The sequence below is a fragment of the Duganella sp. SG902 genome (assembly GCF_013376005.1).
Lineage (GTDB): Bacteria > Pseudomonadota > Gammaproteobacteria > Burkholderiales > Burkholderiaceae_D > Rugamonas.
Genome location: NZ_JABMJK010000002.1, coordinates 510080 through 566728 on the forward strand (window position 1 = coordinate 510080; position 56649 = coordinate 566728).

General features: G+C 64.1%; 53 protein-coding genes (2 of these 53 only partly in view). 28 read left to right on the forward strand and 25 right to left on the reverse strand.

Annotated elements, in window-relative coordinates:
* A protein-coding gene (locus FHW83_RS05790; protein ID WP_176645397.1) for an XdhC family protein crosses the window boundary here: on the reverse strand, positions 1-968 show its 5' portion. The gene continues 55 nt to the left of window position 1, outside the view; the window shows 968 of its 1023 coding nt (coding positions 1-968); the start codon lies at positions 966-968; its stop codon lies off the left edge, out of view.
* Positions 969-1012: 44 nt separating this feature from the next.
* Here FHW83_RS05790 and FHW83_RS31035 point away from each other — a divergent pair, with 44 nt between their 5' ends.
* Entirely contained in the window at positions 1013-1141 is a 129-nt protein-coding gene (locus tag FHW83_RS31035; protein ID WP_255490415.1) for a hypothetical protein, read from the forward strand.
* Here FHW83_RS31035 and FHW83_RS05795 read toward each other — a convergent pair.
* From FHW83_RS05795 to FHW83_RS05865, 15 genes are all read right to left on the reverse strand, one after another.
* A complete protein-coding gene (locus tag FHW83_RS05795) occupies positions 1138-1539 on the reverse strand; it encodes a surface-adhesin E family protein (RefSeq protein WP_176645398.1) in 402 nt (133 codons plus the stop codon). The genes FHW83_RS31035 and FHW83_RS05795 overlap by 4 nt on opposite strands.
* Before the next feature lie 10 nt (positions 1540-1549).
* Positions 1550-2635, reverse strand: coding sequence for a M48 family metallopeptidase (locus FHW83_RS05800; protein WP_176645399.1), 1086 nt, complete (start codon positions 2633-2635; stop codon positions 1550-1552).
* Between the two features lie 23 nt (positions 2636-2658).
* Positions 2659-3108, reverse strand: a complete 450-nt coding sequence (gene dut / locus FHW83_RS05805; protein WP_176645400.1) for a dUTP diphosphatase — start codon at positions 3106-3108, stop codon at positions 2659-2661.
* Positions 3109-4332 (reverse strand): bifunctional phosphopantothenoylcysteine decarboxylase/phosphopantothenate--cysteine ligase CoaBC, encoded by a 1224-nt coding sequence (gene coaBC / locus FHW83_RS05810; protein WP_176645582.1) that lies wholly within the window; start codon positions 4330-4332, stop codon positions 3109-3111.
* A 16-nt stretch (positions 4333-4348) separates the two neighbouring features.
* On the reverse strand, positions 4349-4852 hold the full coding sequence (gene lspA, locus FHW83_RS05815) for a signal peptidase II (RefSeq protein ID WP_176645401.1): 504 nt from the start codon (positions 4850-4852) through the stop codon (positions 4349-4351).
* Positions 4853-4985: 133 nt separating this feature from the next.
* Complete coding sequence (gene ileS, locus FHW83_RS05820) at positions 4986-7853, reverse strand: isoleucine--tRNA ligase (RefSeq protein ID WP_176645402.1); 2868 nt, start codon at positions 7851-7853, stop codon at positions 4986-4988.
* A gap of 63 nt (positions 7854-7916) precedes the next feature.
* Positions 7917-8873 carry a bifunctional riboflavin kinase/FAD synthetase gene (locus FHW83_RS05825; RefSeq protein WP_176645403.1) on the reverse strand — a complete coding sequence of 319 codons (957 nt, stop codon included), beginning with the start codon at positions 8871-8873 and terminating at the stop codon, positions 7917-7919.
* 112 nt (positions 8874-8985) lie between these two features.
* Positions 8986-10209, reverse strand: coding sequence for a tetratricopeptide repeat protein (locus tag FHW83_RS05830; protein WP_229224033.1), 1224 nt, complete (start codon positions 10207-10209; stop codon positions 8986-8988).
* Between the two features lie 73 nt (positions 10210-10282).
* Positions 10283-10714 (reverse strand): biopolymer transporter ExbD, encoded by a 432-nt coding sequence (locus FHW83_RS05835; protein ID WP_218106120.1) that lies wholly within the window; start codon positions 10712-10714, stop codon positions 10283-10285.
* A 64-nt stretch (positions 10715-10778) separates the two neighbouring features.
* Positions 10779-11207, reverse strand: a complete 429-nt coding sequence (locus tag FHW83_RS05840) for a biopolymer transporter ExbD (protein WP_176645404.1) — start codon at positions 11205-11207, stop codon at positions 10779-10781.
* 6 nt (positions 11208-11213) lie between these two features.
* Entirely contained in the window at positions 11214-12125 is a 912-nt protein-coding gene (locus tag FHW83_RS05845) for a MotA/TolQ/ExbB proton channel family protein (protein WP_218106122.1), read from the reverse strand.
* 84 nt (positions 12126-12209) lie between these two features.
* Positions 12210-12872 carry an energy transducer TonB gene (locus tag FHW83_RS05850; RefSeq protein ID WP_176645405.1) on the reverse strand — a complete coding sequence of 221 codons (663 nt, stop codon included), beginning with the start codon at positions 12870-12872 and terminating at the stop codon, positions 12210-12212.
* Positions 12873-13389: 517 nt separating this feature from the next.
* Positions 13390-14931 (reverse strand): SpoVR family protein, encoded by a 1542-nt coding sequence (locus tag FHW83_RS05855; protein ID WP_176645406.1) that lies wholly within the window; start codon positions 14929-14931, stop codon positions 13390-13392.
* Positions 14928-16196, reverse strand: coding sequence for a YeaH/YhbH family protein (locus tag FHW83_RS05860; RefSeq protein WP_176645407.1), 1269 nt, complete (start codon positions 16194-16196; stop codon positions 14928-14930). The genes FHW83_RS05855 and FHW83_RS05860 overlap by 4 nt, the downstream gene beginning before the upstream one ends.
* Before the next feature lie 119 nt (positions 16197-16315).
* Positions 16316-18238, reverse strand: a complete 1923-nt coding sequence (locus FHW83_RS05865; protein ID WP_176645408.1) for a PrkA family serine protein kinase — start codon at positions 18236-18238, stop codon at positions 16316-16318.
* Between the two features lie 443 nt (positions 18239-18681).
* Between FHW83_RS05865 and FHW83_RS05870 the strand changes: the two genes are divergently transcribed.
* Both FHW83_RS05870 and FHW83_RS05875 read left to right on the forward strand, forming a co-directional pair.
* The gene (locus tag FHW83_RS05870; protein ID WP_176645409.1) at positions 18682-19689 is read left to right on the forward strand and encodes an adenosine deaminase; all 1008 of its coding nucleotides are present in this window, start codon (positions 18682-18684) and stop codon (positions 19687-19689) included.
* A complete protein-coding gene (locus FHW83_RS05875; RefSeq protein WP_176645410.1) occupies positions 19690-22224 on the forward strand; it encodes an ABC transporter permease in 2535 nt (844 codons plus the stop codon).
* A 35-nt stretch (positions 22225-22259) separates the two neighbouring features.
* Here the strand turns inward: FHW83_RS05875 and FHW83_RS05880 are convergent, their stop codons facing one another.
* Positions 22260-23267 carry a response regulator gene (locus tag FHW83_RS05880; protein WP_176645411.1) on the reverse strand — a complete coding sequence of 336 codons (1008 nt, stop codon included), beginning with the start codon at positions 23265-23267 and terminating at the stop codon, positions 22260-22262.
* A 3-nt stretch (positions 23268-23270) separates the two neighbouring features.
* A complete protein-coding gene (locus tag FHW83_RS05885; protein WP_176645586.1) occupies positions 23271-24536 on the reverse strand; it encodes a HAMP domain-containing sensor histidine kinase in 1266 nt (421 codons plus the stop codon).
* Between the two features lie 174 nt (positions 24537-24710).
* Here FHW83_RS05885 and cqsA point away from each other — a divergent pair, with 174 nt between their 5' ends.
* The 5 genes from cqsA to FHW83_RS05910 all read left to right on the forward strand — a co-directional run bounded on the left by cqsA (position 24711) and on the right by FHW83_RS05910 (position 29624).
* Complete coding sequence (gene cqsA, locus FHW83_RS05890) at positions 24711-25943, forward strand: alpha-hydroxyketone-type quorum-sensing autoinducer synthase (protein ID WP_176645412.1); 1233 nt, start codon at positions 24711-24713, stop codon at positions 25941-25943.
* A 15-nt stretch (positions 25944-25958) separates the two neighbouring features.
* A complete protein-coding gene (locus tag FHW83_RS05895; RefSeq protein WP_072781468.1) occupies positions 25959-26351 on the forward strand; it encodes a group II truncated hemoglobin in 393 nt (130 codons plus the stop codon).
* Positions 26352-26355: 4 nt separating this feature from the next.
* On the forward strand, positions 26356-27630 hold the full coding sequence (locus FHW83_RS05900; protein WP_176645413.1) for a DNA recombination protein RmuC: 1275 nt from the start codon (positions 26356-26358) through the stop codon (positions 27628-27630).
* 82 nt (positions 27631-27712) lie between these two features.
* Positions 27713-28492, forward strand: a complete 780-nt coding sequence (locus tag FHW83_RS05905; protein WP_176645414.1) for a DeoR/GlpR family DNA-binding transcription regulator — start codon at positions 27713-27715, stop codon at positions 28490-28492.
* Between the two features lie 4 nt (positions 28493-28496).
* Positions 28497-29624: an MFS transporter gene (locus FHW83_RS05910; RefSeq protein ID WP_176645415.1), complete on the forward strand. Its 1128-nt coding sequence runs from the start codon at positions 28497-28499 to the stop codon at positions 29622-29624.
* Here the strand turns inward: FHW83_RS05910 and glp are convergent.
* The 3 genes from glp to FHW83_RS05925 all read right to left on the reverse strand — a co-directional run bounded on the left by glp (position 29599) and on the right by FHW83_RS05925 (position 35814).
* Positions 29599-31512 (reverse strand): gephyrin-like molybdotransferase Glp, encoded by a 1914-nt coding sequence (gene glp, locus FHW83_RS05915; protein ID WP_176645416.1) that lies wholly within the window; start codon positions 31510-31512, stop codon positions 29599-29601. The genes FHW83_RS05910 and glp overlap by 26 nt on opposite strands.
* Before the next feature lie 2 nt (positions 31513-31514).
* Entirely contained in the window at positions 31515-32624 is a 1110-nt protein-coding gene (moaA, locus tag FHW83_RS05920; RefSeq protein ID WP_176645417.1) for a GTP 3',8-cyclase MoaA, read from the reverse strand.
* A 106-nt stretch (positions 32625-32730) separates the two neighbouring features.
* Positions 32731-35814: an Rne/Rng family ribonuclease gene (locus tag FHW83_RS05925; RefSeq protein WP_176645418.1), complete on the reverse strand. Its 3084-nt coding sequence runs from the start codon at positions 35812-35814 to the stop codon at positions 32731-32733.
* A 668-nt stretch (positions 35815-36482) separates the two neighbouring features.
* Here FHW83_RS05925 and FHW83_RS05930 point away from each other — a divergent pair.
* Genes FHW83_RS05930 through FHW83_RS05945 form a run of 4 tightly spaced genes read left to right on the forward strand, consistent with a single transcriptional unit; the run spans position 36483 to position 39528 of the window.
* Complete coding sequence (locus tag FHW83_RS05930; protein WP_176645419.1) at positions 36483-37466, forward strand: RluA family pseudouridine synthase; 984 nt, start codon at positions 36483-36485, stop codon at positions 37464-37466.
* A 10-nt stretch (positions 37467-37476) separates the two neighbouring features.
* On the forward strand, positions 37477-38136 hold the full coding sequence (locus tag FHW83_RS05935) for an HAD-IIIA family hydrolase (RefSeq protein ID WP_176645420.1): 660 nt from the start codon (positions 37477-37479) through the stop codon (positions 38134-38136).
* Positions 38136-38501 carry a Rieske 2Fe-2S domain-containing protein gene (locus tag FHW83_RS05940; RefSeq protein ID WP_176645587.1) on the forward strand — a complete coding sequence of 122 codons (366 nt, stop codon included), beginning with the start codon at positions 38136-38138 and terminating at the stop codon, positions 38499-38501. Before FHW83_RS05935 ends, FHW83_RS05940 begins: the two co-directional genes overlap by 1 nt.
* 19 nt (positions 38502-38520) lie before the next feature.
* Complete coding sequence (locus tag FHW83_RS05945) at positions 38521-39528, forward strand: S49 family peptidase (protein WP_176645421.1); 1008 nt, start codon at positions 38521-38523, stop codon at positions 39526-39528.
* A gap of 155 nt (positions 39529-39683) precedes the next feature.
* Here FHW83_RS05945 and FHW83_RS05950 read toward each other — a convergent pair whose 3' ends face one another.
* Positions 39684-39956, reverse strand: coding sequence for a hypothetical protein (locus FHW83_RS05950; protein ID WP_229224034.1), 273 nt, complete (start codon positions 39954-39956; stop codon positions 39684-39686).
* 123 nt (positions 39957-40079) lie between these two features.
* Here FHW83_RS05950 and FHW83_RS05955 point away from each other — a divergent pair, with 123 nt between their 5' ends.
* The 10 genes from FHW83_RS05955 to motD all read left to right on the forward strand — a co-directional run bounded on the left by FHW83_RS05955 (position 40080) and on the right by motD (position 50751).
* Entirely contained in the window at positions 40080-40796 is a 717-nt protein-coding gene (locus FHW83_RS05955) for a pseudouridine synthase (protein WP_176645422.1), read from the forward strand.
* On the forward strand, positions 40793-41770 hold the full coding sequence (locus tag FHW83_RS05960) for a fumarylacetoacetate hydrolase family protein (RefSeq protein ID WP_176645423.1): 978 nt from the start codon (positions 40793-40795) through the stop codon (positions 41768-41770). The genes FHW83_RS05955 and FHW83_RS05960 overlap by 4 nt, the downstream gene beginning before the upstream one ends.
* An 87-nt stretch (positions 41771-41857) precedes the next feature.
* Positions 41858-43045, forward strand: coding sequence for a flagellar biosynthesis protein FlhB (gene flhB / locus FHW83_RS05965; protein WP_176645424.1), 1188 nt, complete (start codon positions 41858-41860; stop codon positions 43043-43045).
* The gene (gene flhA / locus FHW83_RS05970; protein ID WP_176645425.1) at positions 43042-45165 is read left to right on the forward strand and encodes a flagellar biosynthesis protein FlhA; all 2124 of its coding nucleotides are present in this window, start codon (positions 43042-43044) and stop codon (positions 45163-45165) included. The genes flhB and flhA overlap by 4 nt, the downstream gene beginning before the upstream one ends.
* Before the next feature lie 49 nt (positions 45166-45214).
* Positions 45215-46168, forward strand: coding sequence for a DUF4351 domain-containing protein (locus FHW83_RS05975; protein WP_176645426.1), 954 nt, complete (start codon positions 45215-45217; stop codon positions 46166-46168).
* Between the two features lie 108 nt (positions 46169-46276).
* Entirely contained in the window at positions 46277-47716 is a 1440-nt protein-coding gene (flhF, locus tag FHW83_RS05980) for a flagellar biosynthesis protein FlhF (RefSeq protein WP_176645427.1), read from the forward strand.
* Positions 47709-48509 (forward strand): antiactivator of flagellar biosynthesis FleN protein, encoded by an 801-nt coding sequence (locus tag FHW83_RS05985; RefSeq protein WP_176645428.1) that lies wholly within the window; start codon positions 47709-47711, stop codon positions 48507-48509. Before flhF ends, FHW83_RS05985 begins: the two co-directional genes overlap by 8 nt.
* A 19-nt stretch (positions 48510-48528) precedes the next feature.
* A complete protein-coding gene (locus tag FHW83_RS05990) occupies positions 48529-49260 on the forward strand; it encodes an RNA polymerase sigma factor FliA (RefSeq protein ID WP_155466123.1) in 732 nt (243 codons plus the stop codon).
* Entirely contained in the window at positions 49242-49988 is a 747-nt protein-coding gene (locus FHW83_RS05995) for a flagellar motor protein (RefSeq protein WP_176645429.1), read from the forward strand. Before FHW83_RS05990 ends, FHW83_RS05995 begins: the two co-directional genes overlap by 19 nt.
* Position 49989: 1 nt before the next feature.
* Positions 49990-50751: a flagellar motor protein MotD gene (gene motD, locus FHW83_RS06000; protein WP_176645430.1), complete on the forward strand. Its 762-nt coding sequence runs from the start codon at positions 49990-49992 to the stop codon at positions 50749-50751.
* Between the two features lie 167 nt (positions 50752-50918).
* On the opposite strand, the gene FHW83_RS06005 is transcribed toward motD, so the two are convergent.
* From FHW83_RS06005 to flgA, 3 genes are all read right to left on the reverse strand, one after another.
* Positions 50919-51395 carry a flagella synthesis protein FlgN gene (locus FHW83_RS06005; protein WP_176645431.1) on the reverse strand — a complete coding sequence of 159 codons (477 nt, stop codon included), beginning with the start codon at positions 51393-51395 and terminating at the stop codon, positions 50919-50921.
* Between the two features lie 7 nt (positions 51396-51402).
* Complete coding sequence (gene flgM, locus FHW83_RS06010) at positions 51403-51720, reverse strand: flagellar biosynthesis anti-sigma factor FlgM (RefSeq protein ID WP_176645432.1); 318 nt, start codon at positions 51718-51720, stop codon at positions 51403-51405.
* Positions 51721-51816: 96 nt separating this feature from the next.
* Positions 51817-52518 (reverse strand): flagellar basal body P-ring formation chaperone FlgA, encoded by a 702-nt coding sequence (gene flgA / locus FHW83_RS06015; RefSeq protein WP_176645433.1) that lies wholly within the window; start codon positions 52516-52518, stop codon positions 51817-51819.
* Positions 52519-52672: 154 nt separating this feature from the next.
* Between flgA and flgB the strand changes: the two genes are divergently transcribed.
* From flgB to flgG, 6 genes are all read left to right on the forward strand, one after another.
* A complete protein-coding gene (gene flgB, locus FHW83_RS06020) occupies positions 52673-53101 on the forward strand; it encodes a flagellar basal body rod protein FlgB (protein ID WP_176645434.1) in 429 nt (142 codons plus the stop codon).
* Between the two features lie 2 nt (positions 53102-53103).
* Positions 53104-53514, forward strand: a complete 411-nt coding sequence (gene flgC / locus FHW83_RS06025) for a flagellar basal body rod protein FlgC (RefSeq protein ID WP_176645435.1) — start codon at positions 53104-53106, stop codon at positions 53512-53514.
* Between the two features lie 19 nt (positions 53515-53533).
* On the forward strand, positions 53534-54232 hold the full coding sequence (locus FHW83_RS06030) for a flagellar hook assembly protein FlgD (protein WP_176645436.1): 699 nt from the start codon (positions 53534-53536) through the stop codon (positions 54230-54232).
* 26 nt (positions 54233-54258) lie between these two features.
* On the forward strand, positions 54259-55815 hold the full coding sequence (locus FHW83_RS06035) for a flagellar hook protein FlgE (RefSeq protein ID WP_176645437.1): 1557 nt from the start codon (positions 54259-54261) through the stop codon (positions 55813-55815).
* Positions 55816-55826: 11 nt separating this feature from the next.
* Entirely contained in the window at positions 55827-56567 is a 741-nt protein-coding gene (flgF, locus tag FHW83_RS06040) for a flagellar basal-body rod protein FlgF (RefSeq protein ID WP_176645438.1), read from the forward strand.
* A gap of 69 nt (positions 56568-56636) precedes the next feature.
* A protein-coding gene (flgG, locus tag FHW83_RS06045) for a flagellar basal-body rod protein FlgG (RefSeq protein WP_176645439.1) crosses the window boundary here: on the forward strand, positions 56637-56649 show its 5' end (the start). Its footprint extends 779 nt past the window's final position; the window shows 13 of its 792 coding nt (coding positions 1-13); its start codon is at positions 56637-56639; its stop codon lies beyond the right edge, outside the window.

The following is a 56649-nucleotide window of genomic DNA, read 5'->3' on the forward strand; positions in this document are numbered from 1 at the left end:
GCGGCGTGCGGCACGATCAAGTTGGTCGGCACGCCGTTTTTGATCGCGGTCATTTCAGCCAATATCGAGATGGCGATTTCGGACGGCGTCTTGCTGCCGATGTATAGCCCGATCGGCCCATGCAGGCGGGCCAGCTGTTCCGGCGTCAGGTCGAATTCCAGCAGCCGTTCGCGGCGCTTGCTGTTGTTCAGGCGCGAGCCGATGGCGCCGACGTAGAAGGCGTCCGACTTCAAGGCCTCCATCAGCGCCAGGTCGTCCAGTTTCGGATCATGGGTCAGCGCCACCACGGCGCTGCGGTGGTCCAGCTTCATGTCGATCACCACGTCGTCCGGCATCTCGTGCACCAGCTGCACGCCATCGACGTGCCAGCCGGCCCGGTATTCCTCGCGCGGATCGCAGACGGTCACGCTGTAATCCATGGCCAGCGCGATCTGCGCCAGGAAGCGCGACAACTGCCCGGCGCCGATGATCAGCAAGCGCCAGCGCGGACCGTGCAGCGTGACCATGGCCTGTTCGCTGACCTGCATCTGCGCGCCCGGCGTGGCCTTGGACAGTTCCACTTCGCCGCTGCGCAGGTCGAGGCGGCGCTGCACCAGTTCATGGCGTTCCAGCCGCTCCAGCAGCTCGGCAATGCGGCTGCGCCCGGACAGCGGCTCGATCGACAGCTCGATGGTGCCGCCGCAAGGCAGGCCGAAACGGTGCGCCTCGTCGGCCGTGATGCCGTAGCTGACGATTTCCGGCACGGTGCGGCTGATGCCCTCGTTGCGCACGCGCGCGATCAGGTCGTCCTCGATGCAGCCGCCCGAGACGGAGCCGATCACCGTGCCGTCCTCGCGGATGGCCAGCGTGGCGCCGATGGGGCGCGGGCTGGAGCCCCAGGTCTTGATGACGGTGATCAGCTCGCAGCGGCTCCCGGCGGCGATCCACGCGGCGCTGGTTTTCAGTACTTCGAGGTCGATAGAGTCCATGGATGGAATATACTACGCCGGTGCCAATCTTGCAGGGAACGGATATGCCTCAAAAGGAAGACGACGGTTCGCCCAAATTCGGCCGCCTGCTGGTGGTGCTGATTTTCGCCGTGCTGGTTTGCGCCGGCCTGACCTGGCTGATGGCGACGGTCTTCCCCAACTTCCCGAACTAGATCTTGCAGGCCGCGGCCAGCGCGCTGTCGAACGCGCTGTCCGGCACGATGTCTTCCGGGTTGAATTTCTCGAACTTGTAATTCTCGATCGGCTCGCCCTTGCCCATCGCCTCGGGGTAGTAGACCTGCGCCAGCAGGGTGGTGGTGTGCTCCTCGCACGCGTACACGTGCAGCATCTTCACCGAGCGATACAGCTTGCCCTCGGGCGTTTTCTGCGGGCGTCCGTAGCTTTGCATGGACCAGACCTTGCGCGTCTTCTCGGCCTTGATCACGCTGGCCTTGTCGATGTAGAAGACGTTGCCGCCGCTGCCGCCCACCTTCATCCACTGGGCCGCCTGCGCCCAGCCGGCCGTGAGCATCAATGCGACCGCTGTTGCGGCCAGGCCTGGCTTGCGCATGGCGTTCTCCTTATGGAACCAGCGGCCGCTTGGCCGCTTGCTTGCCGCGGATTTCGGCGACGGTCTTGTCGATCACCGCCAGGCGATGCGACACGGCCGGGTGATTGGCGGTATAGCCGTTCAGCACCGTGGCCGGATACTGGTTGGCGAGGCGTTGCCAGAAGGCGCGCGCGCCCTCCACGCTGTAGCCGGCGCGGGCCACCATGTACAGCGACAGGTAGTCGGCGGCGCCATCGAGATCCTGCGGCATCGGCTTGACGCCGGCGGTGCCGATCAACATCGACAGGTCGGGGCGCACGGCCACCAGGTTGTCGATGATGCTGCCCACGGTGTAGGCCTGCTTGGTGATGGCCGCGTGCCCCAGCACATTGTGGGCGATGTCCTTGGCCAGCACATAGGCGATGGCCTCGTCGCTCTGCGCGAAGTTGACCATGCCGCGCGTGATCATCACGCGCTGGCCGTCGGAATAGGCGTTGATGTTGTCCGAATTGCCGATGTCGATCTTGAAGGCGCAGGCGCGCGTCACCGGCACCTTGAGCTGCTGGTTGTTGCCGCCGCGCGCCACCGTCAGGTCGAGCGACTGGCTGCTGCCGGCCAGCGGGCCGAGGATGGCGGCGGCCTGCGTTTCGGCGTTGGCGCCGACCGGCAGCACCTTGCCGTTGGCGGCCACCAGCGCGTCGCCCTTGCGCAGGCCGGCGCGCGCGGCGCCGCTGCCGGACAGCACGCTGGCCACTTCCAGGCGGTCGCCGTAGTTGAGCACCGCCTGCGCGGCGTCGACGAATTCGCCGGTGTAGGAATATTTGTTCTTGGCGGTGAAGCCGAGCAGGTTGCGGGCCTGCGTGCGGCACAGGTCCGCGTTGTTGATCAGCAGGGGACCGGCGATGCGGTACAGGCGGTCCTGCAGGGCCACCATCTGGCTCAGTTGCTGCCGGGCGGCGGCCATCTTGGCGGTAACCACCGGCGGCGCCTCGGTCACGCTGCTGACGACCGCCGGCGCGGGCTCCGGCGCTGCCGGCCGCGATTGGAAGGAGGAGCAGCCGGAGAGCAGCGCCGCCGCCGCAAGGGATAATGTGCCGAATTTACGCGTCTTGTTCATCCCTGTGCTCCGTCTCCATGTTATTAGTGTTTGCCAGTGCTGCCGAAACCGCCGGCGCCGCGTTCGCTGGTGTCGAATTCTTCAACTACATTAAAACCGACCTGCAGGACCGGCACGATGATCAGCTGCGCCAGGCGTTCCATCGGCTGCAGCGTGAAGGCGCTGTGGCCGCGGTTCCAGGTCGACACCATCAACTGGCCCTGGTAGTCGGAGTCGATCAAGCCTACCAGATTACCCAGCACGATGCCGTTTTTATGGCCCATGCCGCTGCGCGGCAGGATCATGGCGGCGTAACCCGGATCGGCGATGTGGATCGCCAGGCCGGTGGGAATCAGCACGGTCTGGCCGGCTTCGATCACCATCGGCGCGTCGATGCAGGCGCGCAGGTCCAGGCCCGCCGAGCCGGGCGTCGCGTACGCCGGCAGTTGGTCCTTCATGCGCGGGTCCAGGATTTTAACGTCTACGTTTTTCATTTATTTAGCGAACAAAGAGTGTTGCGAGATCCGTTTGGAGATCTCCGAAATCAGTTGGCGCGCCAGCGTCAGTTTGTCGGCGCGCGGCAGGATGGTGTGGCCGTTCTCGTCGAACAGGATGATGGTGTTGTCGTCCTGGCCGAAGGTGTGGTGGCCGATGTTCCCGACCAGCAGCGGGATGCCTTTTTTCTCGCGCTTGTCGGCGCCGAACTGCACCAGGTTCTCCGACTCGGCGGCGAAGCCCACGCAGTAGGGATGGCCGGCCAGGTTGGTGCGCGCCGCCACGGTGGCCAGGATGTCCGGGTTCTGCTCGAACTTGAGGTCGGGCGCGGTGCCGTCCGGGTTTTTCTTGAGCTTTTGCTCGCTGGCGTTGGCGATGCGCCAGTCGGCCACCGCCGCCACCGCGATGAAGATGTGCTGTTGCTCGACGTCGGCCATCACCGCGTCGTACATCTGCTGCGCGCTCTGCACGCTGATGCGCTGCACGCCGAACGGCACCGGCAGCGTGACGGGGCCGGACACCAGCACCACCTCGGCCCCGGCCTCGCGCGCGGCGCGCGCCACGGCGTAGCCCATCTTGCCCGAGGACAGATTGGTGATGCCGCGCACCGGGTCGATCGGCTCGAAGGTCGGGCCGGCGGTGATCATGATGCGTTTGCCCGCCAGGACTTTCGGCTGGAACGAGGCGATCACTTCCTCCAGCAGCTGCTCCGGCTCCAGCATGCGGCCCAGGCCCACTTCGCCGCAGGCCTGGTCGCCGGCGGCGGGGCCGAACAGGGTGATGCCGTCGTCGCGCAGCGTCTGCACGTTGCGCTGGGTGGCGGGGTTCTGCCACATCTCCACGTTCATGGCCGGCGCTATCAGCAGCGGCACGTTGCGCGGACGGGCCACGCACATGGTCGAGAGCAGGTCGTCGCAGGCGCCGTGCGCCAGCTTGCGGATGAAGTCCGCCGAGCAGGGCGCGATGACGATGGCGTCGGCGTCGCGCGTGACGTCGATGTGGGCCATGTTGTTGTTGACGCGCGGGTCCCACTGGTCGGTGTACACCGGGCGGCCGGACAGCGCCTGCATGGTGACGGCCGTGATGAAGTGGGTGGCCGCCTCGGTCATCACCACCTGCACCGAGGCGCCGGCCTTGGTGAAGGCGCGGCACAGTTCCGCCGCCTTGTAGCAGGCCACGCCGCCGGACAGGCCGAGGACGATTTTCTTACCAGTCAATTCCATCATGATGCTGCTCCGCTTATTTATTCACCCGGCGCAGTTCGTCGAGGATGAACAGGCCGGCGCCGATGCAGATGGCCGAATCGGCGACGTTGAACGCCGGGAAATGGCCGATGCCGGGCCAGTGGAAATCGAGGAAGTCGACCACGTGGCCGTAGGCGATGCGGTCGATGACGTTGCCGACGGCGCCGCCCAGGATCAGCGACAGCGCCCACGAGAACATGCGCTGGCTGCCGTTCTTCTTCAGCAGGTAGACGATGAACACCGCCGCGGCGATGCCGATGCCGGTGAAGAAGTAACGCTGCCAGCCGCCGCTGTTGCTCAGGAAGCTGAAGGCCGCGCCCTTGTTATAGGCCAGCACCAGGTTGAAGAACGAGGTGATGATTTTTTCTTCGCCCAGCTGGAAGGTCTTGGTGATGGTGATCTTGGTCAGCTGGTCGATCAGGATGACCAGGGCGGCGATGCACAGCCAAGGCGTGAGGCTCGACGAGGATTTGGTCGGGAAGATTTTTTTGGTGGCCATGTTGATCAATTTACGTAGCGGTAGCTCCGTCATTCCGGCGCCGGCGGACGGTCCGCCGGCGCGGTCCATAGAACGCTTGACTGCATGCGAAGTATGGATCCCGGCCTTCGCCGGGATGACGATGGGCGTCATATTAAGCGAACTTGCGTTTTTCGCCCGCACCAAACAGGTTGCTGTGGCAGCGGCCGCACAGGGTCGGATGGTCGGCGTGGGCGCCGACGTCGGCGCGGTAATGCCAGCAACGCTCGCACTTCTCCGCCTTCGACGGCGCCACCGCCACCGCTTCCTCCGCCTCGCCCGCCACTTCGCTCACCGACGCCAGCGAGGTGATGAAGATGAACTTCAAATCATCTTCCAGGCTCGCCAGCGCCTTGAACTTGTCGCCGGCGGCCTTGATGCTCAGTTCCGCCTGCAGCGACGAACCGATCGCGCCGGAAGCGCGCAGGTCTTCCAGCTGCTTGGTCACGTCCGCGCGCACGGTGCGCAGGGTGGCGTACTTGGCCAGCAGGGCATCCGCATCCTCCAGCGCCGGCAGCTGCCACCAGGTCTGGGTGAAGATGGTTTCGTCGCTGGCTTTCCAGCCTTCCGGACCGGCGAAGATCTCCCACGCCTCCTCGGCGGTGAAGGACAGCGCGGGCGCCATCAGGCGCAGCAGGCTTTGCGTCAGGTGGTACAGCGCGGTCTGCGCAGAGCGGCGCGACACCGACGTTACGCCGGTGGTGTACAGGCGATCCTTCAGGATGTCGAGGTAGAAGCCGCCCAGGTCTTCCGAGCAGTAGTTCTGCAGCTTGGACATCACCGGTTGGAATTCATACTGCAGGTAGTGCGCTTCGATCTCCTTCTGCAGCGCCGCCATGTTGACGATGGCGTAGCGGTCGATCTCCAGCAGCTCGGCCACCGGCACGGCATCCTTGGCGTAATCGAAGTCCGACAGGTTGGCCAGCAGGAAGCGCAGGGTGTTGCGGATGCGGCGATACGACTCGGTCACGCGCTTGAGGATCTCGTCCGAGATCGACAGCTCGCCGGTGTAGTCGGTCGAGGCCACCCACAGGCGCAGCATGTCGGCGCCCAGCTTGTTCCACACGTCCTGCGGCGCGACCGTGTTGCCGATCGACTTGGACATCTTCTTGCCTTCGCCGTCCACCACGAAGCCGTGGGTCAGCAGCGCCTTGTACGGCGGTGCGCCGTTCAGCATGGAGGAGGTCAGCAGCGAGGAGTGGAACCAGCCGCGGTGCTGGTCCGAACCTTCCAGGTACAGGTCGGCCGGGAACGCCGATTGTTCCTTGTGCGAGCCGCGCAGCACGGTCTGGTGGGTGGTCCCGGAATCGAACCACACGTCCAGCGTGTCCTTGTTCTTCTCGTATTGCGAGGCCTCGTCGCCGATCAGGTCCTTCAGGTCGAGCGACTGCCAGGCGGCGATGCCGTCCTTTTCGATCAGCTGCGCCACCTGCTCCAGCAACTCCGGGGTGTGCGGGTGCAGCGCGCCGGTTTCCTTGTGGACCACGAAGGCCATCGGCACGCCCCATTGGCGCTGGCGCGACAGGGTCCAGTCGGGACGGTTGGCGATCATGCCGTGCAGGCGCGCCTTGCCCCAGTCCGGGAAGAACTGGGTGTCCTCGATGCCTTGCAGCGCGGTCTGGCGCAGGGTCGGGCCGCCGTCCTTCGGATGCGCGTCCATGCCGGCGAACCACTGCGAGGTGGCGCGGTAGATGATCGGCGACTTATGGCGCCAGCAGTGCATGTAGCTGTGATCGAACATCTTCAGTTCGAACAGGGCGCCGGCCTCCTTCAGCGCGTTGCAGATCGGTTTCGAGGCGTCCCAGATGGTCATGCCGCCGAACAGCGGCAGGGTGGAGGCGTATTTGCCGTCGCCCATCACCGGGGTCAGGATCTTGTCGTCCTTCATGCCGTGCGCGCGGCACGAGATGAAGTCGTCCAGGCCGTAGGCGGGCGCCGAGTGCACGATGCCGGTGCCGCTGTCGGTGGTCACATAGTCGGCCATGTAGACCGGCGACAGGCGGTCGTAGAACGGATCGGCCGCGTACAGCGGATGGCGGAAGCTGACGCCGTCGAAGGCCGCGCCGTGGCAGGTGCCGATGGTGGTGCCTTCCAGCTTGTAGCGCGCCAGGCAGGATTCCACCAGATCTTGCGCCAGGATCAGCAGCAGCGGCTGGCCATCGCGCTCGGTCTGCACCAGCGAGTAGATCACTTCCGGATGCACGTTCAGCGCCTGGTTGGACGGGATGGTCCACGGGGTGGTGGTCCAGATCACCAGGAAGCCGTTATCGGTCGGCAGCTTGTCCAGGCCGAAGATCTGCGCCAGCTTGGCGGTGTCGGCGAACTTGAAGCCGACGTCGATGGCCGGATCGCGCTTGTCCTTGTACTCCACTTCCGCCTCGGCCAGCGCCGACTGGCAGTCGAAGCACCAGTTGACCGGCTTCAGGCCGCGATAGACATAGCCTTTTTCCAGCAGCTTGCCGAGGGCGCGCAGTTCGTCGGCCTCGTTGGAGTAGTTCATGGTCAGATAAGGGTTCTGCCATTCGCCCAGCACGCCCAGGCGGATGAAGTCCTTGCGCTGGCGCTCGACCTGCTCGTGCGCATAGGCGCGCGCCTTGGTCAGCACCTCGGCGGTCGGCAGGTTCTTGCCGTATTGTTTCTCGATCTGGATCTCGATCGGCATGCCGTGGCAATCCCAGCCCGGCACGTAGGGCGCGTCGTAGCCGGCCAGGGTGCGGGCCTTGACCACCATGTCCTTCAGGATCTTGTTGACGGCGTGGCCGATGTGGATGTCGCCGTTGGCGTACGGCGGACCGTCGTGCAGAATGAATTTGGGACGGCCGGCGGCCGCCTTGCGCACGCGCTCGTAGATTTTCTTGTCTTGCCATTGCTTGACCCAGTTCGGCTCGCGCTTGGCCATATCGCCGCGCATCGGGAACGGGGTTTCGGTCATGTTGACCGGGTATTTACTCTCTGGCTTCTTTGCTGGTTTGTTATCGGACATGGTATGCGTTCAGTGATTTATTCGGGTGTTCTGTGTAGCCGGCGCTCGTAGCTGATCGCGCGGTCAAATTCGGTCGGTGGCGCGCTTGGCGAAGAAGGCGCGGGCGATGTCGGCGTCGCGGTGTATCGCGGCCGTCAGGGTCGGCAGGTCGACGTATTTTTCCTCGTCGCGAATCTTTTGCAGGAATTCGACGCGCACCTGCTTGCCGTAGCAGTTCTGCGCGAAGTCGAACACGTGCACCTCCAGCAGCACGCGGCCGCTGTCGTCGACGGTGGGGCGCACGCCCAGGCTGGCCACGGCGGGCAGCGGCTGTTCGCCCAGGCCGTGCACCTGCACGATGAAGATGCCCGACAGCGCCGGGCGGTGCGGCACGCGCAGGTTCAGGGTCGGGAAGCCCAGCGTGCGGCCCAGTTTCTGGCCGTGGATCACATGGCCGGAGATGGCGTAGGGGTGGCCCAGCAGCGCCTCGGCGTGCGGGAAATCGCCTTCGCTCAGCGCGGCGCGCACGGCGGAGGAGGAGATGCGGGTGCTGCCGTTCATCACGGTCGGCAGGGTCTCGACGTGGAAGCCGTATCGCTGGCCGGCCTCCAGCAGCATCTGCACATTGCCGGCGCGGCGGGCGCCGTAGCAGAAATCGTCGCCCACCATCAGCCACTTCACGTGCAGGCCCTCGACCAGCACTTTCTCGGTGAACTCCTGCGGCGTCAGGGCGGCGAAGGACGAGGAGAAGTGCTCGACGATGACGCGGTCGATGCCGTTGTCGGACAGCGATTGCAGCTTGTCGCGCAGGTTGGCGATGCGGGCAGGGGCCTTGGACAGGTCGCCGGATTTCTGCGCGAAGAATTCGCGCGGGTGCGGTTCGAAGGTCATCACGGCCGCTTCCAGGCCCAGGCGGTCGGCGGCGGCGCGCACGCGGGCCAGCAGGGCCTGGTGGCCGAGGTGGACGCCGTCAAAATTGCCGATCGTGAGCGCGCAGGGCGCACGCGCCGCTGCATTGGGTAGACCTCGAAATACCTTCATGGGAATCTGGGGAAAACTATCGCAAATAAGGGATTATACGGGCAAACCCTCAAAGCGAAAAAAAAGCGCCGCCGGCGGGCCGGACAGCGCTTTCGGTATCAGCCTGGCCGAATTACATCGGACGGTTGATGTTCAGGGTCCAGTAGCGGGCGAGGTCGGCGGTGCCGTCCGTGCCTTTCACCGATTTCAGGGTGTTCAGCGCGGCCGCTTTCTTGCCGGCAATGTTCTGAGCGATGCCCAGGTGCAGCTTGATGGCTTCAGGATTCTTGCCGGTGCCCAGCTTCACAGCCTGTTCCATCAGCGGCAGGCCCTTGTCGGCCTTACCCTCGGAGACCAGGGCGAAGCCCAGGTTGGCCAGGGCGTCGGCGTCCTTGGCCTTCTCGGCCTCGGCTTGCGCGGTGGCGACCTTGGCGTCGAACTCGGTCTGGGTCTTGGCGGCCAGGTCTTTCAGGCGCTGGTGACGGGCGGCGTCGCTGCCGGTGCCCAGGGCGCCCTTCTTGTAACCCTGGTCGATGATCTTGATGGCTTCGGCCGGGTTGCCGGCCTGCAGGGCCAGCTGGCTCATTTCCATGTAGTCGGCCGGCTTGGTCAGCAGGCCGTTGACCAGGCGCAGCCGCAGCACGTCCAGCGACAGGGTCGAGGAGAAGCCCGGCTTGCCCGACACGCGGTTCAGCAGGTCGGTCCAGTAGCTGGCTTTCGGGTAGGAGCCGGCCAGTTTTTCCAGGGTCTGCACATAGCCGGCCTTGTCGTTCTGCTTGAGCTGGATGTTGGCCAGCATGCCCAGTTGGCTTTCGCTCAGGTTCTTCGAGCTTTGCAGTTCCTTGGCGGCCTCGGCGTACTTGCCGGAGGTGTAGTAGATCTGGATCAGGTATTCGTGCGCCTGGGTGTTGCCCGGGTTGTCCTTCAGCACGCGCTGGAAGGCGGTGATGGCTTTGGGGTAGTCCTTGGCGCGGTAGTAGATGCCGGCCAGGGCTTCAGCGAATTTGGGGGTTTCGGCAGCGGACAGCTTGCCGGAGTTCAGCACCGATTCAAAGGCCTTGGCGGCGGCGTCGTTGTCGCCTGCGGCAGCCGCGGCCGATGCGCGGGTGCGCTCGATCAGATAAGTTTCGTTGGCGGTTTTGCCGCCGACAGCGTCGGTTTCCTTCAGTTTTGCCAGCGCTTCCTTGTTCTTGCCGGCGGCGGCCAGTTTCTGTGCTTCTTGCAGTGGCTTGCCGATTTCAGCGCGTACCGACTCGGCGGCGTACGCTACCGACGACAGGCCGGCGAGAGGGGCTGCTGCGGTAAAACCAATGGCGGCCATTACCAGGCCGAGATGAGCGAGACGAAACTTGGTCATGGGTGAGTTTTCTTTCATCAAAAAACGAAAATAGGCAGGAAGAGGTCCTGCCTATCATTGTACATGGGACGGATTACTGGAACTGTTCGTTACCGACCAGACCAATCTTGGTCACGCCCAGACGCTGAGCCGAAGCCATCACGCCTGCGACTACTTTGTACGAAACCAGCTTGTTCGGACGCAGATGCACTTCCGGCTGGTCAGCTTGCGCTGCGACATCGGTCAGTTTCGCTTCCAGGGTGCCGCGGTCGGGAACGACCACGTTATCCCACAGAATCGTACCGTCGAAGTCGACGTCAATCGTGATCACCACTGGTTCCTTGGTAGGCGGCGGCGGGGTGCCGACCGGCATATTCAAGTTCACCGAGTGGTTGGCCTTAGGAATCGTAATGATCATCATGATAATCAGCACCAGCATCACGTCGATGAGGGGCGTCATATTCATTTCCATCATTGGTTCCGGATCCGAACCACCGCTCGATGGGGAGCCGACATTCATACTCATGGGTTGTTTCCTTTTAAGAAGGCAGACCTGGCACGCCAGGCCTGCGGTGCACTAGCCGGTGAGCTTAGCTCTTATCAGGCGGTTCGGTGATGAAGCCGACCTTCTGAATACCAGCGCGCTGGGTAGTGTAAATAACCTTGCCGATAGCTTCGTACTTGGTTTCTTGGTCACCACGTACGTGTACTTCCGGCTGCGGCAGCTTCACAGCTTCCACCTTCAGAAAATCGAACAGCTCATTGGCGTCGCGCATTTTCTTCTGATTCCAGTAGATGTCGCCATCCTTGCTCACAACGATGTTGACGTCTTCCGGCTTGGTCTGAATAACCTGGTTGATTTCCTCTGGCAGCTGGATCTTGATCAGCTTCAGAACAACCGGGCTCGTGATCAGGAAGATAATCAGCAGAACCAACATGATGTCCACGAGGGGCGTCGTGTTGATTTCCGACATGACGGTATCTTCGTCTCCGGTATCGGAGCCTACGGACATGGACATGATTAATTAGCCTACTTTTTTGGAGCCGGTTGCGGTCGACATGGCGCCCGAGATCAGTACCGAGTGTACGTCAGCCGAGAAAGCGCGCACGTCTTCCATGGCCGACTTGTTACGACGGACCAGCCAGTTGTAACCCAGAACGGCTGGAACTGCCACGAACAGACCGAAGGCGGTCATGATCAGTGCCTCACCCACCGGACCTGCCACTTTGTCGATCGAGGCGTTACCCGACATGCCGATGGCGATCAGCGCATTGTAAATACCCCAAACGGTACCGAACAGACCGATGAACGGCGAGGTCGAACCCACGGTTGCCAGGAACGACAGGCCGTCTTGCAGACGCGACTGCACTTTGTCCACGGCGCGCTGGATCGACATGGTCACCCAGGTCGACAGGTCGATTTGTTCCAGCAGGGCGCCGTCGTGGTGCGCGGTGGCCTTGGTGCCGGTTTCAGCGATGAAGCGGAATGGCGAACCTTCGGTCAGGGTAGCCGAACCAGCGGCGATCGACGATGCTTTCCAGAACTTGGCCGAGGTTTCTTTCGACTGTTTGAAGATCTTGGTCTGGTCGATCAGCTTGGTGATGATGATGTACCACGAGCCCATCGACATCAGCGACAGGATGATCAGGGTGGCGCGCGAGACGAAACCGGCTTCCCACACCGCCTTGAAGCCGTATGGGTTTTCCACTTCTTCCGCGCCACCGTGGGCGGCGGGAGCCGATGCCGCTGGTGCTGGAGCAGCAGCGTCAGCTGCTGGTGCCGCTGCCGCATCCGCTGCTGGCGCAGCTGCTGGGGCCGAAGCGGCGGCCGAGGCTTGCTCTTGCGCGAAGGCAGGGGCGCTCACCAGGGCGGTGGCTGCGGTCACCGAGAACAGCACAGCGGCCAGTACAGCGGACAAACGGGTATTCTTAAACATGCTTCCTCCAAATTGATAAAATAATCAGATCGCTGGCGTAATGACAACGAAAATTACTAATTGAGACGGTGAGTTGTCTCGGTTTTACTCCAGCGTCCAGACGTATTGCATCTGCTGCCAGCCTTCTTGTGGAACGCCGTCCACGGTTGCCGGTTTGAAGCGGCACTTCGTGATACCGGCGACAGCGGCTTTATCCAGATCCCTAAAGCCACTCGATTTCACAACCTTCGAATCCGCCACGCGACCGTCGGCGGCGATCAGGAACGACAGCTGAACGGTGCCGGTTTCCTCATTACGCAGCGACGACTTCGGCCATTCCGGCTTGGCGCAAGTGCTGAAGTCAACCACAGCGGCAGTGCGCACACCGGTTTTGGCCGGACCCGGTGGCGCTGCCGGTGGTGCTGGCGGTGCCTTCTGGATCTCGGTGGTGGCCGGCTTCACGTTGGTCGCGTTAGCGATCGTGTTGTTCGGCGGTGGTGGCTGCTGCACGTTCACCTCAACTGGCGGGATGAAAGGCGGTGGGGGAGCCTTCATCTCTGGCGGAGGTGGCGGTGGTGGGAGCTCTTTCGGTGGAGGAGGCTTCACCTCCTCGATGATCTTGGTCTCCACTGGTGCGATCATCTTATGCACCAGTCGCGTTCCCAAGCCCGTCACGATCCCATAAGCGACCAGCAAGTGCAACAAAACGACAATTGTTATGCCTGTAAAGTTCTTCCCGGTGCTTTTCTCGTTGTGCGTGAAATTCATGCCTGCTTTCTCCAATACCAACTCTCTTTGGTGCTACTTAAACCCCAAAATGGCGACACAAAACAACAGCCGCATCCGGGACGTCGGCGAATTATACATACGAATTCTTGATTTTACATAGAATTTTCATCCCTAAAACCGGTTTAATTTCATAGGGTTTTCCTATATGGTAGCGCTCACTTTGCACCGTTCTGGCTCAAACGGCAACACCGTTTGGCGCATTTTTGGGCGCCAGCGCACCATGACATTACTTAGTTTTCCCTTAAGGCCAAAAACGGAATTTTATGAGCGTAATTTTACTACGAACAGTTGATAATTTGGCCGCAGATGTTTCTTTCGCGAAATTCTTGCGGGCGCTTCTATACAAGTAGCCGTAGAAAAATGTTGACTTCCGGCTTGGCTCGTGCATTCCGCAAAAAAAACCGGGGTCAGCACGCCGTCGCTGGCCCCGGTATCGACCTTGCAAGAGCCGTGCCCGCTATCGGGACGGCTGCCCAAAGCCTTATATATATGTTGGTCAGGCAATCCGGCCGCGCTTCTCGCGCTTCACCTCCAGCGTGCTGACCACCTCGCCGCCCGGCCCCACGGTTTCCAGGTGCACGTCGAAGCCCCACAGCCGCGCCACGTGCTTGAGCACCTCGCCGGCCTGCTGGTTGAGCGGGCGGCGCTGGAACTGGCTGTGGCGCAGGGTCAGCGCGCGGTCGTCCTGGGTGTTGACCGACCAGACCTGGATGTTGGGCTCGCGGTTGCCCAGGTTGTATTGCTCGGCCAGCTGCTGGCGCACGTAGCGGTAGCCGAGGTCGTCGTGGATGGCCGAGACGCTGAGCTTTTCGTTGTTGTCGTCGTCCAGCACGGCGAAGAAGTGGAACTCGCGGATCAGCTTGGGCGACAGGTACTGGGCGATGAAGCTCTCGTCCTTGAAGTTGCGCATGGCGAAATCGAGCGTCTTGCGCCAGTCGCTGCCGGCGATGTCCGGGAACCACTCGCGGTCCTCGTCGGTCGGGTTCTCGCAGATGCGGCGGATGTCGGTCATCATGGCGAAGCCCAGCGCGTACGGATTGATGCCGCTGTAGTAGGGACTGTTGACCGGCGGCTGGTACACCACGTTGGTGTGGCTCTTGAGGAATTCCATCATGAAGCCGTCGCCCACCACACCCTCGTCGTACAACTGGTTGAGGATGGTGTAGTGCCAGAACGTGGCCCAGCCCTCGTTCATCACCTGGGTCTGGCGCTGCGGGTAGAAGTACTGGGAAATCTTGCGCACGATGCGCACCATCTCGCGCTGCCATGGCTCCAGCAGCGGCGCGTACTTCTCGATGAAGTACAGCAGGTTCTCCTCCGGCTCGGGCGGGAAGCGCTTGACCACGCGCTCGGCCTCCTCCTCCTCGCGCCGCGGCAGGGTGCGCCACAGTTCGTTGATCTGCGACTGCGCGTAGGCTTCGCGCTCCTTCTGGCGCGCGCGCTCCTGCGCCATCGACAGCTTGGCCGGCCGCTTGTAGCGGTCGACGCCGTAGTTCTGGATCGCGTGGCAGGAGTCGAGCAGCAGCTCGACCGCGTCGATGCCGTGGCGCTGCTCGCACTCGGCGATGTAATTCTTGGCGAACACCATGTAGTCGACGATGGCGTCGGCGTCGGTCCAGGTGCGGAACAGGTAGTTGCCCTTGAAGAAGGAGTTATGGCCATAGGCCGCGTGCGCGATCACCAGCGCCTGCATGGTCAGGCTGTTCTCCTCCATCAGATAGGCGATGCAGGGATTGGAGTTGATGACGATCTCGTAGGCCAGGCCCATCTGCCCGCGCTTGTAGCCCTTCTCGGTGGTCAGGAAGTGCTTGCCGAACGACCAGTGGTTGTACGACACCGGCATGCCGACCGAGGTGTAGGCGTCCATCATCTGCTCGGCGGTGATGATTTCCAGCTGGTTGGGGTAGGTGTCCAGCCCGAAGCCCTCGGCCACGCGGCGGATTTCCTGGTGAATCTGCTCGATCAGCTCGAAGGTCCATTCGGATTGCTCCGGCAGGGCGTTCGGGTGCTTCGGCTTGGGCGTGGTCATGTCGTTCATTTGGGTTGCTTCTTGAACAGTTCACGGAAGACCGGATAGATATCGGCCGGCGTCACAATCTTTTGCATGGCGAAATGCGGGTGGTGGTCCGGCACCTGCGAATACTGCTCCCACAGGTTTTGCGGCGGGCCATCGGTGATCTCGACATAGGTGTAGTACTGCACCTTGGGCATGATGGTGTTGACCAGCAGCTGGCGGCACAGCACCGAGTCGTTGTCCCAGTTGTCGCCGTCCGAGGCCTGGGCCACGTAGGCGTTCCAGCTGCCGGCGCCGTAGCGCTCGTCGATGATCTTGTCCAGCAGGTGCAGCGCCGACGACACCACCGTGCCGCCCGACTCGCGCGAGTGGAAGAATTCCTCCTCGTCCACCTCGGCCGCGGCCGTGTGATGGCGGATGAACACCACCTCGATCTTGTCGTACACGCGCTTGAGGAACAGGTACAGCAGGATGAAGAAGCGCTTGGCGGTGTCCTTGCGGGTTTCGTCCATGGAGCCGGACACGTCCATGATGCAGAACATCACCGCCTGCGTCATCGGCTTGGGCACCTTGACGCGGTTGGTGTAGCGCAGGTCGAACGGGTCGATGAAGGGGATGGCCAGCAGGCGCGTGTGCAGGTGGTGGATCAGCTTTTTCAGCTCGACCACGCGGGCGTCCTGCAGCGGCACGCCCTCGAGCAGCAGTTCCTCGAGCTCGCGCTCGGCCTCGATGACGCGCTTGCGCGAGTTGCCGCCGACCGCGATGCGGCGGCCCAGCGCGCCGCGCAGCGAGCGCAGCACGTGGATGTTGGACGGCGTGCCGGACATGTTGTAGCCGGCGCGCTGGTTCTTGAAATCGGTGGTGGCGGTCAGCTGGGTCTTGACCATGTGCGGCAATTCCAGGTCCTCGAAGAAGTAGTTCATGAACTCTTCGCGCGACAGTTCGAAGATGAAGTCGTCCTCGGTGGTCTGGTCGCTGTTGCCGGCCTTGCCGCGGCCGGAGCCGCCGCCGCCCTTGGGCCGGTTGATCTGGTCGCCCTTGAGGTATTCCTGGTTGCCGGGGTTGACCACTTCCCACACGCCGCCATGGGCGTGGCCAAAAGAGGGTTCGCTCACATCCTTGACCGGGATGGAGACCTTTTCGCCGTTTTCAACGTCGGTGATGGAACGGCCCTTGATGGCGCGGCCCACCGCGTCCTTGATCTGGGCCTTGTAACGCCGCAAGAAGCGTTCGCGGTTGACGGCGGACTTGTTCTTGCCTTGCAAACGTCGGTCGATGAGGTAAGTCAAAAGATGCCTCCTGCTAATTGCCCCGCTCGTCACGTCATTCCGGCGAAAGCCGGAATCCATACTGAGTATGCAATCACGCGTTCTATGGATTCCGGCCTGCGCCGGAATGACGATTCATGCTACGACGACTTCCTCACACGCAGATACCATTCGCACAGCAGGCGCACCTGCTTGGCCGTGTAGCCTTTCTCCACCATGCGCGCGACAAAGTCGGCGTGCTTGTTGGCGTCCTCCGCGCTGGCCTTGGCGTTGAACGAGATCACCGGCAGCAGTTCCTCCGTATTGGAGAACATCTTCTTCTCGATCACGGTGCGGAACTTCTCATAACTGGTCCACGCGGGATTCTTGCCGCCATTGTTGGCGCGCGCGCGCAGGCCGAAGTTGACGATCTCGTTGCGGAAGTCCTTCGGATTCGAGATGCCGGCCGGCTTCTCGATTTTTTCCAGCTCGTTGTTCAGCGACTCGCGGTCGAAGCTTTCGCCGGTGTCCGGATCGCGGTATTCCTGATCCTGGATCCAGAAGTCGGCAAAGGTCACGTAGCGGTCGAAGATGTTCTGGCCGTACTCGGAATACGATTCCAGGTAGGCGGTCTGGATCTCCTTGCCGATGAACTCGACGTAGCGCTGCGCCAGGTGCTCCTTGATATAGGAGAAGTACTTCTGTTCCAGCTCGGGCGGGAACTGCTCGCGCTCGACCTGCTGCTCCAGCACGTACAGCAGGTGCACCGGATTGGCCGCCACCTCGGTGTTGTCGAAGTTGAAGACCTTGGACAGGATCTTGAACGCGAAGCGCGTCGACAGCCCGTTCATGCCCTCGTCGACGCCGGCGTAATCCACATACTCGTGGATGGACTTGGCCTTGGGATCGGTGTCCTTGAGGTTTTCACCGTCGTACACCAGCATCTTGCTGAAGATGCTGGAGTTTTCCGGATCCTTCAGGCGCGACAGGATGGCGAACTGCGCCATCATGCGCAGCGTGCCCGGCGCGCACGGCGCGGCCGACAGCGAGGAGTTGAACAGCAGCTTGTCGTAGATCTTGATCTCATCGGTCACGCGCAGGCAGTACGGCACTTTGACGATGTAGATACGGTCGAGGAAGGCCTCGTTGTTGCGGTTGTTCTTGAACGACTTCCATTCCGATTCGTTCGAGTGCGCCAACACGATGCCATCAAACGGGATCGCGCCGAAGCCTTCCGTGCCCTTGTAGTTGCCTTCCTGGGTGGCGGTCAGCAGCGGGTGCAGCACCTTGATCGGCGCCTTGAACATCTCGACGAATTCCATCAGGCCCTGGTTGGCCAGGCACAGGCCGCCCGAGTAGCTGTAGGCGTCCGGATCGTCCTGCGAATAATCCTCCAGCTTGCGGATGTCGACCTTGCCGACCAGCGAGGAGATGTCCTGGTTGTTCTCGTCGCCCGGCTCGGTCTTGGAGATGGCCACCTGTTTCAGCACCGAGGGATAGCGCTTGACCACGCGGAACTGGTTGATGTCGCCATTGAATTCGTGCAGGCGCTTGACCGCCCACGGCGAGGGAATGTTGCGCAGGTAGCGGCGCGGGATGCCGAAGTCTTCCTCGAGGATGGCGCCGTCCTCCTCCTCGTTGAACAGGCCCAGCGGCGACTCGTTCACCGGCGAACCCTTCAGGCAATAGAAGGGCACATGTTCCATCAGGGACTTCAGCTTTTCCGCGATCGACGATTTGCCGCCGCCCACCGGACCCAGCAAATAAAGGATTTGCTTGCGTTCTTCCAGGCCCTGGGCGGCGTGACGGAAGTAGGACACGACCTGCTCGATCACTTCCTCGGTGCCGTAGAACTCGCGGAACGCGGGATAAATCTTGATGACCTTGTTCGCGAAGATACGCGAGAGCCGGGTGTCATTGCGCGTGTCGACCAGGGTCGGTTCGCCAATGGCGGCCAGCATGCGTTCGGCGGCGCTGGCATAGGTCAGCCGGTCTTTCTTGCACAGTTCGAGATACTCCTTCATGGACATCTCTTCTTCTTTAGTGCGTTCGTATCGTGCGGCGTAGTTGTCAAAAATGGTCATTTGAATGTCCTTTAATGATGGAAACCTGCTTGTCACGAGTCACCGGCAGTTCGCCTGCCCTGGCTCTGGTTCGTATAATTCCTTTCTATCTTATTTTTCTTGTGGCCAGCTTCCTTTAAGTGACGCGGATTGCCCGCGCCGATGAGCTGACTTTATGGCCGGATGGCGGCTTTTATGTGTTGGTCGTAACGCTTCTTACGTCTATGAAATTGATTATTGCGCTATTGGTGCAGGAAGTCAAAAGGTATGTCGTAATATCGTTAATACCCTTTTGTAACCGCATGATTTGAAAGCGAAATATCGAATTAATCACGACGTTTTCAGCGTCTTTTTTCATCCTTTGCCACCACAGTAACATGCCTTTGAAAGATGTGCAGACACGCTACCGCCGCATGCGATAAGATGAACCGATTCAGTAACCCAGCCAACAGGAAAAAAATAAAATGTTGAACGAACAATTGCGCCGTGTTTTGCGGCAGATGCCCAAAGCCGAACTGCACATCCACATCGAAGGTTCGCTGGAGCCAGAGCTGATCTTCGCGCTGGCCGAACGCAACGGCGTCAAGCTGGCCTACGGTTCGGTGGAGGAGCTGCGCGCGGCGTACGCCTTCACCGACCTGCAATCTTTCCTGGACATCTACTACGCCGGCGCCAGCGTGCTGCTCAAGGAACAGGATTTCTACGACATGACGGCCGCCTACCTCAAGCGCGCCGAGGCCGACAACGTGCGCCACACGGAAATCTTCTTCGATCCGCAGACGCACACCGCGCGCGGCGTGGACATCAAGGTGGTGATCGACGGCATCCACCGCGCCTGCCAGGACAGCCCGGTCAGCGCCACGCTGATCCTGTGCTTCCTGCGCCACCTGCCGGAAGAGGACGCGATCGCCACGCTGGAGGCGGCGCTGCCGTACCGCGACAAATTCATCGGCGTCGGCCTCGATTCGTCCGAGGTCGGCAACCCGCCCGAGAAGTTCGCCCGCGTGTTCGCGCGTTGCCGCGAGCTTGGCCTGCACCTGGTGGCGCACGCCGGCGAGGAGGGGCCGCCGGCCTACATCTACACCGCGCTCGACACGCTGAAGGTGGAGCGCATCGACCACGGCGTGCGCTGCCTGGAAGACCCGGCACTGACCGCTCGCCTGGCCAGGGAACAGATGGCGCTGACGGTGTGCCCGCTGTCCAACGTCAAGCTGTGCGTGTTCGACCGGATGGAACAGCACAATCTGCTGCAGCTGCTGGACGCCGGCATCCTGGCCACCGTCAATTCGGACGACCCGGCCTACTTCGGCGGCTACATGAACGACAACTTCATCGCCACCTTCGAAGCGCTGCCGCTGGGCCTGTCGCACGCGCAGCGCCTGGCGCGCAACGGTTTTGTCGCCGCCTTCCTGCCGGCGGCGGAAAAGCAGAAGTATCTGGATGAAGTCGACGCATTCTTTGCCAAGGTCTAAATGTTCAAACTCGCCCTGAAAATGACGGCGCGCGACTGGCGCGCCGGCCAACTGCGCTTTCTGCTGATCGCGCTGACGGTGGCCGTGGCCGCGCTGTCGGCCACCGGCTTCTTCATCGACCGCCTGCGCAGCGGGCTCGATCGCGACGCCCACCAGCTGCTGGGCGCCGACGTCGCCGTCAGCGCCGACTTGCCGGTGCGGGCCGAGTGGCGCGCCGCCGCGCAGGCGCGCGGGCTGGTGGTGACCGACGCCATCACCTTCCCCAGCATGGCGCAGGCGGGCGAGGGCGAGCAATCCTCCTCCATGCTGGCGGCGCTGAAGGCGGTCGGCCCCGGCTACCCGCTGCGCGGCAAGGTCAAGACCACCACCGACGCCGCCCAGGCGGAGCAAAGCATCGGCACCCCGGCCGACGGCGCGCCCGCCGCCGGCACCGTGTGGGTGGAGCCGGGCCTGCTGGGCAGCCTGAAAACCAGGGTGGGCGACCAGCTCAAGCTGGGCGACAAGAGTTTCACCATCGCGCGGCTGATCGCCGCCGAGCCGGATCGCGGCGCCAACTTCCTCGCCTTCGCGCCGCGCGTGATGTTCGCGCTGGAAGACCTGGAGGCCACCAACCTGATCCAGCCCGGCTCGCGCGTCAATTACCGCCTGCTGGTGGGGGCGCCGCCATCGCTGAAAAATGGCGCGGCGGTGGCCAAGGCGTATCAGCAGTGGGTGGAGGCGCAAATCAAGGACAACAACATCAAGGGCGTGCGCGTGGAATCGCTCGACGGCCGCCCTGAAATGCAAACCACGCTGGAACGCGCCGACCGCTTCCTGTCGCTGGTCGGCCTGCTGTCGGCCATGCTGGCCGCCGTGGCGGTGGCGATGGCCGCGCGCCGCTTCATGCAGCGCCACCTGGACGCCTGCGCCATGCTGCGCTGCCTGGGCCTGACGCAGAATCAGGTCACGGTGATGTATCTGATTGAATTCCTGCTGGTCGGACTGCTGGGCAGCGCGGCCGGGGTGGTGGTCGGTTTCGCCGGCCACTATGTGCTGCTGGAAGTGCTGGGCGCGCTGGTCTCCAGCGAACTGCCGGCGCCGACCATTTACCCGGCGCTGCAGGGGTTGGCGATCGGCATCCTGCTGCTGGCCGCGTTCGCGCTGCCGCCCATCCTGCAATTGCGCAAGGTGCCGCACAACCGTGTGATCCGCCGCGAGCAGGACCCGCCGCAAGTAGGCGCGCTGGCCACCTATGGCTTCGGCATGGCCGGCTTTGTGGCGCTGCTGCTGTGGCAGGCCGGCGATCCGAAGATGGCGCTGTACACGGCGCTGGGCTTCTTCGGCGCGTTCGCGCTGTTTGGCCTGGTGGGCTGGCTGGGGTTGAAGTCGCTGCGCTCCCTGCGCGGCGCGATCGACCATCAAAGCTGGCGTTTCGCGATCACCTCGCTGCAGCGCCGTCCGGGCGCCACCATCGTGCAGATCGTTTCGCTGGCGCTGGGCATGATGGCGCTGCTGGTGCTGACCGTGGTGCGCGGCGACCTGATGACCGCGTGGCGCAACGCCACCCCGGCCGATGCGCCGAACCGCTTCATCATCAACATCCAGCCGGAGCAGCGGCAAGAGATTGCGCAACGCCTGAAGGCGGCCGGCGTGGTGTATGCGCCGCAGTATCCGATGATACGCGGCCGCCTGACGCAGGTGAACGGCAAGCCGGTCACCGCCGAGACCTACACCGAGGACCGTGCGCGCGGCCTGGCGGACCGCGAATTCAATCTGTCCACCATGGCGCAAATGCAGGCGGAGAACAAGATCGTCGAAGGCAAGTGGTTCGAGGACAAGCCGGGCTTCCCGGAGGTGTCGGTGGAGCAGGGCATCGCCAAGACGCTCAACTGGAAGCTGGGCGACAAGCTGCGCTTCGAGATCGCCGGCTCGCCGGTGGACGTGACCATCACCAGCATCCGCAAGCTCGATTGGGGCTCGATGCGGGTGAACTTCTTCGCCATCATCAATCCGGCGGCGATGACGGAGGTGTCGCAGAGCTGGATCACGGCTTTCCACCTGCCGCAAGGGCAGGGCGCGGTGATGAATGCGTTGACGCGCGACTTCCCCAACCTGACCATCGTCGATGTCGGCGGCATCCTGCGGCAGGTGCAGGCGGTGCTGGATCAGGTGATTACGGCGGTGGAGTTCCTGTTCATCTTTACGCTGGCGTCGGGTGTGCTGGTGCTGTATGCGGCGCTGATGGGATCGCAGGATGAGCGCACCCGCGAAGCCGGCCTGCTGCGCGCGCTGGGGGCGACCCGCAGGCAGCTGTCGCAGGCGCAGCTGATCGAGTTTACGCTGGTGGGCGCCTTGTCCGGTGTGCTGGCGGCCAGCGGCGCGGCGGCCATGGGCTGGGCGCTGGCGACTTATCAGTTCAAGTTCGCCTGGAGCTTCAGCCCGATGGTGTGGGTGGTGGGACTGGTGGCCGGGGCCTTGTGCGCCATTGCCGGCGGCTGGCTGGGGCTGCGCAACGTGCTGCGCCAGCCGCCGCTGCAAACGCTGCGCGAAGCCTGACCTGTCATTCCCGCGCAGGCGGGAATGACGGCGGGTTAGGCGGCTACCGCTTCGGGCTGCAGCTCCCGCACGAACTGCGCGTAGGTGTGCGGCCGCTGATCGAAGTAGTGCGGCGGCAGGTCGAACAGCGCCCAGTAATAGGTCTCCTTGCCCTGGCAGACGCGCGGCGCGGCGCAGTAGCGGTGCCAGTTCTCGGCCATGCCGCTGTGGTACATGCCGTCGCCGAACGGATCGCTGAAGAAGGTCAGCACACGCCGCTCCAGCAGCGCGTGCAGCAGCGAGCGCGGGGCGTCGCTGTCGCGGGCGATCTCGTACTGGGCATACATGCTCTGCTCCGTTTCGATCACCATCAGCGTGGCCTTGCCATGCTGGTCGAGGAACAGGATGCCGGTCGGATTCGGGAAGATGTAATGCTCGACGAAGCCCAGCGTGCGCTTGAGTTCCCGCACCACCTCCGCCAGCGCCGGATCAGTCAGGAAGCGGTAGTCGTGCAGGGCCACCATCTCGCGCAGGGTGTCGGAGCGGTGGTCGAAATAACGGTCCTGCAGCGCCGCCACCTCCATCTCCAGGATGTCCAGCGCATGGTCGTCGCTCTTCTTGATGTAGCGGTCGATCAGCCCGCGGTTGAAGGCGCTGACGGCGATCTTCTCGTCGGCGGCGCCGGTGAACAGGATCTTCTTGCACGGCAGGTGCGCCACCGCCGCGCAGAATTCCAGCCCGTTCATCTGCGGCATCGAGTAATCCACCACCAGCACCGACGGCGTGGCGAAGCGTTGCCGCTGCTCGGCGATGCGGTAGACGCGCTCCAGGTCCAGCGCCACGTTGCACTGGTCGGCCGGCAGGTTCTGCATGTCGAAGTTGACGTGCAGCGGCACCCCGCTGTCGGGCGCGCTGTTGCGCAGCCAGTGCAGCGCCTCGGTGGTGTCGTGGAAGGTTTTATTGGCCAGCATGGGATCGAGCTGGAACGACAGGCTGCGCAGGAACGAGTCGCTGTCGTCGACCAGCACGGTCAGCGTGGGATGGGCGTAGACGGGTAGATGCATGATTCACCTCGCGGGGAATTCCAGGATGAAGATGGCGTAGGCGCTCTCGCGCGAGACGCAGCGGATGTGGGCACGCCAGGCTTCCATGATTTCCTGGCACAGCGCCAGCCCGATGCCGGCGCCGTTGTGCGGCGGGTGCGAATAAAAACGGCGGAAGATCAAGGACATGTTCTGCGCGGCGATGCCGCAGCCGGTGTCGATGAACAGCAGGCGCGGCGGCTGGTGCGCGCCGTCGATGATGATGCGCACACGGCCCTTGCCGGCGCGCTGCACGGCGCGCAGCGCGTTGCGCATCAGGTTGAGCAGCACCACCACCGCCAGCTCGCTCTGGCCGGCGAAATGGAAGTTGTGGCGCAGCTCCAGGCGCACCATCTTTTGCTGCTTCTGCGTGGCGAAGGGATAGCGCTTGAGCACCTCCTCCACCACCGACTCCATCGATACCGTCTCCACCGGATTCAGGTTCTGCCGCACCGCCGTGGCGCTCAGCAGGAACAGGTCGATCATGTGGTTCATGTGGCGCACCTCGAACTGGATGCGGGCCAGCGCGTCCATGATGGTGAGGCGGTCCTCCTTGCTCTGCACCTGGGCGTCGGACAGCATGCGCAGCAGGCCGCGCACGTTGGCGTCGACGCTGGTGAGGGGCGTGCGCAGCTCGTGCGCCACGGTGGCCAGGCCGGCGCCCATGCCGGCCAGCTTTTCCTGCGCCAGCACGTGGCGGCTGATCTTGGCCGCCGACAGCACGGCGATGGTGAACCAGTGGATCGGCACCTGCTGCAGCACCTGGCGGCTCAGCAGGGTGTCGCCTTCGCCCAGCGCGGCCGCCACCGCGCACGCCAGCAGGGTGCCGATCAGGTAGGCGCGCAAGGCCAGCCCGGTGTCGAAGTGGAACAGCACCACCAAACCGATCAGCAGCGATTCGCCCCACACGCCGGACGCGTGGTTCATCAGGAACATCAGCGTGAAGAAGAACGGGAAGATGTAGCTGAGCGTGACCAGCAGGTACAGGTTCAGCATCGCCCGGCTGAACTGGCGCGCGAACAGGCCGATGGTGCACAGCAGGATGCCCAGCATGCGCAGCGGCAGCGACTCGTACTGCTGCGGGAAAAAGTGCTGCCAGATCACGTAGTACAACGGCATGCCCACCGTGCCGATGCACGCCAGCAGCAGAACGCGCACGGTCGCGTGGTCTTCGCGGCCGTGATACTGCAGCAGCGACTGCAACAGTCCGTGCTGCCAGCGTTTCCAGCGTTCGTGCAGGGGAGGGCTCATGGTGGCTTTGATTTTTGTCAAGTTGCCATCATCGCCGGGATTTGCAACGGATTCAGCAATATCAAAACGGATATTGATCCGCATCAATCTCCGTGAGTTTTTTTAGCCGCATGGTGGCGTCTGTAGTTCACAAAAAAACAATTTGTTTTGTCCAAAACCAAATGGAGATGCGCCATGACCCACGCTATTGCCCACCATCACATTCCTGCCGCGCTGCCGGATTTCGTCACCCGCCGCATGGATGCGCACTATGTCACCCGCATCGAACAACTGCTGGGCGGCGAGCACCCGCACGCCTGGCAGCCGACGCCGGCGGGCGCGGTGTTTTTAGCAGGTAACGATTACCTGTGCCTGGCCGGCGAGCCGGCGCTGGTCGCGGCGCAGGTGGCCGCCCTGCGCAACAGCCATGGGGAGTTGCTGATGTCCGCCGTCTACCTGCAGGAGGGCAGCCCGCAGCACCGGCTGGAGCGCAAGCTGGCGCGCTTCATGGACGCGGAGGACGGCATCCTGGCGCAATCCGGCTGGGCCGCCAACGTCGGGCTGGTGCAGACGCTGGCCGCGCCGGGCATACCGGTCTACCTCGACATGCAGGCGCACGCCTCGTTGTGGGAAGGCGTGCAGTCGGCCGGCGCCTTGCCGGTCTCGTTTTTGCACAACGACATGGAGCATTTGCAAAAGCAGTTGCAGCGCCATGGGCGTGGCCTGATCGTGGTGGATGCGCTGTACAGCACCAATGGCAGCGTCGCGCCGCTGGCGGAACTGGTGGAGATCGCGGAGCGCGGCGGCTGCATGCTGATTGTCGACGAGTCGCACTCGCTGGGCACGCACGGCCCGCGCGGCGCCGGCATGGTGGCGGCGCTCGGCTTGAACGAGCGGGTGCACTTCCGAACGGCCTCGCTGGCCAAGGCGTTCGCCGGGCGGGCTGGATTCATCACCTGCTCCAGCCGTTTCAAGGGCTACTTCCTGTCCGAGTCGCGCCCTGCGATTTTCAGTTCCTGCCTGCTGGGGCACGAGCTGGCATGGTTCGACGCCGCCATCGACTTCATCGCCGCCGCCGACGGGCGTCGCGCCGCGCTGCGTGCGCACACCCGCATGCTGCGCGCGGAGTTGAGCGCGCTGGGTTACAACGTCGGCGACGGCAGCGAGCAAATCATTGCGCTGGAGCCGGGGCCGGAACCGAAGACGCTGGCCCTGCGCAAACTGCTGGAGCGGCACGGTGTGTACGGCGCCATGTTCTGCGCGCCGGCCACGCCGAAAAACCGTTCGCTGGTGCGGCTGACGCTCAATTCGGGCCTTGACGGCGCGCAGCTGGCGCACATCGTCCGCGCCTGCGACGAGATCCGCGCGCAGGCCGATCTGGAGAGCTGGTCGTCCACGCGCCGCCTGCGCAAGCTGGCCTTGGTATAGGCTATCATGGCGGGTATGACTGAAGAATCCCGCACCCTCTATGAAGTAATTGGTGGCGAATCGACCATCCGTGCGATGGTCGATCGCTTTTATGATTTGATGGAGCTCGAACCCGAGTTCCAACTGCTGCGCTCCGTGCACGGCCCCTCGCTGGAGAACGCCAACCAGCGCTTGTTCATGTTCCTCAGCGGCTGGATGGGCGGCCCGGACCTGTACCAGCAGGCGCACGGCCATCCGCGCCTGCGCATGCGTCACATGCCGTTCGCCATCGGCACGCAGGAACGCGACCAATGGCTGCGCTGCATGGCGTGGGCGATGGAAGACGTCGGCATCGACACCGAACTGCGCGTGCGCCTGATGAATTCCTTCTTCCAGACCGCCGACTGGATGCGCAACAAGCCGGATTGATGCCATGACCTCGATCGAGTTTTTCGTCCTGCTGGCGGCGCTGGCCGCGATTATCGTGCTGCAGGTGCTCGCGCTGCTGCGGGCCAAGGGCGGCGCGGCCGGCGATCTGGCCGAACGCATCGAACGCGTCGAGCGCGAGGTGCGCATGCAGCTGCAAACCACCGCGCAGACCAGCAACGCCGCCAACGTGCAGCAGTTTGAAGCCATGCGCCGCCAACTGGAGGAGCAGGGCGTCAGCAGCCGCCACGAGCAGACCCGCAATCTCAAGCTGTTCGCCGACACCATGAACCAGCGCATGCTGGAGGTGCGCGTGATGTTGGAGACCAAGATCAAGGATCTGCAGAACGACAATGGCGCCCGCCTTGAAGAGATGCGCAAGACGGTGGACGAGAAACTGCACGCCACGCTGGAGTCGCGGCTCAACGCCTCGTTCCAGCAGGTGTCCGAGCGGCTGGAGCGCGTGCACCAGGGCTTGGGCGAGATGCAGCAGCTGGCGCTGGGCGTGGGCGATCTGAAGCGCGTCCTGACCAATGTGAAGACACGCGGCACCTGGGGCGAGGTGCAACTGGAGATGCTGCTGGAGCAGGTGCTGACGCCGGACCAGTATGCGAAGAACGTCGAGACCATCGCCGGCACTGGCGCGCGCGTGGAGTTCGCGCTCAAGCTGCCGGGCCAGACGGAAGGCGGCGCGCCGGTATGGATGCCGATCGACGCCAAGTTCCCGAAGGAGCAGTACGAACGCCTGCTGGAAGCGGCCGACAGCGCCGATGCCGACGGCGTGGCGCTGGCCGGCCGCGAGCTGGAACGCGCGGTGCGGGTCGAGGCCAAGACCATCTCCGAGAAGTACGTCTCGCCGCCGCACACCACCGACTTTGCCATCCTGTTCCTGCCGACCGAAGGGCTGTATGCGGAAGTGATGCGCCGTCCCGGCCTGGCCGATGAGCTGCAGCGGGTGAACCGCATCAGCATCGCCGGCCCGTCCACGCTGACCGCGCTGCTCAACAGCCTGCAAATGGGCTTCCGCACGCTGGCGCTGGAGAAGCGCTCGTCGGAGGTGTGGCAGGTGCTGGGCGCGGTGAAGACGGAATTCGCCAAGTTCGGCGACGTGCTGGCGGCGACCAAGCTGACGTTGGAGCGCGCCGCCAAGAATATCGAATCGGCCGAGACGCGCAGCCGCGCCATGGCGCGCAAGCTGAAAACCGTGGAAGCCCTGCCGAGCGAGCAGGCGCAGTTGCTGATGGGCGCTGAATCGGACAAAGGCGAGCTCGATAACGAATAAGGTGCGTGGCGGGGGCGCATCTGGTTGCTCCGTAGTTTTGCGTGTTTGTGCGCGTTTATCCGTATTTGTGTACAATGCGTGCATGAAAACCGAATCCCTCCTGCTGCCCGAGCGGCACGCATTAATACTTAAGCAACTGAACAACGAAGGCCGTGTGCTGGCCACCGCATTGGCGCGCGAATTGAACGTGACCGAGGACACCATCCGCCGCGACCTGCGCGACCTGGCCGCCGCAGGCTTGTGCCAGAAGGTGTATGGCGGCGCCGTGCGCGTGGCGCCGGGGCCTGAAGGCGGCACGCTGGTGCAGCGCATGGAGCGCCAGCAGGACGACAAATCGCGCCTGGCTGCCGTGGCCGCGAAGTTGGTGACGCCCGGTGGCACCATTTTCCTCGATGCCGGCAGCAGCAACCTGGCGATCGCTGAGGCGCTGCCGGTCGTTCCGGTGACGGTGCTGTCCAACGCGCCATCGATCGCGGCGCGGCTGCTCGACAAGCCGCATGTGGACCTGATCATGATCGGCGGCCGCGTCAAGCAGAGCCTGGGCGGCAGCGTGGGCGCGACCGCGCTGCGCGAGCTGGAGCTGGTGCGTCCCGACCTGTATTTCATCGGCGCTTGCGGCGTCGACGTGCAGGCCGGCGTCACCGCGGTCGATTACGAAGAGGCGGAATTCAAGCGTCGTCTGGCGGCGCAAAGCAAGGCCACCGCGGTCGTTGCCACTGCCAGCAAGATCGGTGCTGTGGCGTCGTACAGCGTACTGCCGATTTCCCAATTAACCCATTTGATCGTCGAAGCCGCAACCAGCGCGGAAGTGGTGGAGGCTTACGCCGCCGCCGGCACCCGCCTGCTGCGCGCCGACGCATAAACTTATGAACAACTACGGATTGAAACAGCGCGTGTCGACGCGTTTAGCTTTTCTGGCGGCCGGCATGGCCATGTCCGCGTGGGCGCCGCTGGTGCCTTTCGCGAAGGTACGCACAGGCGTGGAGGCCGCGCAACTGGGCTTGCTGCTGCTGTGCCTTGGCATCGGCTCGCTGCTCGCGATGCCGGTGACCGGCGTGCTGGCCGCGCGCTTCGGCTGCCGCCGCGTAATCATGTGGTCCGGTCTTGGTTGTGCTGTGGTGTTTCCATTCCAGGCGATCGCGCCGAGCGCGCCCTTGCTGGCGTTGACCTTGTTCCTGTTCGGCGCCACCATCGGCACGCTGGATGTGTCGATGAATGTGCAGGCGGTGATCGTGGAGAAGGACTATGGCGGCGCGCTGATGTCCGGCTTCCACGGCATGTTCAGCGTGGGCGGCATCGTTGGCGCGGGCGCCATGAGCGCGATGCTGTGGCTGGGCATGGACATCGTCGGCGCATCGGTGGTCATGACGGTTGCGGTGGCGCTGGTGTTGCTGGGCGCCGCGCCGAACCTGTTGCGCGAAGCGCCGGCGGCGGAACGTGATGCGCCTTTGCTGGTGGTGCCGCGCGGCGCGGTGATCTTGATCGGCTTGCTGTGCATGTTCGTGTTCCTGGCGGAAGGCGCGGTGCTCGACTGGAGCGCGGTGATGCTGACCAACAGCGGCATGAGCAGCGCGCAGGGCGGCCTTGGTTACGCGGCGTTCGCGGTGGCGATGACCATCGGCCGCCTGAACGGCGACAAGATCGTGCAGCGCTGGGGCGGCCGCCGCATCCTGCTGCTGGGCGGCCTGGCAGCGGCGGCGGGCTTCTTTATCGTGGTGCTGGCGCCGTCGGCGTGGCTGGCGCTGGCGGGCTTTTTGCTGATCGGCTTTGGCGCTTCCAACATCGTGCCGGTGCTGTTCACGGCAGCCGGCAGCCAAAAGGACATGCCGGCCAGCCTGGCGGTGAGCGCGATTTCCACCATCGGCTACGCCGGCATCCTGGCCGGTCCCGGCCTGATCGGCTTCGTGGCGCACGCGGTCGGCCTGCAGTGGGCCTTCGCGGCGCTGGCGTGCGGCATGCTGCTGGTGGCTACACAAGCCCGTCGAACAGCATAAGCTCCACCATTTCGCCGGCGGCGACGTTGGCCTGGTCGTGATGCAGCACGACGATGCAGTTTGCCTCGCTCATGGAGCGCAGGATGCCGGAGCCCTGGGCGCCGGTCAGGCGTACCTGCGGCACGCCGTCGCTGCCGGTGCTGAGGATGCCGCGCTGGTATTCGGTGCGGCCGGGGCGCTTGCGTATCGCTTCGGCGGCGCGGGCCTGAACGGTTTGCAGCGCGCTTTCGCCGCCCATCATGCGCAGCAGGGCGGGGCGGGCGAACATGTAGAACGACACCATCACCGCGACCGGATTGCCCGGCAGGCCGAATAGCCAGGCGCTGTCTTGCCCGGCCTGGATTTTGCCGAAGGCCAGCGGCCGGCCGGGGCGCATGGCCAGCTTCCAGAAGGCGACGTCGCCCAGCACGGCCATGATGTCGCGCGTGTAGTCGGCCGCGCCTTCGGAGACGCCGCCGGAGGTGATGATGGCGTCGGCCTGCCGCGCGGCGCCGCGCAGGGCGGCTTCCAGCGCTTGCGGGTCGTCCTTGACGACGCCCATGTCGATCACGTCGCAGCCGAGGCGCGTGAGCATGCCGAACAGGGTGTAGCGGTTGCTGTCGTAGACGCAGCCCTCATCGAGCTTGTCGCCCAGCGAGCGCAGTTCGTCGCCGGTGGAGAAGAAGGCGACCTTGAGTCTGCGCCTGACGCCGACCTGGCCGATGCCGAGCGAGGCGATCAGGCCCATGTCGGCGGGGCGCAGGCGTTTGCCGGCTGGGATGGCGACGCCGCCGGCTTGCAGGTCTTCGCCGGCGCGGCGCAGGTTGGCGCCGGCGCGGATGGCGTGGGCGGCAATGGTGACGGTATCGCCGTCAATCGCGGTGGCCAGTTCCTGCGGCAGTACGGTGTCGCAGCCGGGCGGGATGCTGGCGCCGGTCATGATGCGCACGCATTCGTTGGCCTGCGGCGCCTGCGCGAACGGATGGCCGGCGTAGGCGACGCCGATGGTCTTGAACGTGGCCGTCCCCTCGCCCGGCAGGTCGGCGCCGCGCAGCGCGTAGCCATCCATGGCCGAGTTGTCATGGGCGGGGACGTCGATCGGTGAGATGATGTCAGCGGCCAGCACGCGGTCGAGGGCGGCCAGCAGGGGCAGCGTTTCGGTGGCGTCCACCGGCACGATGCGCTCGCGGATCAGGCGCTGCGCCTCGGCCACCGGCAACGCCGGCGGATCGCCGTCGCGCGGGGCGGCGCCAGCGTCGGCGGCGGGGAGGGCGGCCGGCGGCTGCGCGGGCGCGTTCCGTTCGTGGTGCTGGAGTTCTTCCAGCGTGTTGATGTTGCTGAAGGCCGCGCTGTCGTCGAACAGCACCTCGGCCACTTTCAGCGTGTTGAAGAAGCCTTCCATGCGGCGCGCGCCGGTGTCGAGGTAGGCGTCCAGTTGCGGCAGGGTGCTGGCCTTGATCAGGCTGAAGACGGGGTGCGGCTGGCGGTATGGGGCGCCATGCTCGTCGCGCTCCATGGTGACGGCCATCGCCATGTCGGCGTCTTGCTCCGTCATCGCCGCGTGCAGCCGCCGCGCCAGATCCAGCGGGAAGAATGGCGAGTCGCACGGCGCCGTCAGCAGCAATTCGGTCGGGCAGAACTGCAAGCCGATCTGCAGGCCGGCCAGCGGCCCGGCGAAGCCATCGAGGTAATCCGGCAGCACCGGCGACGCGCCGGCCAGCGCCTGATACTGGGGCAGGTTGCGGGTGGCGTTGATCGCCACGCTGGCCACCTGCGGCGCCAGGCGGTCCAGCACGTGCGCCACCAGCGTGGCGCCGCGAAACGGCTGCAAGCCCTTGTCCACGCGGCCCATGCGCGTGCCGCGTCCGCCCGCCAGTATCAGCCCGGTGACCTTGCTCTTCAAAGACAAAACTATCCCCCGATGTAAGACATTTCCACTTTATTGGCACCGCGGCGCAGTACCTCGGTCTGGCTGGTGCGCAGTTCCGAGTAGCGGTCGCCGCGCGCGCGCCACAGGTGCGCCAGCGCGGTGCTGATCTCGGCGTCGCTGCGGCCTTCGCGCAGCAGGGCGCGCAGATCGTGGCCGCTGGTGGCGAACAGACAGGTGTACAGTTTACCCTCTGTCGAGAGGCGCGCGCGAGTGCAGTCGGCGCAGAAGGCCTGCGATACCGACGAGATCACGCCCACTTCGCCGCTGCCGTCGGCGTAGCGCCAGCGCGCGGCCGTCTCGCCGGTGTAATTGGCGGCCACCGGTTCCAGCGGCATCTCGGCGCTGATGCGGCGGATCACCTCGGCCGACGGAATCACCTCGTCCATCTTCCAGCCGTTGGAGGCGCCCACGTCCATGTATTCGATGAAGCGCAGGATGTACGGGCTGCCGCGGAAATGGCGCGCCATCGGCACGATCTCCTGGTCGTTCATGCCGCCCTTGACCACCATGTTGATCTTGATCGGGCCGAGGCCGACCTGGTTGGCCACGTCTATGCCCTTCAGCACGTCGTCGACGGCGAAGTCGACATCGTTCATGCGCTGGAACACCGTGTTGTCGAGCGCGTCCAGCGAGACCGTCACGCGGCGCAGGCCGGCGTCCTTCAGCGATTGCGCCTTGCGCGCCAGCAGGGAGGCGTTGGTGGTCAGCGTCAGGTCGAGCGGCTTGCCGCTGGCGGTTTTCAGCTCGGCCAGCATGGCGATCAGCTTTTCGATGTTCTTGCGCAGCAGCGGCTCGCCGCCGGTCAGGCGGATTTTCTCCACGCCGTGGGCGATGAACAACTGGGCGATGCGGGTGATTTCCTCGAACGACAGCAGCGCGGTGTGCGGCAGGTATTGGTAGTCGTTGTTGAACACCGCTTTCGGCATGCAGTACACGCAGCGGAAGTTGCAGCGGTCGGTGACCGAGATGCGCAGGTCGTGCAAAGGCCGCGCCAGGCGGTCGCTCAGCAGGCCGGTGGGCGTCTCCAGGACGGCGGGGACGACCGGCGCGGCGCCGCGCTGCTCGGCCATCATGATAATTTTTTCTGCCATATTGCTGTTTATGAAATGCACTTGCTAATGACTCAGACAGCTACGATAGCATGATAAAAAAAGGGAAGCACGAGGCTTCCCTTTTTCAGCTTGCGGCTGGCGCGGCTTAACGGCGGGTGTCGACCTGGATCAACGGCTCGTCAACCTGCGGTGGCAGCGGCTTGCGTTCGCGTGGCACGCGCACCGGTGGCACGACCTGTGCGGCGGCTTCCTGGGCGGCGCGCAGCTTGGCCGGGTCGGTCGCGGCCAGGGTCAGGCCGGCCGAGCTCAGCACGGCTTGCAGGTCGATCGGCGCCGATGGCGCTGGCGCTGGCGCGGAGGCGACCGGTGCGGGTGCCGGCGCTGCCGCGACCGGAGCTACCGGTTCCGCGGCCAGCGGTGCGGCTGGCACAGGCTCGGCAGCCACGGACGCGGCCACTTCCGCCACCACGGCTGGCGTTTCCACTGCCGGGGCAGGGGCTTCCGCAGCGGCGGCGACCACCGGTTCCACGGCCAGCGGCGCTGCGGCCACTGGTGCGGCCACGGGAGTTGCTGGCGCGGCTTCGACCACTGGTGCGGCCGGTGCCGCGTCCGCTACCGGCGCGGCGGCCGGGACGGCTTCCGCCACTGGCGCTTCGGTTGCGGCTGGTGCTGCTTCCACTGCTGGAGCGGCTACGGGCGCTGGCGCCTCGGCCGCCACAGGCTCGGCGGCTGGTGCCGGCGCGGTTGCCAACGGGACAGGCGCTGCCACCGGCGCTGCGGCGACTTCAGCGGCTGGCGCTTCGGTCGCGGCCGGCGCGATGGCCGCGGTTGCGACCGCGGACGCAGCGGCGGCCTCGGCGGCTTCAGCGACTGGCGAGAAGCTCAGTTCAGCCTGTTCGCCGTTCTCGCCGGCGACGCCTTCCTGACCTTCCACGCCTTCGCGTTCACGGCGGTTGCGGTTGCGGCCGCCACGGCGGCGGCGGCGGCGTGGCTCGTCGCCTTCCGCCACCACGTCGTTTTCCTCACCCTCGGGACCGGCGCTCGGCGCCGCTTTCAGGATGTTGGCGGTGGCATCGACCACTGGACCGGTCGTTGGCGCCGCTGCGTTCAATGCCAATTCCTCGGCCTTGGCTTCCACTGGCGCCTTGTCGGCGCGTGGCTGGCGTGGCGGACGCTCACCGCGCTCGGCGCGCTCGGCACGTTCCGGACGCTCGGCGCGCTCAGGGCGTTCAGCACGCTCGCGCGCCTGGCCTTCCACTGCCTGTTCGCGCGGCTCGCGGGCCTCACGCGGCGGACGCGGCTGGCGTGGCGGACGGCCGTTGGCGTCCGCCGCCTTGCCTTCTTCCTTGGCTGCGCCTGGTTCTTTTTCCTCACGCTCGCCGCGGCCGCCTTTGCCGTTGCGGTTACGGCCGCGCGGACCACGGGCGTTGCGGTCGCCGCGCTCGCCGCCGGCTGGCGCCTTGACCACGATGGTCGGCTGCTGCGGCAGGACCGGCGCGGCCGGCTTGCCGGTGAAGAAGCCGATCAGCTTGGCGAAGAAGCCTTGCTCGGCCGGCGCCGGCGCTGGCGCCGGGGCCGGCTTGATGACGGTTTCGGTCGGCTTGCGGTCGACCATCGGCGCAGGCTGCTCGGGGGTGATGGTCTTGACCATGGCTTCCTGGCGCGGCTTGGCTTCTTCCTTCTGGCGCTTGCTGTAGGCCATGTCGGTTTCGGCCTGCTCGACCAGCGAGTAGCTGGCCTGGCTGTCTTCCAGGCGCGGATCGTCGTGCTTGATGCGTTCCAGCTTGTAGTGCGGGGTTTCCAGGTGCTTGTTCGGCACCAGGATGATGGTGATGCGGTGGCGGGTCTCGATCTTCAGCACCTCGCCGCGCTTCTCGTTCAGCAGGAAGGCCGCCACGTCCACCGGCACCTGCACGTGGATGGTGGCCGAGTTTTCCTTCATCGCCTCTTCCTGGATGATGCGCAGGACTTGCAGGGCCGACGATTCGGTGTCGCGGATGTGGCCGGTGCCCGAGCAGCGCGGGCAGGTCACGTGCGAGCCTTCCGACAGCGACGGACGCAGGCGCTGGCGCGACAGTTCCATCAGGCCGAAGCGCGAAATCTTGCCCATCTGGACGCGCGCGCGGTCGTGGTGCAGGGCGTCCTTCAGGCGCTGTTCCACTTCGCGCTGGTTCTTGGCCACTTCCATGTCGATGAAGTCGATCACGATCAGGCCGCCCAGGTCGCGCAGGCGCAGCTGGCGGGCCACCTCCTCGGCGGCCTCGCAGTTGGTGTGGAACGCGGTGGTTTCGATGTCGGAGCCGCGGGTGGCGCGGGCCGAGTTGACGTCGACCGACACCAGCGCTTCGGTGTGGTCGATCACGATGGCGCCGCCCGATGGCAGCGGCACGGTGCGCGAGTACGCGGTTTCAATCTGGTGTTCAATCTGGAAACGCGAGAACAGCGGCACGTCGTCGCTGTAGCGTTTGACACGGTGCACCATGTCGGGCATCACGTGGCTCATGAACTGGTGGGCCTGCTCGTAGATGTCGTCGGTATCGATCAGGATCTCGCCGATATCGGGCTGGAAGTAGTCGCGAATCGCGCGGATCACCAGCGACGACTCCTGGTAGATCAGGAATGCGCCGGAGGCCGACTTGCCGGCGCCCTCGATCGCGCGCCACAGTTGCATCAGGTAGTTCAAGTCCCACTGCAGCTCTTCGACGCTGCGGCCGATGCCGGCGGTGCGGGCAATCACCGACATGCCCGGCGGCAGGTCCAGCTTGTCCATGGTTTCGCGCAGTTCCTGGCGCTCCTCGCCCTCGACCCGGCGCGAGACACCGCCGCCACGCGGGTTGTTCGGCATCAGCACCAGGTAGCGGCCGGCCAGCGAGACGAAGGAGGTCAGGGCGGCGCCTTTGTTGCCGCGCTCTTCCTTCTCCACCTGCACCATGATTTCCTGGCCTTCGCGCAGCGCTTCCTTGACGGAGGCGTTGCGGACATCCACCCCTTCCTTGAAGTAAGTGCGCGCAACTTCCTTGAACGGCAGGAAACCGTGGCGATCCTCGCCATAGCTGACGAAGCAGGCTTCCAGCGATGGTTCGATGCGGGTGATCACGCCTTTGTAGATGTTGGACTTGCGCTGTTCGCGTCCGGCGGTTTCGATGTCGATATCGATCAATTTCTGACCGTCGACAATGGCTACGCGCAGCTCTTCTTGCTGCGTAGCGTTAAACAACATGCGTTTCATTTTTATTAACTCCGCGACCCTTGGGCCATGTATGCCGCCGGTTTCTTAGGACCGGTGCGGCAAGCTACAGGGATATACGCGAGAATCGGAACGATTGCGGTGGGTATGCCCATCCTGTGCGGCGGCGCGGGGCAGCCGCAACTGGGCGCATGAGGTTGATCGACATGCCGAGTGCTCGCTTCATCTGTAGTTCTCCATGCGGCCCCAACGGACGGCAGAAAAGAACAGACGGAGAGCAGTCTTGATGGCCAGATCTCGACCAGGCTAAGCAACTACAAGTATTACTACTTCTACAACCGGGCTGGTGTCAGCCGGCGGTCAGGCTTGCAGTGAGCATGGGGTCTGGCGAAAACGGCAAGCGTTATCAACTACTCATCAACCGGCCAGCCCAACTTATGATCTGGCTGACCGGACTTTATCCTTACTATCCAATCATTCTTCTTCAGCACCCCTGTCGCCATCCGATTACAACTACGGTGCAACCCTGATTCCGGCAGGGATGGTGCGCATACATTTTTTCCTCTGAATTTGCAATTTGGCGAGGCCAGTGGAGACGCCCCTGTGTAAAATGTGCTTTTATTCTTACACTTGCCGCAGTGAGAACCGCAGCGAAACGATTATATATTCAAAATGAAGGACTTAGAGAGATTTCTGGGAAGACAGAGCAAATGAAGATGCAAAAAGATGTTGTTCCCGCTTCAACGTCCGCCCCGCTGCAAGCCCAATTCGTCACCATCACTGAAGAAGAAGCCGGTCAACGGATCGATAACTACCTGTTGCGTGTTTGCAAAGGCGTGCCGAAAAGCCACGTCTACCGTATCCTGCGCTCGGGGGAAGTGCGCGTTAACAAGGGTCGTATCGACCAGCTGTACCGTCTGGTACAAGGTGATGTGGTGCGCATTCCGCCCATCCGCCTGGCGGAAAAAGCCGACAATCACGTGCCGGCCGCCGAATTCACCATTATTTTCGAGGACAGCCACCTGCTGGTGATCGACAAGCCGGCCGGCGTGGCCGTGCATGGCGGTTCGGGCGTGTCGTTCGGCGTCATCGAGCAATTGCGCGCCGCGCGCCCGGACGCCAAGTTCCTGGAGCTGGTGCACCGCCTGGACCGCGAGACCTCGGGGCTGCTGTTGTTGGCGAAGAAACGTTCTGCCCTGACCAGCCTGCACGAGCAGATGCGCGACGGCCTGACCGACAAGCGTTACCTGACCATGGTGGCGGGCGACTGGAAGAACGCGCGCCAGCACATCAAGCTGGCCCTGCACAAGTACACCACCGCCGATGGCGAGCGCCGCGTGACCGTCTCGGACGAGGGCGGGCAGCCATCGCACACGATTTTCTCGCTGCTCAAGAAGTTCGACGGGTACGCCCTGCTGGAAGCCGAGCTGAAGACCGGCCGCACCCACCAGATCCGCGTTCATCTGTCATCGTCGGGCTTCCCCATTCTGGGCGATGACAAATACGGCGATTTCACGCTGAACAAGGCCCTGCAAAAAGCCACGGAAACGCGCGGCGCGCTCAAGCGCATGTTCCTGCACGCGCATCAAATTACGTTTACCCATCCTGAATCCGGCAAAAACATGACGCTGAACGCGCCATTGGCCGCCGAATGTGAACGATTCTTGGTAAGCTTGGGAAAACCTCTTAACTAATCGCAAACACATGGCAAGAAAGCAATTTGATCTGATCGTCTTCGATTGGGATGGCACGCTGATGGATTCGACCTCCACCATCGTGAAATGCATCCAGGCCGCCGCGCGCGATCTGTCGCTGCCGGTGCCGCGCGACGACGCGGCCGCGCATGTGATCGGGCTCGGCCTGCACGAGGCCATGCAGGCGGTGCTGCCGGACGTCGATCCGGCGTTCTATCCGCGCATGGTGGAGCGCTATCGCTACCATTTCCTGTCGCGCGATCACGAGATCAGCCTGTTCCCCGGCGTGCACGACATGCTGGAGGACTTGTCGCAGAACGGCTATTTCCTGGCCGTGGCCACCGGCAAGAGCCGGGTCGGCTTGAACCGCGCCATGAATGATGTCAAAGTATTGTCGCTGTTCGACGCCACACGCTGCGCCGACGAAACTTTTTCCAAGCCGCACCCGGCCATGCTGCAAGAGTTGACGCGGGAGTTGGGGCAAGATATGCGACGTACCGTGATGATCGGTGATACCACCCATGACCTGCTGATGGCCAACAACGCCGGCGCGGCCGGCATCGCGGTCGAGTATGGCGCCCATCCGGTCGACCAGCTGCAGGCCTGCAAGCCCTTGTATTCGGCCAGGACGGTGGCGGAGCTGCACCAGTGGCTGAGCGAGCACGCCTGATGGACGAGATCCTGATCTGCGCGGCGGACGCGCTGGCGGAGGGCGGCAAGGGCGTGCGCTTCGCGCTCACGGCCGGCGGCGAGGACGCCACCGGTTTCGTCGTGCGCCATCGCGGCAAGGCCTACGGCTACCTGAACCGCTGCGCCCACGTGCCGATCGAGCTGGACTGGAACGAGGGTGAGTTTTTCGATTCCAGCAAGCTGTACCTCATGTGCTCGACCCATGGCGCGATTTATGTGCCGGAAAACGGGCAATGCGCTGGCGGCCCGTGCCGCGGCGGCCGGTTGCGGCCGATCGCCGTGGTCGAGCACGACCAGCGGATCTACTGGCAGCCCGACGACTACGTGCGCCCCGCGCGCGCCTGATTAACCACTAAAGTATTCCATGAGCGACAACCTCGACCAGAACACCCCGCCGGCAGCGCCGGCCCCGCAGCCGGCCAAGGCCGCCCCGTCCAATTGGGAGCGCGAGGTGCTGGAAAAACTGGTGTTTGCCACGCTGAAAGAACAAAAGGCCTCACGCCGCTGGGGGATTTTCTTCAAGGCCACCACCCTGCTGGTGGTGGTGTTCGCGCTGAGCGCCTACTTCGATTTCAGCTGGACCGGCTCGGACGGCGAGACGCTGGGCCGGCATACCGCCCTGATCGAGGTCGAGGGTTCGATCGAATCCGAGGGCAGCGGCTCGGCCGCGGTGGTGATTCCGGCGCTGAACAAGGCGTTTTCCGACAGCGGTTCGGTGGCCGTGGTGCTGCACATCAATAGCCCGGGCGGCAGTCCGGTGCAGGCCGGCATGATCGTCGACGAGATGATCCGCCTGCGCAAGGGCTATCCGGGCAAGCCGCTGTACGTGGTGGTGGACGAGATTTGCGCTTCCGGCTGCTATTACATCGCGGCCGGCGCCGACCGCATCTATGTCAACAAGGCCAGCATCATCGGCTCGATCGGCGTGCTGATGGATGGCTTCGGCTTTACCGGCGTGATGGAAAAGGTCGGGGTCGAGCGGCGGCTGTTGACCGCCGGCGAAAACAAGGGTTTCATGGACCCGTTCAGCCCGCTGACGGAAAAGCATAAGCAGCATGCGCAAGCCATGCTCAACGAAATCCACCAGCAATTCATCCAGGTGGTGCGCAACGGCCGCGGCAAGCGCCTGAAGGAAACGCCGGACATGTTCTCGGGCCTGTTCTGGACCGGCGCCAAGTCGATCGACCTCGGCCTGGCGGACGCCTACGGCACGGTGGACAGCGTGGCGCGCGACGTCGTCAAGGCCGAAGATATCGTCGATTACACCCAGCATGAGGGCTTGCCGGAGCGCGTGCTGAAGAAATTTGGCGCCGCCATGGGCGCCGGCGCCATGAAGTCGGCGGTCGACACGGTCAAACCCAGCTTGCGTTAGGCACGGTTGTAGGATGACTGGCCGACCGATTAATATTATCAATACAGTCTTATTTTCGCTTGCGGATCCCCTTTGGTGAACTATATTGGTGTTGTAGTTCTTACCTAGGGGGGCCAACATCATTACATTCCAGTTGTGCAGTACAACGTAGAGAACTACTCAACCGCATCGTTGATGCGGAGTAGAGTGAATTTCGATTCCTCATGCAAGTCCCTTTGTGGGGCTGAAAACAGCGGCGCCATGCCGCTGTTTTCTTTTGTAAAGCCCCCCGCGTCCAGCCAGGCGAGAAAGCCCGCTTGCCGCGCGGCGCGCCACGCGGTCGCGGCATGGTCGAGTGGCGCGTGGCCGTGGCTGCAGCGCTCCAGCAGCAAGTCGGTACGGAGATTGGCGGCCTGGGCTTGCGCCACTGGGTTGGCTATGTGGGGCATGATTGTCCTGCTGAGATTTCCTAGCGCAGTAGGCGAATTCCTAATGCTGTTTCAGTCTAACAATAGAATCGGAGCATGGTTTGATATGCGTCAATGAAGCGCGCATCCTGTAAAATCGCGGCCATGAGCAAATTATCCCTGGACCGCATCCTGCAATCGCAGGGCTATGGCACCCGCAAATTCTGCCGCACCCTGATCGAGGACGGCGAAGTCACCATCGACGGCGTGGTGCACGACAACTATAAAGAAACCCTGGAAACCGACGGGCTGGTGTTCCGCCTGTTTGACGAGGACGTGGTGTACCGTGAACACGTCTACATCGCCCTGCATAAACCCGCCAACTACGAATGTTCGCGCAAGCCCAGCCATCATCCGGGCGTGCTGACCCTGCTGGCCGAGGAGCTGACCTGGCGCGATGTGCAGCCGGTCGGCCGGCTCGATCACGACACCACTGGCATGCTGCTGATGTCGGACGATGGCGCGTTTATCCATGCACAATCGTCGCCGAAGCGTCACGTTCCGAAGATTTACCAAGCCACCACGGCCGAGCCTGTCACCGACGAGCTGATCGCGCAAATGCTGGCCGGCGTCCAGTTGCACGACGAGCCGGCGCCGCTGGCGGCGCAAACCTGCGTCAAGCGCGGCGAGCACCAGCTGGAAATCGTGCTGGAGCAGGGGAAATATCACCAGGTCAAGCGCATGCTGGCGGCGGCCGGCAACCACTGCGCGGCCTTGCACCGCTCGGCCATCGGCAAGCTGGAGCTGGCTGCGCTGGATCTGAACGAGGGCGAATGGTGCTACCTCACTCCTGAACAACTCGCTTTGCTGACACCCGAATGAAACTCGCTACCCTGAAAGACGGCACCCGCGATGGCCAGCTGATGGTGGTCTCGCGCGACCTGAAAAGCGCGCAACTGGCCGACGGCGTGGCCCGCACCTTGCAGCGCGCCCTCGACGATTGGACCTTCATCTCCCCGCAACTCGATGCCATCTACCAGGAACTGAACCGTGGCGGCGGCCGCCGCAGCTTCGATTTCGACCCCGCCAACTGCATGGCGCCGCTGCCGCGCGCGTTCCAGTGGGCCGACGGTTCGGCCTACGTCAACCACGTCGAGCTGGTGCGCAAGGCGCGCGGCGCCGAGATGCCGGCCTCGTTCTGGGAGGAGCCGTTGATGTACCAGGGCGGCAGCGACGATTTCCTTGGCCCGACCGATGACATCGTGCTGGCGCGCGAAGAATGGGGCATCGATTTCGAAGCGGAAGTGTGCGTGATCACCGACGATGTGCCCATGGGCGCCACCGCCGACCAGGCCCACCAGCGCATCCGCCTGCTGATGCTGGCGAATGACGTGTCGCTGCGCAATCTGATTCCGGAGGAGCTGGCCAAGGGCTTTGGCTTCCTGCAGTCCAAGCCCGCCACCAGCTTTTCGCCGGTGGCGGTCACGCCGGACGAGCTGGGCGACGCCTGGAAGGGCGGCAAGGTGCACCTGCCGCTGCTGTCGACCTGGAACGACAAGCTGGTCGGCAAGCCGCAGGCCGGCGTCGACATGGTGTTCAATTTCCCGCAACTGATCGCCCACCTGGCCAAGACCCGCAATGTGCGCGCCGGTTCCATCGTCGGTTCCGGCACCGTGTCCAACAAGGACAGCAAAAAGGGTTATTCCTGCATCGCCGAGCAGCGCTGCCTGGAAATGATCGCCGGCGGCGAGCCGGTCACGCCGTTCATGGCGTTCGGCGACACCATCCGCATTGAGATGCTGGATGACGGCAAATCGGTATTTGGCGCGATTGCCCAAACCATCAAGCAAGCCTGAGTTTCCTGCCGTATTCAATCGATGATCTTTCCCTGCCGCAATCCATAATGGCAGGGTCGAGATCAACTTTAGCAGCAGGCAGACCCCATGGCAGAAGACAGCGACGCCGAAAAGACCGAACCCGCGTCAGCGAAGCGCCTCGAGCAGGCGCGCGAGGAAGGCGACGTTCCCCGATCGCGGGAAGTGGCGACGTTTACCGTGCTGATGGCGGCGGGCGCCGGCCTGTGGGCCACCGGCGACGGCCTGATCCGCCAGTTGCAGGCGGTGCTGGTGTCCGGCCTCAAGCTGGACCAGGAGCAAATCTTCAACGCCGACGTGCTGTTCCACCGCATCGCGCTGGACGTGGTGCAGGTGCTGCTCGCCTGTCTGCCGCTGGGTGTCGCGGTGATGATCGTGGCGCTGGCCTCGCCGATGCTGGTCGGCGGCTGGCTGTTCAGCGGCAAGGCGTTCATGCCCAACTTTAACAAGCTCAATCCCGTCAACGGCATCGGCAATATGTTCTCGACCAATGCGCTGGTCGAGCTGGTGAAAGCCATCCTGAAAACCATCGTGGTCGGTTTTGTGACCTGGCTGGTGGTGCTCAAATACAAGGACGCGGTGATCGGCCTGTCGGTCGAGCCGCTCAAGCTGGGCATCGGCCACACGCTCAACATGCTGGCCTCCAGCTTCATGTTCATCGTCGGCGCGCTGGGCCTGATCGCCGCCATCGACGGGCCGTACCAGATGTGGCATTACGCGAACAAGCTTAAGATGACCCGTCAGGAGCTGATCCAGGAATCCAAGGAATCCGACGGTAATCCCCAGATCAAGGGCAAGATTCGCCAGCTGCAGCGCGAGATGGCCAAGCGCCGCATGATGGCCGACGTGCCGACCGCCGACGTGGTGGTGACCAACCCGACCCACTACGCGGTCGCGCTCAAGTACAACGATGGCATGCGCGGCGCCCCCAAGGTCGTGGCCAAGGGCACCGACGAGGTGGCCGCCAAGATCCGCGAAATCGCCAAGGAGCACAAGGTCACGCTGCTGGAGGCGCCGGCGCTGGCGCGGGCGCTGCACAAGCACACCGAGATCGGCGACGAGATTCCGGAACAGCTGTACGCGGCCGTGGCCGAGGTGCTGGCCTACGTCTTCCAGCTGCGCCTGTTCAGCAGCGGCAAGGGCAAGTATCCGGACAAGCCGCAAAAACTCGACGTGCCGCCAACCATGGACCCGCTCGATCCGGCCTTCATCCCCAAGCATGGCAACCCAGATTTGAATAACGGAGCATCCGCATGAACGCCCTCAGCAACGTGAAACTGCCGCCATGGCTGCAAGGCCTGGCCACCGCGCAGAACAAGGCCAGCCTGGCGGCGCCGATCCTGATCATCATGCTGCTGGCGATGATGATCCTGCCGCTGCCGGCCTTCGTGCTGGACTTGTTCTTCAGCTTCAATATCGCGCTGTCCATCATCGTGCTGCTGACCGCGCTGTACACGGTCAAGCCGCTGGACTTCATGGCCTTCCCGACCATTCTGCTGTTGTCGACCATGCTGCGGCTGGCGCTGAACGTCGGCTCGACCCGCGTGGTGCTGACCGAGGGCCATACCGGCGCCGACGCGGCCGGCAAGGTGATTGAAGCGTTTGGCCACTTCCTGATCGGCGGTAACTACACGGTTGGTATCGTGGTGTTCATCATCCTGACCATCATCAACTTCGTGGTGGTGACCAAGGGCGCCGGCCGCATCGCCGAGGTGGGCGCGCGTTTCGCCCTGGACGCGATGCCGGGCAAGCAGATGGCGATCGACGCCGACCTCAACGCCGGCCTGATCGGCGAGGCCGAGGCCAAGAAGCGCCGCAGCGAGGTGTCGATGGAGGCCGAGTTCTACGGCGCCATGGACGGTGCCTCGAAATATGTGCGCGGCGACGCCATCGCCGGTATTCTGGTGACGGTGATTAACGTGGTGGGCGGCCTGCTGGTGGGCGTGATCCAGCACGACATGCCGTTCGCCGACGCCATCAAGAACTACACGCTGCTGGCCATCGGCGACGGCCTGGTGGCGCAGATTCCCTCGCTGGTGATTTCGATCGCTGCCGGTATCGTGGTGTCGCGCGTGGCCAGCGACCAGGACATCGGTTCGCAACTGATGGGGCAATTGTTCGCCAAGCCGCAGGTCATGTATATCACCGGCGCCATCATCGGTGGCATGGGCCTGATTCCGGGCATGCCCAACCTGGTGTTCCTGCTGCTGGGCGCGACGCTGGGCGGCGCCGGCTACCTGATGGGCAAGCGCGCGGTCGAGAAAACCACGGCCGAAGTCGCCGCGGCCGAGGCCGCGGCGCCGGCCGCCGCCGCCGCGGCCGAGCAGGAGGAGGCCAGCTGGCAGGACGTGATGCCGGTCGACACGCTGGGCCTGGAAGTGGGTTACCGCCTGATTCCCTTGGTGGACAAGACCCAGGGTGGCGAGCTGCTCAAGCGCATCAAGGGCATCCGCAAGAAGTTCGCGCAGGAGGTCGGCTTCCTGGCGCCGCCGGTGCACATCCGCGACAACCTGGAGTTGAAGCCGTCGGCCTACCGCATCGCGCTCAAGGGCGTGGAGGTGGGCACCGGCGAGGCCTACAACGGCCAGTTCCTGGCCATCAATCCGGGCATGGCGACCGGCACGCTGCAGGGCATGGTGACCACCGATCCGGCGTTTGGCCTGCCGGCGGTGTGGATCGACGCCAACCTGCGCGACCAGGCGCAGGGCATGGGGTATACCGTGGTGGACGCCGGCACGGTGGTGGCCACGCACCTGAATCACCTGATCACCACCCACGCGTCCGAGCTGCTGGGCCGCGCCGAGGTGCAGGCCTTGCTGGATCACCTGGGCAAGGAGGCGCCCAAGCTGGTGGAGGATCTGGTGCCGAAGCTGATACCGCTGTCGACGCTGCAGAAGGTGTTGCAGAATCTGCTGGCCGAGGGGGTGCACATCCGCGACATGCGCAGCATCATCGAGACGCTGGCCGAGCACGCGGCGTACACGCAGGACGCCGGCGACCTGACCGCGCTGGTGCGCATCGCGCTGGGCCGGGCCATCGTGCAGCAGCTGTTCCCGGGCGCGGGCGAGCTGTCGGTGATGACGCTGGACAATCGCCTGGAGCGTTTGCTGATGCAGGCGCTGGCGGCCAGCGGCCCGGACGGCGCCGGCATCGAGCCGGGCCTGGCCGACACCATCGCCCAGCAGGCGCAGCAGGCGGCGGCGCAGCAGGAGGCGCTGGGCCTGACGCCGGTGCTGCTGGTGCCGGGGCCGTTGCGGGCCTTGCTGTCGCGCTTCCTGCGCCGCGCCTTGCCGCAGCTGAAAGTGCTGTCGCACGCCGAGATCCCGGAAAGTAAGACCATCCGCGTCACCGCGCTGGTGGGCCAGCAACCGGCCTGAGTTTGATCCAGCGCGCGGCGCGGCCATACGGGCAGCTTAGACTGCCTGCATGGATGACGACTACGACACGCCATGGAAGGAAGTGGTCACACGCTACTTCCCCGAATTCATGGCCTTTTATTTTCCCGACGCACACGCGCTGATCGACTGGTCGCGCCCGTATGATTTTCTCGATCAGGAGCTGGCCTCACTATCGCGCGGTGCGGCGGTCGGCAAGCGCCTGCTCGACAAGCTGGCGCGTGTGCATGTGTTGGACGGTGGCGAACAATGGGTGCTGCTGCACCTGGAGGTGCAAGGCTGGCGCGACAGCGCCTTTGCCGAGCGCATCTTTATTTACCACTACCGTGTGTACGACCGCTACCGCAAACCGTTGGCCAGCATGGCGGTGCTGGCGGACAGTGGCAAGGAATGGCGCCCATCCACGTTTGCGTATGCCCAGTTGGGCTGCGAGATGCGCTTGATTTTTCCGATCGTGAAGCTGCGGGATCATGCAGATCGCTTGCCGGAATTGCTGGCGCATCCAAGTCCGTTTGCACTAGTGACGGCGGCGCATTTGCTGACACAGCAAACCCGCCGCAATGCCGGGCAGCGCCGCGCAGCCAAGTGGTGCCTGACCAAGCTTCTGTACAGACGCCGCTGGGAGAAGCGGCGTATCATCGATTTCTATCATGCGATCGACTGGATGATGCGCTTGCCTGAAGCACTCGATGCGCAATTCAGGGACGATGTCCATGCCTTGGAAAGGAGTGAAGCTATGCCTTACATAAATAACTTTGAACGTGCCGGAAGGAAGATCGGCAGGCGGGAAGGGTTGCAAGAAGGGCGGCAAGAAGGGCGGCAAGAAGGGCGTTCCACCTTGCTTGCCGCCATGCTGACCAAGCGCTTCGGCGCGCTGGATGCGGTGGTGATGGCGCGGTTGGCGACGGCGGATGCGGAGCGGCTGTCCACATGGGCGTTGAATATGCTCGATGCCCGCACGCTGGACGAGGTTTTCCGCGACTGAATTGCGGCCCATTTCCGGCCTTGTTCGTCAGATCGTTTCCAGATTGCATCGTCAATAATGGAAGCATAGGAGTGAAGCTGCTCCATTTGCTTTCCACGAGAGACGGTCATGAACGTTAAAAAATTTACCGCGTCGACTTCCCGCGAAGCGCTGCGCAAAGTCCGCGAATCGCTCGGCCCCGACGCCGTGATCCTGTCCAACCGCCAGGCCGACGGCGTGGTTGAAATCCTCGCCCTCGCCAACGACGATGCCGCCTCGCTGGCCATGCCGGCGCCGCACTCGCCGATGGCGGAACCGGCGCCGTCGCTGGACCTCGGCATCAACGCCATCGCCGCTCCCCCCGCCGGCCGCGTCGAACCGCGCTTTGAGGACGAGTTGCCGCACATGTCGCCGCCGGTGGCGGCCAAGCCGGCCAGCCTGCCGCAGCAGCCGCAACGCCGCGTGGTCGCCTCGCATTCCTCGCTGGCCACCAAGGTCGCCGCCGCCGCGCCGGCGCAGCCACAACCCAAGGCCGCGCCGTCGATCGACGCCGACCAGATCGCCGCCATGGTCAGCGCCGCCGTCGCCAGCGCCAAGGAATCGGCCGCCGCCGAAATGAGCGGCATGATGAGCGAGCTGCGCGCCATGCGCGGCATGATGGAAACCCAGCTGGCCGAGCTGTCGTGGGGCGCCACCCAGGCGCGCGAGCCGCACAAGACCGCCGTGCTGCGCTCGATGCTGGCGGCCGGCTTCTCGGCCAGCCTGGCGCGCTACCTGATCGAAAAACTGCCGGCCAATCAGCGCGACGCCGCCGACAGCCTGCGCTGGATGAAGACCGTCCTGGCGCGCAATCTGCAAACCATGGCCAATGAGGACGCGCTGATCGACCAGGGCGGCGTGTTCGCGCTGGTCGGCCCGACCGGCGTCGGCAAGACCACCAGCACCGCCAAACTGGCCGCGCGTTGCGTGATGCGCCACGGCCCCGACAAGCTGGCCTTGATCACCACCGACGCCTACCGTATCGGCGCCCACGAACAGCTGCGCATCTACGGCAAGATCCTGGGCGTGATGGTGCATTCGGTCAAGGACGAGGCCGACCTGCGCATCGCCCTCAAGGAACTGAAGAACAAGCACACGGTGCTGATCGACACCGTCGGCGTCAGCCAGCGCGACCAGATGGTGACCGAGCAAGTCTCCATGCTGCAAGGCGCGGACGCCAACGTCAAACGCCTGCTGTGCCTGAACGCCACCGCCACCCAGGACACCCTGAGCGAGGTGGTGCGCGCCTACCAGGGCAGCGGCCTGGCCGGCTGCATCATGACCAAGCTGGACGAGGCGGCCGCCATCGGCAACGTGCTGGACGTGGTGATCCGCCACAAGCTCAACCTGTTCTACGTGTCGAACGGCCAGCGCGTGCCGGAAGACCTGCACCTGGCCGACCCGGCCTACCTGATCGACCGCGCTTTCAAGTTGAAACGCGAGCTCGTCAACACCCAGTACCAGGACGCCGAACTGCCGCTGTTGATGAGCAACGATCACAAAGCACTGCGCGAGGTGCACCTTGGCTAACTTCAACTTCGACCAGGCGGAGGGACTGCGCCGCATGCTGGCGGGGCCGCGGCCCCGCATCGTCACCTTCCTGTCGGCCGCGCCGCAGGACGACAAGGGGTCCATGCTGGTCAACCTGGGCGCCTCGCTGGCGCGCGCCGGCAACGACGTGCTGATCGTCGACGCCTGCGCCAGCGCCCACGGCGTGGCCTCGCGGCTCGGCGTCGACGGCGGCCACAGCCTGTTGAACGTGGCGCGCCAGGAGTGCGGTCTGAATCAGGTGATCCACCAGCTGCCGCAAGGTTTCGCTGTGGCGTCCATGACACGCGGCGCGGCGCGCTCCGGCCCCGACGAGACGCGCCGCCTGGCCAAGGCGTTCGACGTGATGGCCAAGCAAACCGGCATGGTGCTGGTCGACGGCGAATTCGACGGCGAGGCGTTCCCGGTGCCGGTCATGGCCAGCTCGGAAATCGTGGTGCAGGTGTCGAATAGCGCTACCTCGATCAAGGCCGCCTACAGTATGATTAAGCGCCTGAACCAGGAACTGGGCCGGCGCCCGTTCGGGATTCTGGTCACCGGGGCTTCCGAATCGGAGGCAAAGGTGGTATACGATAATATGGCACAGGCGGCCAGCCGTTACCTGGCGGTCAACCTGGTTTCCATGGGCTCGGTGCCGGCGGACGAATACCTGCAACGCGCGGCGCGCTTGGGGCGCGCGGTGGTGGACGCGTTTCCGCTGGCCGGGGCTTCAGTCGCGTTCCGTCAACTGGCGGGGCGCTTCGCGCTGGGGGGGAACAGCCAACTCAGCGCTTAATTAATATAAAAATATTCGAATGTACACGGTAAAAGGGAAAGCGGACAAGGACACCTTGCTGACGGAGCACATGCCGTTGGTCAAGCGCCTGGCCCACCACATGAAGGCGAAACTGCCGCCCAGCGTCGAAGTCGACGATCTGGTGCAAGCCGGAATGATCGGCCTGTTGGACGCCATCAGCCGTTACGAAGAAACCCATGGCGCGCAATTTGAAACCTACGCGGTGCTGCGCATCCGCGGCGCCATGCTGGATGAATTGCGCAACAGCGATTGGCTGCCGCGCTCGCTGCGGCAGAACATGCGCAAGGTCGAGGCCGCGATGTCGACGCTGCAGCAGCGCCTGGGCCGGCCGCCTAGCGAATCGGAAGTGGCCAAGTCGCTCAAGCTGTCGCTGGCCGACTACCAGGAGATGCTGTCGGACGGCGGCGGCCACCAGCTGGTGTATTACGAGGATTTCCATGACGACGACGGCAACGACAGTTTCCTCGACCGTTACGCCTCGGACGACGAGGCCGACCCGCTGCGCTCGCTGCTGGACGGCGACTTCCGCCAGGCCGTGATCGACGCCATCGACGCCTTGCCGGAGCGCGAAAAAATGCTGATGGGCCTGTATTACGAAGAGGAGCTCAACTTGAAAGAAATCGGCGCCGTGATGGGTGTCTCCGAATCGCGCGTATCGCAGTTGCATACGCAAGCCGTGGCGCGCCTGCGCGCCTCACTCCGGGAGCGGTCTTGGACTGGGCCAGCGTAGCCGGGGTCCTGATCGCGCTGGCCGGCATCGTCATCGGCCAGGGCATGGAGGGCGGCAAGATCACCTCGCTGCTGCAGCCGGCCGCGTTCGCGATCGTGGTGGTCGGCACCTTCGGCGCCGTGCTGTTGCAGACGCGGCCGAAGACCTTCATGCGCGGCCTGCGCATGCTGCGGCTGGTGTTCGCGCCGCCGCCCGACACCCGCGCCGCGCTGGCGCGCGACATCAACGCCTGGAACCTGGCGGCGCGCCGCGACGGCCTGCTGTCGCTGGAGCGCTACATGCTGGCGTCCAAGGACAAGTTCAACACCAAGGGCCTGCGCCTGATCGTCGACGGCATCGCGCCCGACAAGCTGCGTCAGCTGCTGGACACCGAGATCACCGCCTATGAAACGGAGGAGCGCCAGGCCGTGCGCATCTGGGAGTCGGCGGCCGGCTATTCGCCCACCATCGGCATCCTGGGCGCGGTGCTGGGCCTGATCCACGTGATGGAAAACCTCACCGATCCGAGCAAGCTCGGCTCCGGCATCGCGGTGGCCTTCGTGTCCACGATTTACGGCGTCGGCCTGGCCAATCTGTTCTTCTACCCGATCGCCAACAAGCTCAAGGCCATCGTCACCCAGGCCGTGCACCAGCAGGAGATCGCGGCGGCGGTGTTCTACGACATCGCCACCGGCGACCACACGCGCGTGATCGACGAGCGCATCGCCACGCTGCTGCGGGAGCATTGAGATGCAGTACCGGCGCGCGCGCAGGAAGTTCGATGACGAGGCGGAAAACCACGAACGCTGGCTGATTTCCTACGCCGACTTCATCACGCTGCTGTTCGCCTTCTTTGTGGTGATGTACGCGATCTCGGCCGTCAACATCGGCAAGTACAAGATCTTTTCCGACGCGCTTGGCGACGCCTTCGGCGGCAAGGGCGCGGCGCAGCCGGTCAACACCGAGGTGCCCAACCTGCCCATCCCCAATCCCGCCATCAAGCGCCGCAATGAATTGCTGCGCAAGGAAAAGGAGCAGATGACCAAGCTGGCGCAGGACCTGTTGTCCACCATGGCGCCGCTGGTGAAGGAGGGCAAGGTGCGGGTGACGCAGAACAGCCGCGGCGTCAGCGTCGAGATCAACGCCTCGGTGCTGTTCGATCCGGGTGACGCGCGGCTGATGCCGGAATCGGTGGAGGCGCTGCGCGCGGTGGCGGCCTTGCTCAAGGACGACAGCCACAATGTGCAGGTCGAAGGCCATACCGACAACCAGCCGATCGGCAATACCCGTTTCCCGTCCAACTGGGAGCTGTCGTCGGTGCGCGCCAGCAGCGTGGTGCGCCTGTTCATCGACGCCGGGGTGACGCCGCAGCGCCTGACCGCCGTGGGCTTCAGTTCGAATGTGCCGGTGGCCGACAACGACACGGCGCAAGGCCGCGCGCGCAACCGCCGCGTGGCGGTGACGATTCTGTCGGGTATCCCCGATCCCAGCACCGAAGTGCCGACGCAGTAACCCTCAGTCAAATGGGGGGACTGGCCCAGGGGCAGATCCTAATGCCGCTAAGTTAAGCCTTTTTTGACCACAAACTGATGAGCCGTCATTCCCGCTTGCGCGGGAATGACGGCTATTCACTCAGCGGTATCAGGATCAGATCCCGGTATGCGATGTGCGGGGTGAAATTAACCGGCCAGGAAGCCGCGGCTGCGCGGCAGGGAAGTGGAGATGCCGGCCGGGCCGTAGAAGTTGTTGGCCGTGCCATTCTGCGGCCGCAAGGCCTGCAGCGCGTCCTGGGTGTGGCCCATCTGTTTATTGATCAACATGCCGTTCACGCGGTTCAGCTCCTTGGCCTCGCGCGTATGCTGCAGCAGCGCCTGCCACAGGCTGGCCGATTCCTCGCGCGCCTCGCCGCTGGCGGCGATCCACGCGTCCATGCCGGCTTCCTCGGCCGGAAAGCCGCATTTGCCCAGCGAGCGGTGACGTTGCGCCGACAACAGGGTCATTTGCGTGACCAGCGCGGTCTTGCGGGTGGTGAGGGCCGGCAGGGCCTCGATGTCCGCCGTCACCAGCAGGTGCTGTTCCTGGCGCAGCACGTCCAGCAGGGTGGACATGATCTGTTCTTCTTCGCGCAGGCTGTTCAGCGGGGTGACGGTGGTCATGATGATCCTATCGTTTTCTTGAGTGCAGCAGATCCTTGACGGTATCCAGCAAGCCATCCGCTACTTTTTCCGAGTTGACCTGGAACTGGCCGTCGGCGATCGCCAGCTTGATGCGTTCGACTTTCTTGGTGTCGAACACCGCATTGGCGCCGCCGGCCGAACTGGCCGCCATGGCCTGGCCTTGCGGAGACAGGCGCACATTGTCCGACGCGACGTTGGTCGCCGCCGCCTCGGCCGCCTTTTCCGCGCCGCGCGCGGTGGCGCCGGTGGCGGCAGGCGTCGACGGCAGGCCGGGCGTGCTCTTTAGTGTGTCATTGATTTTCACAGCATTTCCTTCTCAGCTAGGAGTACGAAACTCCGGGATCTGAGTCGGTAACGGCGGCTTGGCCGGAAACTTTAGCTGGACTGTGCCGCAAGTTGCTCAAAATGCCACCTCCACCGTGCCGCCACTCTTGGCGATGCCGGTGATTTGCTGGCCGTTGGCCGTTTTCACCTGCACCACCTGGCCGTCGCCGGCCGTGCTCAGCGCGCGCGCCTCGGCCGACACGCTGAAGCCGTTGCCGCTGGAGACCAGGCGCACCAGCTGGCCCGACTGCACCACCGGCTTGCTGCGCAAGGTGTCGAGGCGCAGGGGAGTGCCTGGAGGCAACGACACCGTGGCGCTGCGGCCGATCACCTGGTTGACGTCGGTGGCTATCCCGGCCGGCAACATTGTCAAATCGCCCTTGAGGACGGTCAACTGCCGGGCGTCGATCGGCAGGCCCTGCACCAGCGGCGCGGCGCTGGCGACATACTCGCCCACCACCGTCACGCTGGCTTGAATATATACCGTCCAGGCCGAAGGCGCCGCACAGCGCACGCCGACCGAGGTTTTGCCCCAGGCGCGCGCGCCGGGCATGAAGAAGGCCTGCGGATCGGGGCAGTCGGCCAGGTTGAGGCGCGGGTCGACCGCGCCGACGTTGACCGTGACTTCGCCCGGCAGGCCGCCGGCCTGCACCTGCAGGAACTGTTCCACGGTGCGCTTGAGCACGGCGATGTCCTGGCGGCCGGCCTGGGCGGCGGCCGGGCCGGCGCCGGCCAGCAGGCTGGCCGCCAGCGCGGTGATGAGTATGCGAGATTTCATGGCGTCGGTTTCCCCTTCAATGTAGCCATCATAGTCTGGCGGGCTGGACTTGAAGCGTGGAATAGGGCTGGAAATGGGGTGTTTATCGCCCGATGGTGACAAGGGCCGACTCCGTATCATCGAACCTGTCACCAATGTGGAAGGGGAGCGAATCATGCTCGGCAGCAAGTTAGACGATTACATGCGCTTTAATGAGACCGCGCTGAGCCTGCGCTCGGCGCGCCAGACCGTGCTCGCCTCCAATATTGCCAACGCGGACACGCCGAATTACAAGGCGCGCGATATCGACTTCAGCAGCGCGTTGCAGAGCGCGCTGGACAAGGCCAATCCCGACGCCAAGCAAACCTTGAGCACCACCGCCAACAAGCATTACCCCAACCCCCAGCAATACGCCGGTACGCTGGCCGATGGCACGCCGCTGCTGTACCGCGGCGTGATCCAGGGCGCGGTGGATGGCAACACGGTGGACATGGACGTCGAACGCAACCAGTTCGCCGACAACGCCATCCGATATGAAGCCGGCATCACCGCCATCAACGGCCAGATCAAGGCCATGCTGGCGGCGCTCCAGTCAGGGAACTAATCATGTCGCTATTTAAAATTTTTGATGTGTCGGGTTCGGCCATGAGCGCGCAGGCGCAGCGCCTGAACGTGGTGGCGTCCAACCTGGCCAACGCCGACAGCGCCACCAGCGCCAGCGGCGAGGCCTACCGCGCGCGCCAGGTGGTGTTCGAGGCGCAGACGCCGACCAATGGCGGCACCGCCACCGGGGTGCGCGTCAAGCAGGTGGTGGAGGACCAGTCGCCGATGAAGATGATGTACGACCCCAAGCACCCGGCGGCGGACGAGAACGGCTACGTCACCATGCCGAACGTGAACGTGGTGGACGAGATGGTCAATATGCTGTCGGCCTCGCGCTCGTACCAGACCAACGTGGAAACCATGAATGCGGCGAAAACGCTGTTGTTGAAAACCCTGACCATCGGTCAAACCTAACTAAGAGCAAGAGGTCATCATGGCGATTAGCGGCATTATCGATACGCCCAAGGCAGCCACCACCAACAGTGTGGACACCACCAGCAAGACCAGCACCGACAGCGTGCAGGCGGACCAGGACAAGTTCATGAAGCTGCTGGTCACCCAGCTGCAGAACCAGGATCCGCTGAACCCGATGGACAACGCGGCCATGACCAGCCAGCTGGCCCAGCTGTCGACCGTGACCGGCATCAACAAGGTCAACGCCACGCTGGAATCGCTGCGCACCGACATCGCCAGCACCCAGTCGTCCACCGCGATCAGCCTGATCGGCAAGGGCATCCTGGTGGAGGGCAAGGGCATCGAGCTCAACACCAGCACCGCCGAGGACGGCACCAAGAGCAGCTCCAGCGTGTTCGGCATCGACCTGCCGTCGGACGCGCAAAGCGTGACCATCAACATCCAGGACAAGAACGGCAAGACGGTGCGCACCATGAGCATGACCAACGCCGAGGCCGGCACCTATCCGATCACCTGGGATGGCACCACCGACGCCAAAACCACCGCGGCGGCCGGCAGCTACACCTTTACCGTCGAGGCCTCCAACGCCGGCAGCAAAGTCACCGCCACGCCGTTGCAGCTGGCGGCCGTGGCCAGCGTGTCGACCGGCAGCGGCGGCGTCAAACTGAATACCTCGCTCGGGCATTTCGCCATGAGCGATGTGAAAGAAGTTCTGTAAGCAGTCATCACCAATAGGGGAATACCATGTTCCAACAAGGACTGAGCGGCTTGAATGCTGCATCCAAATCGCTGGACGTCATCGGCAATAACATCGCCAATGCCAGCACCGTGGGCTTCAAGGCGTCGCAAGCGCAGTTTGCCGACCTGTACGCCAATTCGCTGAATGGCGTGTCGGGCAACAACGCCGGTATTGGGGTGACCGTGTCCAAGCTGGCTCAGCAGTTCACGCAGGGCAATATCGAGACCAGCAGCAATCCGCTCGACGTGGCGATCAACGGCGGCGGCTTCTTCCGCCTGGTGGTCAACGGCGCGGTGCAGTATTCGCGCAACGGCCAGTTCCACGAGGACGCCTCGCACACCCTGGTCAACGCCCAGGGCGCGCAGCTGACCGGCTATCTGTCCAACAAGGCCGGCGTGATCCAGCTCGGCTCGCCGGTGCCGCTGACGCTGGACAAGTCCGACCTGACGCCGGTGCAAACCACCGAGGCCAACTTCCAGCTGAACCTGAGCTCGGCCGAGACGGTGCCGACCACGATTCCGTTCGACGCCAACGACCCGACCAGCTACAACAAGCAGACCGTGTTGAACGTGTACGACTCGCTGGGCACGGCGCACATCATGACCACCTACTACGTCAAGACCGACGCCAACACCTGGGACGTGTACGCCGCCGCCGACAACAAGGAAATCGTCTCGGCCAGCGTGGCCGCGACGGTGGCGACCGACGCGGCCACGATTGCCGCACGTAATGACTACAACAACGCCGTGCGCGCCACGCCGCCGGACGATGCCGTCATTGCCACCGCCGCCGGCACCTACGCCACCGCCGCGTACCAGGCCATGCTGACCGCCGCCAGCACGCCGCCGGCCGCCGCCACCCAGGCCCAACTGGACGCGCTGACCGCCGCCTACACCGCGCTCGATCCGACCGTCAGCGGCTCGATCACCGGCAAGACCCCGGACCAGATCAACGCCATCCTGGGTGCCGCCATCACCGTGCCGGCCGTGAAGGTGGGCACCCTGCTGTTCACTAAGAGCGGCGCGCTGGACCCGCAGGCCATGGCGCTGATGACGCCGCCGCAAACCCTGCCGTTCCAGATCCAGCTGCCGATCTTCCCGGACACCGGCGCGCAAGTGCCAATGACGGTCTCGACCACCTTCGACAAGACCACCCAGTACGGCAGCGTGACCAACGACCTGGGCTCGACCCAGAACGGTTACTCGGCCGGTTCCTGGCAGCGCTACTCGATCGACGAGAACGGCGTGATCCTGGGCCAGTACAGCAACGGCAAGTCGCGCGCCATGGGGCAGATCGCGATGGCCAACTTCGCCAGCGTCGACGGCCTGACCCCGCTGGGCAACAACGCCTGGGCGGAAAGCTCGAGCTCCGGTCCGCCAACCATCGGCGTGCCCAACGCCGGCTCGATGGGCCAGTTGCGCTCGGCGGCGGTGGAAACCTCCAACACCGACCTCACGGCCGAGCTGGTCAACATGATCACCGCGCAGCGCGTCTACCAGGCCAATGCGCAGACCATCAAGACCGAGGACTCGATCCTGCAGACGCTGGTGAACCTGCGCTGATGAGGTAAGCCATGGACCGCCTCGTCTACACCGCCATGACCGGCGCCCGGCACGTGATGGAGCAGCAAGCCACCGTGTCGAACAACCTGGCCAACGCCACCACCACCGGCTTCCGCGCCCAGCTCGACAGTTTCCGGGCGGTGCCGGTGGTGTCGGAGGGCTTGCCCACGCGCGCCTTCGTGGTCGATTCCACGGTCGGCTCGGACTTCCGCGCCGGCCCGATCGAGACCACCGGCCGCGCGCTGGACATCGCCATCCGCGACCAGGGCTGGCTGGCGGTGCAGTCGGCCGAAGGTTCGGAGGCGTACACCCGCAACGGCAGCCTGAAGATCAGCGAAAACGGCATCCTGCAAACCAGCAGCGGCCAGACGGTGATCGGCGACGGCGGCCCGATCGCGGTGCCGCCCGACACCAAGATCAGCATCGCCAGCGACGGCACGGTGAGCGTCATCAACGACACTTTCCAGCCGGGGCCGTCCAACACCCTGGGCCGCATCAAGCTGGTCAATCCGGACACCAAGGGCCTGCTGCGCGGCGATGACGGCCTGTTCCGCCAGGCCGACGGCACGCCGGCGCAGAACGACGCCAACGTGCGCGTGGTCGATGGCGCGCTGGAGGGCAGCAACGTCAACCCGGTCGATTCCATGGTCAACATGATCAGCCTGGCAAGACAGTTTGAAATGCAAATGAGCCTGATGAAGAACGCCGAGAATAACGCGGCAAAAGCTACCCAGATCCTCGCTTTGAGTTGACGCCCCCTCCCGCATAATGCTTGCATGGGATGAACAGGTGAATGTTCGTCCGGCATTGGGAGAAGCATCATGATACGTTCGC

What these genes read in the sequence shown, in the direction of transcription:
- FHW83_RS05990 (WP_155466123.1), top strand. Translation starts at nt 48,529, where the DNA reads ATGTACACGGTAAAAGGGAAAGCGGACAAGGACACCTTGCTGACGGAG.
- FHW83_RS05910 (WP_176645415.1), top strand. Translation starts at nt 28,497, where the DNA reads ATGAACAACTACGGATTGAAACAGCGCGTGTCGACGCGTTTAGCTTTT.
- FHW83_RS05870 (WP_176645409.1), top strand. Translation starts at nt 18,682, where the DNA reads ATGTTGAACGAACAATTGCGCCGTGTTTTGCGGCAGATGCCCAAAGCC.
- FHW83_RS05930 (WP_176645419.1), top strand. Translation starts at nt 36,483, where the DNA reads ATGAAGATGCAAAAAGATGTTGTTCCCGCTTCAACGTCCGCCCCGCTG.
- FHW83_RS05830 (WP_229224033.1), bottom strand. Translation starts at nt 10,209, where the DNA reads ATGACCAAGTTTCGTCTCGCTCATCTCGGCCTGGTAATGGCCGCCATT.
- moaA (WP_176645417.1), bottom strand. Translation starts at nt 32,624, where the DNA reads ATGGCAGAAAAAATTATCATGATGGCCGAGCAGCGCGGCGCCGCGCCG.
- FHW83_RS05900 (WP_176645413.1), top strand. Translation starts at nt 26,356, where the DNA reads ATGACCTCGATCGAGTTTTTCGTCCTGCTGGCGGCGCTGGCCGCGATT.
- coaBC (WP_176645582.1), bottom strand. Translation starts at nt 4,332, where the DNA reads ATGGAATTGACTGGTAAGAAAATCGTCCTCGGCCTGTCCGGCGGCGTG.
- FHW83_RS05875 (WP_176645410.1), top strand. Translation starts at nt 19,690, where the DNA reads ATGTTCAAACTCGCCCTGAAAATGACGGCGCGCGACTGGCGCGCCGGC.
- FHW83_RS05885 (WP_176645586.1), bottom strand. Translation starts at nt 24,536, where the DNA reads ATGAGCCCTCCCCTGCACGAACGCTGGAAACGCTGGCAGCACGGACTG.
- FHW83_RS05880 (WP_176645411.1), bottom strand. Translation starts at nt 23,267, where the DNA reads ATGCATCTACCCGTCTACGCCCATCCCACGCTGACCGTGCTGGTCGAC.
- flhA (WP_176645425.1), top strand. Translation starts at nt 43,042, where the DNA reads ATGAACGCCCTCAGCAACGTGAAACTGCCGCCATGGCTGCAAGGCCTG.
- FHW83_RS06005 (WP_176645431.1), bottom strand. Translation starts at nt 51,395, where the DNA reads ATGACCACCGTCACCCCGCTGAACAGCCTGCGCGAAGAAGAACAGATC.
- FHW83_RS05835 (WP_218106120.1), bottom strand. Translation starts at nt 10,714, where the DNA reads ATGAGTATGAATGTCGGCTCCCCATCGAGCGGTGGTTCGGATCCGGAA.
- motD (WP_176645430.1), top strand. Translation starts at nt 49,990, where the DNA reads ATGCAGTACCGGCGCGCGCGCAGGAAGTTCGATGACGAGGCGGAAAAC.
- cqsA (WP_176645412.1), top strand. Translation starts at nt 24,711, where the DNA reads ATGACCCACGCTATTGCCCACCATCACATTCCTGCCGCGCTGCCGGAT.
- lspA (WP_176645401.1), bottom strand. Translation starts at nt 4,852, where the DNA reads ATGGCCACCAAAAAAATCTTCCCGACCAAATCCTCGTCGAGCCTCACG.
- FHW83_RS05975 (WP_176645426.1), top strand. Translation starts at nt 45,215, where the DNA reads ATGGATGACGACTACGACACGCCATGGAAGGAAGTGGTCACACGCTAC.
- dut (WP_176645400.1), bottom strand. Translation starts at nt 3,108, where the DNA reads ATGAAAAACGTAGACGTTAAAATCCTGGACCCGCGCATGAAGGACCAA.
- FHW83_RS05795 (WP_176645398.1), bottom strand. Translation starts at nt 1,539, where the DNA reads ATGCGCAAGCCAGGCCTGGCCGCAACAGCGGTCGCATTGATGCTCACG.
- FHW83_RS05825 (WP_176645403.1), bottom strand. Translation starts at nt 8,873, where the DNA reads ATGAAGGTATTTCGAGGTCTACCCAATGCAGCGGCGCGTGCGCCCTGC.
- flgA (WP_176645433.1), bottom strand. Translation starts at nt 52,518, where the DNA reads ATGAAATCTCGCATACTCATCACCGCGCTGGCGGCCAGCCTGCTGGCC.
- FHW83_RS06035 (WP_176645437.1), top strand. Translation starts at nt 54,259, where the DNA reads ATGTTCCAACAAGGACTGAGCGGCTTGAATGCTGCATCCAAATCGCTG.
- flgC (WP_176645435.1), top strand. Translation starts at nt 53,104, where the DNA reads ATGTCGCTATTTAAAATTTTTGATGTGTCGGGTTCGGCCATGAGCGCG.
- FHW83_RS06030 (WP_176645436.1), top strand. Translation starts at nt 53,534, where the DNA reads ATGGCGATTAGCGGCATTATCGATACGCCCAAGGCAGCCACCACCAAC.
- FHW83_RS05845 (WP_218106122.1), bottom strand. Translation starts at nt 12,125, where the DNA reads ATGTTTAAGAATACCCGTTTGTCCGCTGTACTGGCCGCTGTGCTGTTC.
- FHW83_RS31035 (WP_255490415.1), top strand. Translation starts at nt 1,013, where the DNA reads ATGCCTCAAAAGGAAGACGACGGTTCGCCCAAATTCGGCCGCCTGCTG.
- FHW83_RS05940 (WP_176645587.1), top strand. Translation starts at nt 38,136, where the DNA reads ATGGACGAGATCCTGATCTGCGCGGCGGACGCGCTGGCGGAGGGCGGC.
- flgB (WP_176645434.1), top strand. Translation starts at nt 52,673, where the DNA reads ATGCTCGGCAGCAAGTTAGACGATTACATGCGCTTTAATGAGACCGCG.
- FHW83_RS05945 (WP_176645421.1), top strand. Translation starts at nt 38,521, where the DNA reads ATGAGCGACAACCTCGACCAGAACACCCCGCCGGCAGCGCCGGCCCCG.
- FHW83_RS05855 (WP_176645406.1), bottom strand. Translation starts at nt 14,931, where the DNA reads ATGAACGACATGACCACGCCCAAGCCGAAGCACCCGAACGCCCTGCCG.
- FHW83_RS05800 (WP_176645399.1), bottom strand. Translation starts at nt 2,635, where the DNA reads ATGAACAAGACGCGTAAATTCGGCACATTATCCCTTGCGGCGGCGGCG.
- FHW83_RS05925 (WP_176645418.1), bottom strand. Translation starts at nt 35,814, where the DNA reads ATGAAACGCATGTTGTTTAACGCTACGCAGCAAGAAGAGCTGCGCGTA.
- FHW83_RS05935 (WP_176645420.1), top strand. Translation starts at nt 37,477, where the DNA reads ATGGCAAGAAAGCAATTTGATCTGATCGTCTTCGATTGGGATGGCACG.
- ileS (WP_176645402.1), bottom strand. Translation starts at nt 7,853, where the DNA reads ATGTCCGATAACAAACCAGCAAAGAAGCCAGAGAGTAAATACCCGGTC.
- FHW83_RS05905 (WP_176645414.1), top strand. Translation starts at nt 27,713, where the DNA reads ATGAAAACCGAATCCCTCCTGCTGCCCGAGCGGCACGCATTAATACTT.
- FHW83_RS05865 (WP_176645408.1), bottom strand. Translation starts at nt 18,238, where the DNA reads ATGACCATTTTTGACAACTACGCCGCACGATACGAACGCACTAAAGAA.
- FHW83_RS05960 (WP_176645423.1), top strand. Translation starts at nt 40,793, where the DNA reads ATGAAACTCGCTACCCTGAAAGACGGCACCCGCGATGGCCAGCTGATG.
- FHW83_RS05840 (WP_176645404.1), bottom strand. Translation starts at nt 11,207, where the DNA reads ATGTCCATGTCCGTAGGCTCCGATACCGGAGACGAAGATACCGTCATG.
- FHW83_RS05850 (WP_176645405.1), bottom strand. Translation starts at nt 12,872, where the DNA reads ATGAATTTCACGCACAACGAGAAAAGCACCGGGAAGAACTTTACAGGC.
- FHW83_RS05895 (WP_072781468.1), top strand. Translation starts at nt 25,959, where the DNA reads ATGACTGAAGAATCCCGCACCCTCTATGAAGTAATTGGTGGCGAATCG.
- flhF (WP_176645427.1), top strand. Translation starts at nt 46,277, where the DNA reads ATGAACGTTAAAAAATTTACCGCGTCGACTTCCCGCGAAGCGCTGCGC.
- flhB (WP_176645424.1), top strand. Translation starts at nt 41,858, where the DNA reads ATGGCAGAAGACAGCGACGCCGAAAAGACCGAACCCGCGTCAGCGAAG.
- FHW83_RS05950 (WP_229224034.1), bottom strand. Translation starts at nt 39,956, where the DNA reads ATGCCCCACATAGCCAACCCAGTGGCGCAAGCCCAGGCCGCCAATCTC.
- FHW83_RS05955 (WP_176645422.1), top strand. Translation starts at nt 40,080, where the DNA reads ATGAGCAAATTATCCCTGGACCGCATCCTGCAATCGCAGGGCTATGGC.
- flgF (WP_176645438.1), top strand. Translation starts at nt 55,827, where the DNA reads ATGGACCGCCTCGTCTACACCGCCATGACCGGCGCCCGGCACGTGATG.